This window comes from Pseudomonas sp. GCEP-101 (assembly GCF_025133575.1).
In the GTDB taxonomy this organism is placed as follows: domain Bacteria; phylum Pseudomonadota; class Gammaproteobacteria; order Pseudomonadales; family Pseudomonadaceae; genus Pseudomonas; species Pseudomonas nitroreducens_B.
In genome coordinates this window covers 5,208,987-5,265,881 of the sequence record NZ_CP104011.1, presented here as the reverse complement: position 1 = coordinate 5,265,881, position 56,895 = coordinate 5,208,987, and the positions used below count along the sequence as shown (strand labels likewise).

The following is a 56,895-nucleotide window of genomic DNA, read 5'->3' as shown; positions in this document are numbered from 1 at the left end:
TGCGGGAACGGGGCGGAACGGTAACGGACAGGGCGATTCGTGCGCGTTGGTGGTGCGCTTCGGTAACGTTGTGGTGCGTGGGGCCCTGGTCGATTTGCCGGGTAGGCTGGTGCTGGGGCAGGTTCGCGAGCAAGCTCGCTCCTACGAAAAGCGCTCCGATGCTTATTCTGTAGGAGCGAGCTTGCTCGCGAACGCTTTGGTGCGATGCGGATCTATCGCGGACGGAGTCCGCTCCTACGCATGTCGGGAAGCGCGGGTTGAAACAAGCAGAAACGGCCTGCACGTAATGCGGACCGTTGATAGTTGACTGCAAAGGTTGGTGATGCGCGGCGCTTTCGATAGAATGCGCAAACGTTTCAGCAGACCATGCATCCCTCCCACAACAAAAGCCAAAGCCGAAGGCTTTGCGTGTCTCTCTGCGCAGGACGTCCCTCATTCCATCAAGCAGGCCTCAGAGCCGGCGGAGGAGGGAACTGAGTCCCGACTCATCCTCGTCATCTGTCGCCTTGCCTTTCGCGCCCTGCGCGCCGGGCGCGGCCTTCACGCTGAATGACGCCGGTGGGGAAGGCCAAGCCCTAACGACGAGAAACCTTTCGATGATCAAGAAAGTTAGCGGGGCGCTGCTGGGCCTCGCTCTGGCAGTGAATTGCGCGCCCGCGTTCGCGGAACCCAAGAAAGTCGACGTGCTGCTGATCGGCGGCGGCATCATGAGCACCACCCTGGGCGTCTGGCTCAACGAGCTGGAGCCGGGCTGGAGCATGGAGATGGTCGAGCGCCTGGACGGCGTCGCCCTGGAAAGCTCCAACGGCTGGAACAACGCCGGCACCGGCCACTCCGCCCTGGCCGAACTGAACTACACCCCCGAGGACAAGGACGGCAACGTCACCATCGCCAAGGCGGTGGAGATCAACGAGTCGTTCCAGATCTCCCGTCAGTTCTGGGCCTGGCAGGTGCAGAACGGCGTGCTGAAGAACCCGCGCTCGTTCATCAACTCCACCCCGCACATGAGCTTCGTCTGGGGCGACGACAACATCGCCTTCCTCAAGAAGCGCTACGAGGCATTGCAGGCCAGCCCGCTGTTCCGCGGCATGCAGTACTCCGAGGACCCGGCGCAGATCGCCAAGTGGGTGCCGCTGATGATGCAGGGCCGCGACCCGTCGCAGAAGATCGCCGCCACCTGGACGCCAATCGGCACTGACGTGAACTTCGGCGAGATCACCCGCCAGTTCGCCGGCTACCTGCAGAGCAAGCCGAACTTCAGCCTGAAGCTCTCCAGTGAAGTCGAGGACATCACCCGCAACGCCGATGGCACCTGGCGCGTCGAGTACAAGAACCTGAAGGACGGCAGCGTCACCGAGACCGACGCCAAGTTCGTCTTTATCGGCGCGGGCGGCGGCGCCCTGCGCCTGCTGCAGAAATCCGGCATCGAGGAAGCCAAGGACTACGCCGGCTTCCCGGTAGGCGGCTCGTTCCTGGTCACCGAGAACCCGACCATCGCCCAGCAGCACCTGGCCAAGGCCTATGGCAAGGCGTCGGTCGGCGCGCCGCCGATGTCCGTGCCGCACCTGGACACCCGCGTGCTCGACGGCAAGCGCGTGATCCTCTTCGGGCCGTTCGCCACCTTCTCCACCAAGTTCCTCAAGGAAGGCTCGTACCTGGACCTGCTGGGCAGCACCAACGTCCACAACGTCTGGCCGATGACCCGCGTGGGCATCGACGAGTACCCTCTGGTGGAGTACCTCGCCGGCCAGCTGATGCTCTCCGACGAGGACCGCCTCGCCGCCCTGCGCGAATACTTCCCCGACGCCAAGGCCGAGGACTGGCGCCTGTGGCAGGCTGGCCAGCGCGTGCAGATCATCAAACGGGATGCGGAGAAGGGCGGCGTGCTGAAGCTCGGCACCGAGATCGTCGCTTCCGCCGACGGCAGCATCGCCGGCCTGCTGGGCGCATCCCCGGGTGCCTCCACCGCCGCGCCGATCATGCTCAACGTGCTGGAAAAGGTGTTCAAGGACAAGCTCGCCACCCCCGAGTGGCAGACCAAGGTCCACCAGATCGTCCCGAGCTACGGCACCAAGCTCAACGACAGCCCGGAGAAGACCTTCGCCGAGTGGAGCTACACCGCCAAGGTGCTGCAACTGGACCCGCCGCCGGCCATCGACCAGGCCCCGGCCACGCAGCCGACCGACGCCGCCCCGGCGCCGGCGAAAGCCGCCAGCGACCTGGCGCTCTGACCGGTCCGCCGTGCCCCGCGAAGGCCCGCCTATTGGCGGGCCTTCTGCTTTGTGTGCTCGGTACGACGGGGTTCTCCGAGGTGGTTCGGAACGGAACGGCGTTCGGGCGATCCAAGCAGAGACTGGGCGCGATCCCGTGAAGGGCGCGCCTGCCGGCGCGGATCGCGGGCATGGCCCGCTCCTACAGGAGGAGTCCGGAGCCAGACCGGAGGATGGCTGCAGGAGCGGGATCCGGCCGTGATCGCATCCGGTGCGCTTGGGATCTGCCGACTGAGGAACACCCGGCATACGCCTCCTTCTCCCGACAGGGAAGGGCCGGGGACCTGGGGAGGGCAAGGGCGTGGCACCTGTAGGGGCGAGCCTGCCGGCCATGGTGTTCCGGGCGGGGCTTGCGGGCGGGCTCGCTCCTACGGCGGCCGGCGTGACCGCGAATACGCAAGGGTGGAATGAACGTAGGAGCGGACTTCGTCCGCGATCGATTCAACGCCACTCCGATCGAGCAGGGAGAGGGCAAAACCATCGCGGACGCAGTCCGCTCCTATGTCGCACGGGATGCGGCGCATGACGCAAGCAGCCATGCGCCCCTGCGCTCTACCGCCGCCAGGCCTTCCAGCGGCGGATCAGCAGTTTCTCCAGTTCGACTGCGAAGAACACCGCGATGCCAATGCCCAGCGAGATCAGCCAGCCGCTGAAGGGTAGGGCGACGGTGTGGAAGGCGGTCTGCATGAACGGCACGTAGATCACGAAGCACTGCAACAGGATCAGCGCCAGGGTCACGGTGAGCAGTGCGCCGTTGCGCAGCAGCGCGAGGTTGAGCGAGAACTCCTCCTGCAGCCGGCAGTTGAACAGGTAGGCCCACTGCGCGGTGACCAGGGTGTGCAGGATCATGGTGCGGATGTGGTCGGTGTCCTGGCCGTTGCTGACCATCCAGGCTTCCAGCAGGAAGGCCGCGCCGGTGAGCAGGCCGCCCACGTACAGCACCCGCCAGACCGCGAAGCCATTGAGAATCGACTCCTTCGCGTTACGCGGCGGCCGGCGCATCATCCCCGGCTCCCCAGGCTCGAAGGCCAGGGCGAAGGACAGGGTGGTGGAGGTCGCCATGTTCATCCAGAGGATCTGCAGCGGCGCCAGGGGAATCACCGCGCCGGCGAGGATCGCCATGACGATCAGCAGGCCCTGGGCCATGTTGGTCGGCAGGATGAACAGCACGGTCTTCTTCAGGTTGTCGTAGACCCGGCGGCCTTCGCGCACGGCGCCGGCGATGGTGGAGAAGTTGTCGTCGGTGAGCACCATGTCGGCGGCTTCCTTGGTCACCTCGGTACCCTTGATGCCCATGGCGATGCCGACGTCGGCCTGCTTCAGCGCCGGGGCGTCGTTGACCCCGTCGCCGGTCATGCCGACCACTTCCTCGTTGGCCTGCAGCGCGCGCACCAGGCGCAGCTTGTGCTCGGGGCTGGTGCGGGCGAACACCGAGTACTGCATGGCGAGGGATTTCAGCTGCGCGTCATCGGCCTGCTCCAATTCCTGGCCGGTCATGGCGCGCAGGTCGTTGCCCATGCCGAGCATGCCGGCGATGGCCACGGCGGTGTCCGGGTGGTCGCCGGTGATCATCTTCACCTGGATGCCGGCGCGCTTGCACAGCGCGATGGCCTCGATGGCCTCCGGGCGCGGCGGGTCGAGCAGGCCGGCGACGCCGAGGAAGATCATGCCGTCCTGCACGTCCTCGTGGTCGATCACGCCGTCATCGGGCTGCACCGGCTTGTAGGCGGCGGCCAGCATGCGCAGGCCCTGCCCGGCGATGAAGCTCATCTCGCGCTCCCAGTACTCGCGGTCCAGCGGTTCCACGCCATGGGCGCCGAGCTGCTGCTGGCACATGCGCAGCAGCACGTCCGGCGCGCCCTTGAGATAGATCAGGCTCTGCCCGGCCACATCGCAGCGCCGCGCCATGTATTTGTAGGCGGAGTCGAAGGGAATCTTGCCGAACTTCTGGAACTCGACCTCCGGCAGGCTGGCCTTGCGCGCCAGGACCTTGAGCGCGCCCTCGGTGGGCCCGCCGACCACGCTCCAGCGGCCTTCGTCGTTCAGTTGCAGGCTGCTGTCGTTGCAGATGTCCACGGCGCGGATGAAGGCGTCCAGTGCCGCATGCTGCGACCAGTCCAGCTCATCGCTGGTGCTGCCGAAGGTGATGCGGCCCCTGGGCTCGTAGCTCTGGCCCTCGACCGCATAGAGACCGTTGGCGAGCAGCACGTTTTTGACGGTCATCTCGTTCATGGTCAGGGTGCCGGTCTTGTCCGAGCAGATCACGCTCATGGCGCCCAGGGTTTCCACGGTCGGCAGCTTGCGGATGATCGCCTTGTTCTGCGCCATGCGCTGCACGCCCAGCGACAGGATGATCGAGACGATGGCCGGCAGGCCCTCGGGCACGGCGGCCACGGCCAGGCTGATCAGCGACAGCAGCAGCTCGCCGAAGGGATAGTCGTGCCAGAAGAAGCCGATGATGAAGAGCACCAGCATCATGCCGATGATCAGTTGGAAGATGCGCTTGCCCAGCTCGGCGATCTGCCGCAGCAACGGGGTCTCGCTTTCGTCGACATTGGCGATCAGCTTGTTGATGCGCCCGAGCTCCGTGGCCGGGCCGGTCGCGATCACCACCCCGCGTGCATTGCCGGCGCTGACGTGGGTGCCGGAGAAGCCGAGGTTGGTGCGGTCGGCCAGCAGCGCATCCTTGTCCAGCGCGTCGGCGTGCTTGCCCACGGTGAGGGATTCACCGGTGAGCATGGATTCCTCGACCTGCAGGTGGTGCACGTCGAACAGGCGCACGTCGGCGGGAATCTTGTCGCCGGGGCGCAGGATGACGATGTCGCCGGGCACCAGCTGGGCGGCGTCGATCTCGAGCTTCTTGCCGTTGCGCACCACGTGGGCCGTGCTGCTGAGCATGCCGCGCAGGGCGGCGAGGGATTTCTCCGCCTTGTTCTCCTGGAAGAAGCCGATGCCCGCGTTGATCACGGCCACCAGCAGGATGACGAGGGTGTCGGTCCAGTGGCCCATCAGCGCCGTGGCGACGGCGGCTGCGAGGAGGATGTAGATCAGCACGTCGTTGAAGTGCTTGGCGAAGCGCAGCCACAGCGGGTCGACCGCCTTGGCCGGCAGCGCGTTGGGGCCGACGCGCAGCAGTCGTGCCTCGGCGTCGTCAGGGGAAAGGCCTTCGGCGCTGGTCTGCAGAGCGGCCAGGGTCTGGTCGACGCTCTTGCGGTACCAGTCGGGGCTGGTGGGATCGGTGCCTTGCGGTTTGCCGTCGGTGGGTTGCAGCACAGTCATGCGTGGACTCCCGGCTCCTGCCTGTTAGGAAAGTAGGACTGCGCCCAGACTAGACGGCAGGGATTACATCGGACCTGTCATATCTCAAAGTTCTTCGATTCTTGACTGAACACTTCCTGAACGGCGTAGGAATTGCTCGAAACCTGTAGAAGCGGGCCATGCCCGCGACCGCGGACAACGTCTGCGCTACCGAACGCAGCAGCCTGAGCGTAGGAGCGGACTCCGTCCGCGATGCTCCAGCACACGGGCTGTCGCAGGCATGGCCAGCTCCTACAGACGAAAACCGCCCTCCCTGTAGGAGCGGGCCACGCCCGCGACCGCGGACAACGTCCGCGATTGCCACCGAACGCCGCCGTCGGCCTAAGCGTAGGAGCGGACTCCATCCGCGATGCTCCCGCGTCCGGGCTGTCGCAGGCATGGCCAGCTCCTACAGACGAAAACCGACCTCCCTGTAGGAGCGGGCCATGCCCGCGACCGCGGACAACGTCCGCGATTGCCACCGAACGCCGCTTCCCGCCTGAACGCAGGAGCGGACTCCGTCCGCGATGCTCCTGCGCCCGGGCTGTCGCAGGCATGGCCAGCTCCTGCAGGTGGTGCCTGGGTGGGGCCAATCGCGGACGGAGTCCGCTCCTACGAAAGCCCCGCCGCGCTATTCCCCCGGCTGGCCTGGCGCCACCGATTCGGCGTGCAGCCCACCAGCTTGCGAAAGCTGCGGCAGAAGTGCGACTGGTCGGCGAAGCCGCACGCCTGGCTCACCTGGGCAATCGGCTTCGCGGTAGTGGCAAGCAGGTCGCGGGCATGGTCGATGCGCAGGTGCAGTGCCCATTCCCGAGGCGCAAGCCCGGTGGCCTGCTTGAACGCGCGGGAAAAATGGCTGCGCGACATGCCGCACTGCGCAGCCACGTCGGCGATGTACAGGCGGCTGAGCAGGCAGCCGGCGAGTATCGCCTTGGCCTTGCGCTCCTGCCAGGGCGCGAGGGCGAGGCGCCCGCCGGCATCCGGCTCGTCGTCGCCCGCCTCGGGCATCCGGTAATGCTCCAGCAGGTGCTGGCACAGGCGCTGGCTGGCCTGCTGGAGGTCTTCTCCCTGATTTTCCAGCTCCTCCATGAGCTGCAGTACCAGGCGATGGGTCTGGGGGGCGAGCATGGTCGCTACCTGGTGGGCAGGTGCGGGCATGGTGTCTCTCTTCTCGTCATCTCGGCGGCGAAAGACCACCGCGGAATTGTAAAAATCCAAGGTAAATCAAGGTGATCCGTTGCTCAATGGGAGCAGGCCAAACGGCAGGCAAATGAGCACACACGTCCAAGAAAAACGCCGCGCGTGATGATGGACTGGCGCGGCCCTCGTCTTGTGCAAAGATGCCCACCCCACAGCCCCGAGCGACCAGCCATGAATCGAAACGACCTGCGCCGCCTGGACATGAACCTGCTGGTGATCTTCGAATCCCTGATGCTGGAGCGGAACCTCACCCGCGTCGGCGAGAAGCTGTTCATCACCCAGTCCACCGTCAGCGCCGCCCTCGCGCGCCTGCGCGACCTGTTCGACGATCCGCTGCTGGTGCGCGCCGGCCGCGCCATGGAACCCACCAGCCGGGCGCTGCACATCTTCGAGGAGCTGCGCCCGGCGATGGACGTGATCTCCGCCGCCGTCAGCCGGGCCAAGACCTTCGAGCCCGAGACCAGCTGCAACATCTTCCGCCTGGGGCTTTCCGACGACGCCGAGTTCGGTCTGTTCCCCGCGCTGCTGGCGCGCCTGCAGCAGGAAGCGCCGAACATCACCGTGGTGGTGCGCCGCGCCAACTTCCTGTTGATGCCGGCGCTGCTGTCCTCCGGCGAGATCACCGCGGGCGTCAGCTACACCACGGATCTTCCGGCCAACGCCAAGCGCCGCAAGCTGCGCGATATCGGTGTGAAGGTACTGCGCGGCGATGATCGCCCCGGCCCGCTGACGCTCGATGAATACTGCTCGCGGCCGCATGTGATGGTGTCGTTCTCCGGCGACCTCAATGGCGCCATCGACCTGGACCTGGAGCGCATCGAACGGCGCCGCCGCGTGGTTCTCGCCGTGCCGCAGTTCGGCAGCCTGCGCGCGCTGCTGCGCAACACCGAGATGATCGCCACGGTGCCCGACTACGCCGCCTGTGCCCTGGTGGAAGACAGCTGCCTGCGCGCCGAGGACCCGCCGCTGGAGATCAAGCCGGCGGAGCTTTCCCTGGTCTGGAGCGCCGCCCACGACAACGACCCGGCCGAGCGCTGGCTGCGCGAGCGGATGGTCGAATACATGAGTGCGCCGGTGCCCTGAGAGGTTTAGTTGCGGCGGATAACGCTGGCGCGTTATGCGCCCTACGAACTGAACGGGGCATTGGGCGCGAGCGGATGTTTCCCTGGAAACCGTCAAGAGCCAAAGCGGCACGCGCGCTCTTGTAGGAGCGGAGCTTCTCCGCGATTCGCCGCCAGGCGATGACTGACGGAAAATCCCGAAACTCCGATATCCGCCGCGACGGACTTCGCAGACAAGGTCCGCTCCTACGCAAGCCCCGGCATTGGCGCCAACCTGTAGGAGCGGGCCATGCCCGCGAACCGCCGGCCGGGCCGGCGTTTTGGTGGGTTCGCGAGCACGCTCGCTCCTACGAAGAGCACCTCGGCTTGCCCGCGACCGCGGACAACGTCCGCGTCACCCGGAGGCATCGATGCGGGCGGTTCGCCGCCAGGCTCGCTCCTGCAGCCGCTTACGGCAGGACGACGCCGTACGCCCCGAGCACGTGCGGCACAGACGTCCAATAATCGCCCGGCCAACACAGGGCAGCATGGCGCCACCATTTCCCCAGGAGGCGCCGACCATGCCGGCATCCCGTAGCAACCACTACTTTCCGCTCCTGGCCAGTGCACTGCTGGTCTCCACCTTCGCCTGCGCCGAGCCGCCGGCACCGTTGAAAACCCAGGCGCCGGGCTATTTCCGCCTGGCGGTGGGCGAGTACGAAGTCACCGCGCTGTACGACGGCTACAACGACTTGTCGCCGGGGCTGCTGCAGGGCTTGAACCGCGAACGCATCCGCGCGCTGCTGGCACGCGACGCCATGAACGGCGAGCGCGTGCAGACCAACTTCAACGCCTTCCTGGTCAATACCGGCAAGCACCTGGTGCTGGTGGACAGCGGCGCCGGCCAGTGCATCGGCGGCACCGCCGGGCACCTGCTGGAGAACATGAAGGCGGCCGGCTACGCGCCCGAACAGGTGGACAGCATCCTGCTCACCCACATGCACCTGGACCACGTCTGCGGCCTGGTGGACGGGCAGGGCAAGGCGCTGTTCGCCAACGCCACCGTCTATGCGGCGCAGGCCGAGGCGGACTACTGGCTGGACCAGCAGCGCCGCGACCAGGCGCCGGAAAAGGCCCGCGAGTTCTTCGACGTGGCCCAGCATTCCCTGGCGCCGTACCGCGCTGCCCATCGCCTGCAGAGCTTCGTGCCGCCGGCTTCGCCGCTCCCGGAACTGAAGACCGAAGCCACCAGCGGCCACACGCCGGGCAGCACCAGCTATCGCTTCGAATCCGACGGTGCCGCCATCGTGTTCATCGGCGACCTGATCCACAACGTCGCCGTGCAGTTCGCCCATCCCGAAGTGGCGATCCGCTTCGACACCGACCCGAAGCAGGCGGTGAAGGCCCGCGACGCCGAGTTCAGTGCGCTGGCCAAAAACGGCGCCTGGGTCGCCGCCGCGCACTTGCCGTTCCCGGGCATCGGCCACGTCACTCGCGACGGCAAGGCGTTCAACTGGGCGCCCGCGGTGTACGGGCCCTACCAGCGTGCGGACAAGGTGCCGTTCATCCAGTGACGCCAGACGCGGGCACGACCCTGTAGGAGCGAGCTTGCTCGCGAACCGCCTAGCGCCGGAGCGGCCGGGAGACTCGTTCGCGAGCAAGCTCGCTCCTACGAAGAGCAGCCACGGCTCGCTCCTGCAACGCCCTCATGCACTCGCGGTTGCTACGTCGAACGCCTGCGCGATGGCGTCGATCACCGCGCGCACCCGCGCCGTGTGCCGTACGTCCTTGTGCGTTACCAGCCACACGTCGTAGGGCAGCGGCGGGCGTTCCGGCCATAGGCGCAGCAGCCCGTCCGCCTCGCCCAGCGGCAGCGGCAGTTCGCCCACGCCCAGGCCCGCGGCGAGCGCGCGGCGGACCATGAAACCGGAGGTACAGGTCATGGCGATGCGCCCGCGGATGATCGGTTCGCCGGCGAGAAACACGTCCTTGCCCGCGTCGAGATAGGGCTGGTAGACCACCAGGTCGTGCCCGGCAAAGGCGCTTCCGGCCTCGGGAATGCCCCGCGCCTCGACGTATCGCGCGGAGGCGAACAGCCCGGTACCCCAGCGCGCCAGCCGCCGGACGATCAGGTCGGGGTTTTCCGGTTGGTGGGTGCGCACGGCGATGTCGGCCTCGCGCTTGGCCAGGTTGAGCATCTGCGTGGACGTCTGCAGTTGCACCTCGATGCCCGGTTGCTCGCGGTGCAGCGTGGCGACGGCGGGGATGACGAAGTCGGCGGCGAAGGAGTCGGTGGTGGTGACCCGCACCACGCCGCTCATGCGATCGTCCATGCCGAGGATCTGCCGCTGCAGTTCGGCGGCGGAGGATTCCATGGCCTGCGCGGCGGCCATGGCGATCTCGCCGGCGGCGGTCAGGCTGTAGCCGGCCGAGGTGCGCAGGAACAGCGTCGCCTCCAGCGAGCGCTCCAGCGACGCCAGGCGCCGGCCCACCGTGGCCTGGTCCACCGCCAGCACGCGGGCGGCGCCGCGCAGCGTCTGTTCGCGGCACAGGGCGAGAAATACGCGGGCATCGTCCCAGTTCATCATGGCGAAATCCTCGTGATGCATAAACGCAATGGTGACATGAAAACTCGCTGCATTACTGCATCGATGCGCCACTTTATGATTTCCCCATCACCACGCAACGGCGCCGCCCTGACGGCGCGATAGGGGTTGTCATGAACACCGATGCTTCCCGCCTCGCCAGCCGAGGCTCCCTCTGGTTGCCGATCTGGGCGGGCCTGTGCGCCAGCCTGGTCGGCATCGGCCTGGCGCGCTTCGCCTACACGCCACTGATCCCGGCGCTGATCGAGGCGCACTGGTTCTCCGCCTCCGCGGTGGTCTACCTCGGCGCGGCCAACCTCGCCGGCTACCTGGTCGGCGCGCTGGCCGGGCGCCCGCTGGCGGCGCGCTGGTCGAGCGCCACGGTGCTGCGCGGCATGATGCTGCTGGTCACGCTGTCGTTCTTCGCCTGTGCCTGGCCGCTGAACCAGGCGTGGTTCTTCTTCTGGCGCCTGGTGTCGGGCGTGTCCGGCGGGGTGATCATGGTGCTGGCCGCCAGCACCATCCTGCCCCACGTGGCGGCCAATCGGCGCGGGCTGGCCAGTGGCGCGATCTTCCTCGGCATCGGCCTGGGCATCGCCGCTTCCGGCACGCTGGTACCGTTGCTGCTGGCCTTCGGGCTGGTGCAGACCTGGCTCGGTCTGGGTGCGCTGGCGCTGCTGCTGAGCCTGAGCAGCTGGTCCGGCTGGCCGCAGGAGCACGCCCATGCCCAGACGCACCCCATCGAAGCGCCGCGCGCCTCGGCTGGCGTCTACGTGCTGTTCGCCCAGTACGCGCTGATGGCCGCCGCGCTGGTGGCGCCGATGATGTTCCTGGTGGACTACGTCGCCCGGGGCCTCGGCGCCGGCACCCACGGCGGCGCGCTGGTGTGGACGCTGTACGGCGTCGGCGCCATCGTCGGCCCGGTAGTGTATGGCTTCCTCGCCGATCACCTGGGCGCGCGGGCGGCGATTCGGCTGGTACTGGTGGCGCAACTGTTCGCCCTCGGCCTGCTGCTGGAAACTACCGACCTGCGCCTGCTGGGCGTGGCGAGCGTGGTGATCGGCTCGTTCCCGCCGGGCATCGTGCCGCTGGCCCTGGCGCGGGTTCACCAACTGGTGCCCGGCCATGCCGCGCAGAACGCCACCTGGAGCCGCGCGACGGTGTCCTTCGCCAGCTTCCAGGCCATCGCCGGCTACGCCTATTCGGCGCTCTTCAGTGCCAGCCACGGGCATTACGCGCTGCTCTTCGCCGTGGCGGCCGGCGCCATCGTGCTGGCGGTGCTGATGGAGCTGGCGCTGCTGTCCAGCGCGGCGCCGCGGGCCGGTGAGCCGGCGCGCGGCTGACGCGTCGACCTTCCTGTAGGAGCGAGCTTGCTCGCGAACGCCTTGCACCAGGAATGGCCGGCGTGAAGCGGGTTCGCGAGCAAGCTCGCTCCTACAGGTCCGGATGTCTATTGGCTCCTTCAGAACACACCCTTGAGCGGGTATTCGATGATCACGTAGAGGCGATCGATGTCCGCTCCACCCTGGGCGTCGTTGGCGCGGTGCGAGACCTGGGCGACGCTCAGCGCCAGGTCCTTGGCCGGGCCGGACTGCACCACGTAGCGTACGTCCAGGTCGCGCTCCCAGTGATGCCCACTGTCGCCATAGACGGGTTGGCAGGTGCCGCCCTGCATCGGGTTGTAGGCGCCGCCGCAGGGGGCGTGGGTGCCATCGATGCCGCTGCCGCGCACGTAGCGCGTAGAGAGGGTCAGGCCGGCGAGGCCGGCGCTGGCGCCGTCCCACTGGTAGCGTGCCTGCCAGGAATGTTCGCCGGGGCCGTTGAAGTCGGCGTACTTGATCGAGTTGGCAAGGTAGATGGAGTCGCCGCCGACGAAGTCGAAGGGCGTGTCGCCGTCGATCTTCTGGTAGGCGAGGCTCAGTGCGTGGCTGCCCAGGGCGACCTTGCCCAGCAGGCTCCAGGCCAGGGTGTCGATGTGGCCGGCGCGGGCGCTGCCGGTGTCGCCGGTCTTGTACAGGTTGGCGTCCACCGACCAGCGACCGAAGTGGCCGTTGAGGTTGGCGTAGGCCTGGTGCCAGACGTCGTCCAGTTGACTGGCGTAGAGTGCGCCGCCCCAGTTGGCGTCGGGCGCGCTCCAGGTGGCGCCAGCCAGGCTCAGGCCGCCGAAGCGGGTGCTGGCGCCGTAGCCTTCGAACTCGCCGTGGCTGGAGCTGGCGTCCTGGTTCTTGAAGGCGGTGAAGCGCCCGGCCTGCAGGCGCAGGCCGGTCAGGCTGCGGTCGTCGAGGAACCAGCCGGTGGCGTACTCGGGTTGCAGGCGCTTGTCGCCGGTGTCGAACACCGGGGTTTCCACTTCCATCTCGCCCCAGGCGAGGGAGGTCTTCTCGTGCACCAGGCGCAGCGCGGCGCCGGCATCGGAGTACTCGCTCTCGCTGCGGCCGTCGCTGTCCAGTGGCAGCAGGCCGGTGCCGGCGTGGCCGCGCCCGCCGTCGAGCTTTAGGCCGAGAAAGGCGTGGGCATCGACGCCCAGGCCGATGGTGCCGGGCGTAACGTCGCTGCTGAAGCGGCCGATGAAGCCCTGCGCCCATTCGCGGCGCAGGCTCTGGCCGTTGGGGCCGGGGCTGCGGTAGTCGTTGTCGAGGAAGTAGTTGCGCGACAGCAGCGACCAATCGGCTGCCGGGGCCTGGCCGCAGGCGAGCGCCAGGGCGCAGGGGAGCAGGGCATTTCTCAGGGGGAGGGCCACGGTCAGGCCTCCGTGCGCATGGCGGCGAGGCGGGGCAGGGCGAGGCGATAGCGGCCGGGGCCGGCCATCGCCAGGCCGGTGAAGAGGATCAGCATCCACCAGGCGAACTGGCCTTCTTCCAGCGTCCACTGCGGGTGCACGAACAGCAGCGCCACCAGCAGCACGGCGATCACCGGCAGGCAGGCGAGACGGGCGAAGACGCCGAGGATCAGCAGGAGCGGACAGAGCACTTCGGCGAACACCGCCAGCGCCAGGGTCGGCACGGCGCCGAGGCCGAACGGGTCTTCGATGTGCTGCAACTCGGTGTGCCAGTGCAGCAGCTTGGGCAGCCCGTGCACCTGGAGCAGCAACAGGGCGGCGGTAACGCGCATGAACAGCAGCGCCAGGGCGCCGCAGCGGTCTTGGGTCGGCATGGTGTTTTTCCCGGAAATGAAAAAGGGGCGGCAATGCCGCCCCTTTCTACTGCTCTGGCTCAGTGGCCTTCGCTGGCGTTGAACATGGTCTTGGCGTAGATCAGGCCCAGGCCGTAGGCGCCGCCGTGCTCGATGGAGGTCTTCACGGTCGCATCGTAGGTTTCGCCGCGGGCCCAGTCGCGTTGCAGTTCCAGCAGGTACTGCAGGGAGGTCATCGGGCGGGCACCCAGCTGGATCATTCGTTGCAGGGCCATCTCGTGGGCTTCGGTGGACACGTCGCCACAGGCGTCGGCGATCACGTAGACCTCGAAGCCCTGGTCTATGGCCGACAGGGCCGGGCCGACGATGCACACGGAGGTCCACAGGCCGGCCAGGACGATCTTCTGCTTGCCGAACTTGTTTACCTCGACGGCGATGCGCGGGTCTTCCCAGGTGTTCATGCTGGTGCGGTCGATGACGTTGTGTTCGGGGAAGACCGACTTGATCTCGTCGAAGATCGGGCCGGAGAAGCTCTTCTCGGCGACGGTGGTGAGGAGGGTGGAAACGCCGAATTCCTTGGCCGCCTTGGACACCAGCGCGGCGTTGTTGCGCAGGGTCACCGCGTCGATGGACTTGGTCGCGAAGGACATCTGCGACTGGTGGTCGATCATGATCAGGGTGTGGTCGGTGGGGCTGAGCAGGGTCTTGCCGGGAACGGCTTTGGCGATGGCGGTCATGGTCGGGTTTCCTGATGTCTGAGTTGGGCGAAACGTGGTATCGGCTGGATCGTTCTGGGAGTCCGCGGCGCTTGGCGGCGAACCGTGGACACATCTTTGCCGAACGCGGCGAGGCGCGGAACAGACAGCCTTGCAGGGTGGTTTTGCAGTTCTGCAAGGACCATCCGGGCGCTTCGATGGGCAAACTATGGTTTCGCCGGCGCGGCATTTATTGGACCTGTGTGCTCGGCCCGCGCGGCTCAGAATGATGCAAACGTGCGATTCGCCGGCGCGGCGAGTCGGTACAGTGACGAATTCCCATACCGGGGCACGCGAGATCGCCAAGCCCCGTTTGCGTGCGAGTAGACGAATGAAAACAGTGGCCATGGTGCTGTACGACGATGTGCTGGCGCTGGACGTGACCGGGCCGATGGAGGTGTTCTCCATGGCCAACCGCTACCTGCCGCCGGAGCGGCATTACCGCTTGCTGACGGTGGCCGCGGCGCCCGAGGGCGTGCGCGCCTCCAGCGGCCTGAAGATGAGCGCCGACCTTGCGCTGGCGGACCTGCCCGCCGGTGTCGACCTGCTGCTGGTGCCTGGCGGCCCCGGCGCCTACAACGGCAACAACGCAACACTCAACGCCTGGCTGCCGGCAGCCGCGCGCGCGGCCAAGCGCTATGGCGCGGTGTGCACGGGCGCCTTCCTGCTCGGCGCCGCCGGGCTGCTCGACGGCTACCGCTGCACCACGCACTGGAATTACCTTGAACGCCTGGCGCAGCTGTACCCGCGCACCCAGGTGCAGGCCGAGCGCATCTACGTCATCGACCGCAACCTGATCACCTCCGGCGGCGTCACCGCCGGCATCGACATGGCGCTGGCGGTGGTCGCCGAGGACCACGGCAAGGACGTCGCCTTGGAAGTCGCCAAGGTGCTGCTGGTGGTGCTCAAGCGCCAGGGCGGGCAGACCCCGTTCGGCCCGCTGCTGGTGTCGGTGGTGCGCGACGGCTCGGTGATCGCCCGCGCCCAGGCCTACGTGGTGGACCACATCGACGAGCCGCTGACGGTCAACCGCCTGGCCGAAGTGGTCGCCATGAGCCCGCGCAACTTCGCCCGCGCTTTCCAGCGTGAAACCAGCATGACGCCCATGCAGTACGTTCAGAGCGCCCGCATCGACCATGCGCGCAAGCTGCTGGAGAGCAGCGACCTGCCGCTCAAGCAGGTGGCCAGCCGCAGCGGCTTCGGTAGCCCCCGGCACATGCGCACGGTGTTTGGCGAGCGGATCGGCATGACGCCGAGCCAGTACCGCGAGCAATTCGGCTATGCGTGATGGCCGTGGGCCGCAATTCGCGCCGTTTGACCGTCCGGCGCACCCAAGTTGGCCGAATCCTTCCCCCTGTAGGAATTGCGCTGTCACACGGGGACGGGAAAATACACGGACCAATCATCAGGGGCGCGTCACCTCGGTTCTGACCAGATCGCCTGGAGGCCCCGTTGTAGAGCGATCCGTCAGTTCCACGACGTGAGCAGGACATGAGCGCAAGCACGGAAAACCGCACCGAGACCATCCTGCAGTTCGGTCGCTTCCAGTTTCACCCCTACAAGCGCCAGTTGCTCCAGGGGGATCGCCCGGTGCGCATCGGCAGCCGGGCGCTGGACATTCTCCAGGTGCTGATCCGCCAACCCGGCGAGATCATCGGCAAGGACACGATCATCGGCGAAGTCTGGGGCGACACCGTGGTCGAGGAGATCAACCTGCGCGTGCACATCGCCGCGCTGCGCCGCGCCCTCGGCGAAGGCCGCACCGGCGAGCGCTACATCGCCAACGTGCCGTTGCGCGGGTACGGTTTCGTCGGCGTGGTGGAAACCGTGGTCGCGCCGGTGCAGGCCGTCGCGCTGCCCTGTGACGTGCGCAGCAGCAACCTGCCGGTGCTGCTGATGGGCCTGGTCGGCCGCCAGGCGCTGCTGGAACGGGTGGTGAAGCAGATGCCCGCCACGCGCCTGATGACCCTGGTCGGCCCTGGCGGCATGGGCAAGACCTCCCTGGCGATCCACGCCGCCGAACAACTGGGCCGGCAGTTCAGCCGGGTGCACTTCCTCGACCTGTCAGCCGACCCGGACGGCATTTCCCTCAGCCAGAGCCTGGCCATCCTGCTGCGCGAGCCGGCCTTCGACCCGACCCTGTTGCTGCTGGACAACTGCGAACACCTCGCCGAACGCTGCGCCGAGGCGGTGGAGCACCTGCTGCGCCTGCACCCGGGGTTGAGCATCCTGGCCACCAGCCGCGAGCCGCTGCGCGCCGAGGGCGAGCACGTGCTGCGCCTGCCGCCGCTGGAAGTCCCCGCGCAGGACGATGCGCCCTTGGCGCTGGCCATGTGTAGTTCGGCGGTGCAGCTCTTCGTCATGCGGGCGCGGGAAGTCTGCGACCGCTTCGAGCTCAAGCCCGGCCAGGTGCGCGCCATCATCGACATCTGCCGGCGCCTGGACGGCCTTCCCCTGGCCATCGAGATCGCCGCGCGGCAGGTGGGCATCCTCGGCCTCGCCGGCCTGCCGGCGCTGCTCGATACCCCCCTGCAACTGCTGATGCCCGGCCGCCGCACCGCCCCGGCGCGGCAGCAGAGCCTGCGCGCGACCTACGACTGGAGCTATCGCCTGCTCGACAGCGCTGAACAGCGCTGCCTCGGGCTGCTGGCGCAAATGGCCGACGGCTTCACCCTGGACGTGGCGGTCGCCTCGCTGGACGACCAGCGCTGGTGCCGCGACAGCGTGTTCGCCGCCGTGCGGCAACTGGCGGACAAATCGCTGTTGTGGGTGGAGCAGGGCGAGTGCGAGGTGCGCTACCGCGTGCCGCACACGGCACGCGCCTACATACGCCAGGTGTCCCCGCCGGACCTCGCCATCAGCGCCGCGTGAGTGTTCCGTTGCCTGGCGGGAGCGGGCTGCGTCCGCGACAGGTCCGCCTCGCGCCGGACACCATCGCGGACGGAGTCCGCTCCTACACCGCCGCACGTCCCTTGTAGGAGCGGGCCATGCCCGCGATCCACCGTGCAGTCACCGGCGGAAAGAGGCATTCGGCAAACGCGGATAGATGCGCGGCAGGTGGCGCTCTTCGTAGGAGCGAGCTTGCTCGCGAACCGCCCAGCGCCGGTATTCCTCCGGCAGCAGCGCGCGATGCGCGCCATCGCGGGCATAGCCCGCTCCTACAGAAAGCCGCGGCGCTATCCAGGCCACCGGCGGAACGAGGCATTCGGCAAACGCGGATAGACGCGCGGCAGGTGGCGCTCTTCGTAGGAGCGAGCTTGCTCGCGAACCACCCTGCGCCGGTATTCCCCCGGTAGGAGCGCGCGATGCGCGCGATCGCGGGCATGGCCCGCTCCTACACAAAGCCGCGGCGGTGCTATCCAGGCCGCCCGCGCATCCACCTATCCAGCACATGCGTCCAATAGACCGGCCGATCCCGTCGCCATAGTGAGCGGACTTCCATCACGCGTCCGGGACCCCCATGAGCGCCGAAACCATCGATCTGAACAGCGTGGTGACGCTGGTGGTCCACCACAAGGTGCGTTGCGAAGCGCTGCCCCGCTATGAAACCTGGCTGCGCCGCACCGTCGCTGCCGCGCGCCGGCAGCCGGGGCACCTGGGCGTGAACGTGATCCGCCCCGACGGCGAGGGCGCGATGTACACCACCGTGGTGCGCTTCGCCGCCGCGGCGCAATTGCAGGCCTGGATCGACTCCCCCGAGCGCGCCCAGCTGATCGACGAAGTCTCGCCGCTGCTGGAAGAGGGCGACCACCCGCTGATCCACAACGACGCCGAGTTCTGGTTCACCCCCGAGCACGGCAATGTGCGCCAGCCGCCGAAATGGAAGCAGGCGCTGCTCACCTATCTGGTGATCAGCCCGCTGACCATGGTCATTCCGCCGCTCTGGGGACCGGCGTTCGAACGCTTCCCGGTGCTGGCCGGGGTGGTGCCGAGCAACCTGCTGGTGACCCTGTGCATCGTCCTCCCGGTGGTCTACCTGATCATGCCCTGGGTGACCCGTCGCTGCGCCGGCTGGCTCAACGCCGATTGATTTTCCCCTCCCGCGGCGCCCCGGTTGGCGTCCGTTCCCACATCGTCCTGCATGGCAGGCAGAGGAGTTTCCATGAGCACTTTCGTAACCCGAGACGGCACCGAGATCTACTACAAGGACTGGGGCAGCGGCAAACCCGTGCTGTTCAGCCACGGCTGGCCGCTGGACGGCGACATGTGGGAATACCAGATGCAGTACCTGAGCAGCCGCGGCTACCGCACCATCGCCTTCGACCGTCGCGGTTTCGGCCGTTCCAGCCAGCCGTGGAACGGCTACGACTACGACACCTTCGCCGATGACATCGCCGGCCTGATCGAGCACCTGGACCTGCGTGACGTTACCCTGGTCGGCTTCTCCATGGGCGGCGGGGACGTCAGCCGTTACATCGGCCGCCACGGCACCTCCCGCGTCGCCGGCCTGGTGCTGCTGGGCGCCGTCACGCCGATCTTCGGCAAGGCCGCCGACTTCCCGCAGGGCGTCGCCGGCTCGGTGTTCGACGGCATCAAGGCCGGCCTGCTGCAGGACCGCGCGCAGTTCATCGCCGACTTCGCCGCGCCGTTCTATGGCATCAATCACGGCCAGAAAGTCTCCGACGGCGTGCTCACCCAGACCCTCAACATCGCCCTGCTGGCCTCGCTCAAGGGCACCGTGGATTGCGTCGGCGCCTTCTCGGAAACCGACTTCCGCGCGGACCTGGACAAGGTCGACGTGCCGACCCTGGTGATCCATGGCGACGACGACCAGATCGTGCCGTTCGAAACCACCGGCAAGCTGGCCGCCGAGCAGATCCCGGGCGCCGAGCTGAAGGTCTACGCCGGTGCGCCCCACGGCTTCGCCGTCACCCACGCGCAGCAACTCAACGAAGACCTGCTGGCCTTCCTGCAACGCTGAGGGTCGCGAACATGAGCAATGCAGAGCGCAACGCAGACCTGATCCTGTTCAACGGCAAGCTGCACACCGTCGACCCGGAGCGTCCGCACGCCACCGCGGTGGCCATCGCCGACGGCAAGTTCCTGGTCGTCGGCAGCGACGCCCAGGCCATGGCCTACCGCGACGCCTCCACCCAACTGGTCGACCTCAATCGCCGTACTGTCATTCCCGGCCTCAACGACTCCCACCTGCACCTGATCCGTGGCGGCCTGAACTACAACCTCGAACTGCGCTGGGAGGGCGTGCCGTCGCTCTCCGACGCGCTGGAGATGCTGCGCCTGCAGGCCCAGCGCACACCGTCGCCGCAGTGGGTGCGGGTGGTCGGCGGCTGGAACGAATTCCAGTTCGCCGAACGCCGCCTGCCGACCATCGAAGAGCTGAACAAGGCCGCGCCGGATACCCCGGTGTTCGTCCTCCACCTCTACGACCGCGCGCTGCTCAACCGCGCCGCGCTGCGCGTCGTCGGCTACACGAAGGACACGCCGAACCCGCCCGGCGGCGAGATCGTCCGCGACAGCAACGGCGAACCCACCGGCATGCTGATCGCCCGCCCCAACGCGATGATCCTCTACGCGACCCTGGCCAAGGGGCCGAAGCTGCCGCTGGAATACCAGGTCAACTCGACCCGTCAGTTCATGCGCGAGCTGAACCGCCTGGGCCTGACCAGCGTGATCGACGCCGGCGGCGGCTTCCAGAACTACCCGGACGACTACCAGGTGATCCAGCAACTGGCCGACGCCGACCAGCTCACCGTGCGCATCGCCTACAACCTGTTCACCCAGAAGCCCAAGGAAGAGCTGGCCGACTTCAGGAACTGGACCTCCAGCGTGACCTACGGCCAGGGCACCGACTTCCTGCGGCACAACGGCGCCGGCGAGATGCTGGTGTTCTCGGCGGCGGACTTCGAGGACTTCCTCGAACCGCGCCCGGACCTGCCCGGCACCATGGAGGCCGAGCTGGAGCCGGTGGTGCGCCACCTGGTGGAGCAGCGCTGGCCGTTCCGCCTGCATGCGACCTATGACGAGTCGATCTCGCGCATGCTGGATGTGTTCGAGAAGGTCAACCGGGATATCCCGTTCAACGGCCTGCCGTGGTTCTTCGACCACGCCGAGACCATCACACCGAAGAACATCGAGCGCGTTCGCGCCCTGGGCGGCGGCATCGCCATCCAGGACCGCATGGCCTTCCAGGGCGAATACTTCGTCGACCGTTACGGCAAGCAGGCCGCGGAGGCTACGCCGCCGATCAAGCGCATGCTGGCCGAAGGCGTGCCGGTGGGCGCCGGCACCGACGCCACCCGCGTGTCCAGCTACAACCCCTGGACGTCGCTGTACTGGATGGTCAGCGGCAAGACCGTCGGCGGCCTGAGCCTCTATCCCGAGGGCCTGTCCCGCGAGGTGGCGATCCAGCTGTTCACCCACGGCAGCGCGTGGTTCTCCAGCGAGCAGGGCAAGAAGGGCATGCTCAAGGCCGGCCAGCTGGCGGACCTGGCGGTGCTCTCGGAGGACTTCTTCAGCGTCGAGGAAGAGGCCATCAAGACCATCGAGTCGGTGCTCACCGTGGTGGGCGGCAAGATCGTCCACGGCGAGCGCGAGTTCGACAAGCTGGCTCCGCCGAGCATCCCGGTGGTGCCGGAGTGGTCGCCGGTGGCCAAGGTCCCCGGCCACTGGCGGCCGCAGGCGCCGCTGCAGCAGGCTGTGCACCAGTGCGTCGGCTCCTGCGGCGTGCATGGCCACAGCCACGAGCGGGCACGCCAGTCGAGCGTGCCGGTGAGCGACTTCCAGGGCTTCTGGGGCGCGTTCGGCTGTTCGTGCTTCGCGTTCTGATGGCGTAACGGTCCGGCCCGCGAGGGCCGGATGATGATCGCGGACGCAGTCCGCTCCTACGTTCAGGGTCGCGCTGGTGCACATCCCGCGCGTAGGAGCGGACTGCGCCCGCGATCGATTTCAAGCCGGCAGCGGACGACCCCGTTCGTGAGCCAGCTCGCATCTGGGCTATCCCCCCCAACCCCGCGACCCAGCCGTCTTCCCTTCGATAGTTTTTATCGTTACAGCCAATCAATAACTGCAATAGCAGCCCGTCCCGTTTGATCTATCTTCTGATGGGTTGTGCGAATTCGAGGCGCCGCACAGGCGCCCCCCAAGGAGCCTGCAATGAGCGAAGAAAAGAAAGGTAGCTGCCCCTTCCACCACACCGCCGGTGGCGGCACCTCGAACCGTGACTGGTGGCCGAACCAGCTGCGGCTGGACCTGCTGCACCAGCACTCCTCCAAGTCCAATCCGATGGGCGAGGACTTCAACTACGCCGAGGCCTTCAAGACCCTCGACCTGGATGCGGTCAAGGCCGATCTGCGCGCCGTGATGACCGATTCCCAGGACTGGTGGCCGGCGGACTTCGGCCACTACGGCCCGCTGTTCATCCGCATGGCCTGGCACTCCGCCGGCACCTACCGCGTCGGCGATGGCCGTGGCGGCGCCGGCCGTGGCCAGCAGCGTTTCGCACCGCTCAACAGCTGGCCGGACAACGTCAGCCTGGACAAGGCACGCCGGCTCATCTGGCCGATCAAGCAGAAGTACGGCGCCAAGCTGTCCTGGGCCGACCTGATCGTCCTCACCGGCAACGTCGCCCTGGAATCCATGGGCTTCAAGACCTTCGGCTTCGCCGGTGGCCGCGAGGACGTCTGGGAACCGGACCAGGACGTCTACTGGGGCGAAGAAACCACCTGGCTGGGGGGCGACAAGCGCTACTCCGGCGAGCGCGACCTGGAGAACCCCCTGGCCGCCGTGCAGATGGGCCTGATCTACGTGAACCCGGAAGGCCCCAACGGCAACCCCGACCCGCTGGCCGCCGCCCGTGACATCCGCGAGACCTTCGCGCGCATGGCCATGGACGACGAGGAAACCGTCGCCCTGATCGCCGGCGGCCACACCTTCGGCAAGACCCACGGCGCGGGCCCGGCCGACCACGTCGGCGCCGACCCGGAAGCCGCCGGGCTCGAAAACCAGGGCCTGGGCTGGGTCAGCAGCTTCGGCACGGGGGCCGGTGGCGACGCCATCACCAGCGGTCTGGAGGTCACCTGGACGTCCACGCCGACGCGCTGGAGCAACAACTTCTTCTGGAACCTGTTCGGCTACGAGTGGGAACTGACCAAGAGCCCGGCCGGCGCCCACCAGTGGCAGCCCAAGAACGGCGCGGGCGCCGGCAGCATTCCCGACGCCCATGACAAATCCAAGCGCCGCGCGCCGTCGATGCTCACCACCGACATCGCGCTGCGCGTCGACCCGGCCTACGAGAAGATTGCCCGGCGCTTCTACGAAGACCCGGATGCCTTCGCCGACGCCTTCGCCCGCGCCTGGTTCAAGCTGACCCACCGCGACATGGGCCCGCTGGCCCGCTACCTGGGCCCGGAAGTGCCGAAAGAGGAGCTGATCTGGCAGGACCCGATTCCCGCCCTTGACCACCCGCTGGTGGACGAGCAGGACGTCGCGGCGCTCAAGGCCAAGGTGCTGGCATCGGGCCTGTCGGTGGCCGAACTGGTGTCCACCGCCTGGGCCTCGGCCTCGACCTTCCGCGGCTCGGACAAGCGCGGCGGCGCCAACGGCGCGCGCATTCGCCTGGCGCCGCAGAAGGATTGGCCGGTGAACCAGCCCGAGCAGCTGGCCAAGGTGCTCGGCGTGCTGGGGGAAATCCAGGCTGAGTTCAATGCGTCCGCCGGTGGCGGCAAGAAGATCTCCCTGGCCGACCTGATCGTCCTGGCCGGTGCCGCCGGTGTGGAAGAAGCCGCGCGCAAGGGCGGTCACCCGGTCAGCGTGCCGTTCGCGCCGGGCCGCATGGACGCCAGCCAGGAGCAGACCGACGTGCACTCGGTGGGCATGCTGGAGCCGGTGGCCGACGGCTTCCGCAACTTCCTGAAGGCGAAGTTCACCGTCCCGGCCGAGGCGCTGCTGATCGACAAGGCGCAGCTGCTGACCCTCACCGCGCCGGAACTCACCGTGCTGATCGGCGGCCTGCGCGTGCTGGGCGCCAACACCGGCGGCTCGCAGAACGGCGTGTTCACCACGCGCCCCGGTACCCTGAGCAACGACTTCTTCGTCAACCTGCTGGACATGGGCACCGTGTGGAAGCCGACCTCGCCGGACAACGACCAGTTCGAAGGTCGCGACCGCAAGACCGGCGAAGCGAAGTGGACGGCGAGCCGCATCGACCTGCTGCTGGGCTCCAACTCGCAGCTGCGGGCGTTGTCGGAGGTCTATGGCTGCTCGGACGGCGAACGCAAGTTCGTCCATGACTTCGTCAAGGCCTGGACCAAGGTGATGAACCTCGACCGCTTCGACCTGGCGCACTGACCGGCAGCCCTGTGGGAGCGAGCTTGCTCGCGAACCGCAGGGCAGAAGAGCCGGGTTCGCCAGCAAGTCCCCTGCGACGAAAAGCCTGGGCCCGCTGAGAGTGATCTCAGCGGGCTTTTTCATGCCCGGTCACCCCGACGGAATTGCGCGGGACGGGGAGGGTCCTATGCTTGCAGGTTTTCTCGGGCCTGGTTGCACGAACGTCATGCTCCCGCGCCAGACTGGCCCGCTTGGCCGTCACCGATCGAAGGGGGTTCACCCATGCACCGTCGCATCATCGCTGTACTGGGCACCATCGCACTGGCCGCGGCCAGTTTCATCGCCAGCGCCGAGGAGCCGCCCGGCCGCGCCCTGAGCGAGGCGGCCGGCGTGCCCTGGCCAGCCGTGATCGCCCACCGCGGCGCGTCCCACGACGCACCGGAGGAGACTGCCCCGGCCTATCTCGCGGCCCGCGACCTGGGCGCCGATTACCTGGAAGCGGACCTGCAGCGCACCCAGGACGGCGTGCTGGTGGCGCTGCACGACGACACCCTGGAACGCACCACCAACGTCGCCAAGGTCTTCCCCGGCCGCGAGAAGAACCCGGTCAGCACGTTCACCCTGGCCGAACTCAAGCGCCTGGACGCCGGCAGCTGGTTCAATGCGACCTACCCCGAACGGGCCCGCTCCACCTACGTCGGGGTGCGCATCCTCACCCTCGACGAGCTGATCGACATCGCCGAAGGCGGTGGCGAAACCCCCGGCCTGTACCTGGAAACCAAGGCGCCCGGCCAGTTTCCCGGCATCGAGGAGGACCTGCGCAAGACCCTGGAAAACCGCGGCTGGCTGAATGCCGACGGCGAGCCCCAGGGCAAGATCGTCCTGCAGACGTTCGAGAAGAGCAGCCTCGAGCTCCTGCACAAGAGCATGCCGCAGGTGCCGAAAGTCCTGCTGCTGTGGGTGGGCGACGGCTACATGGCGGCGAAGCAGCCGACCACCTTTGCCCAGTCCGGCGAGAAGATCAAGGCGGATTTCTATGCCCGGCAGGAGGTGAAGTCCAGGGAAGAATTCTTCGCCTGGCTGGACTGGGCCAAGGCCCATGGCGCGCTGGGCACAGGCCCCTCGGCGACCCTGACCGCCCGCGGCGACCAGAGCTACATGGACCTGGTGCAGCCCTGGATGAACCAGGCCGCCCATGAGCGCGGGCTGTTCGTGCACGCCTACACGGTGGACGAGGCCGTGGACTTCGACACGCTGACCAAGGCCGGGGTGGATGGCTTCTTCACCAACCGCACGGACCAGTTGCTGATGTTCCTGGGCCGGCCGCCGAGCCAGTCCGTCGGCGATGTCCTGAAGGCGGTGGGGTACTGAGTGGACGTTCACCTGCGCCGTCTACACTCGCAGTGGCGCTTCGCGCCGCGTCGTAGGCAACCAGGAGAGCCCCATGAATGCCCGCACACTGATTCCCGCCGTGCTCGCCGCCACATTGCTGCCGTGGTCGCTGGCCCAGGCGGCGTCCCTCGGCGACGTCGCCGGCCAGCTCGGCGGCCTCGGCAACCTGTCGTCGGTGTCCTCCAGCAGCAGTAGTAACGTCGCCGGGTTGCTGGAGTACTGCGCGAAGAACAACTACCTCAATGCCAACGCCGCGACCCAGGTGAAGGACAAGCTGCTGGGCAAGCTGCCGGGCAACACCACCACCAGCGACAGCGGCTACAAGGATGGCGCCAAGGGCATCCTCACCGGCACCGACGGCAAGAGCGTCGACCTGACCGGCAGCGGCATCAAGGAGAAGGTCACCAAGCAGGTATGCGACAAGGTCCTCAGCCAGGGCAAGTCGTTGCTCTGAGGGATTTTGCCGTCCGGCACCTGGCTTCCTGGTTGCGGGCCCTTTCCGCATGCGCGAATGCCGCACGGTGTAGGAGCGGGCCGTGCCCGCGATCCGCCGGCAGGGCCGGCCACTTGTCATCAGGTGGCGGAAAAGCCGCTGTGGTAAGCGACCTCGCCGGCGGCCTGCGAGCCGTCCAGCGACAGCGCCATGAGGTACTCCGGCGGCACGCCCGCGTAGCGGATCGCCGGGTCCTGGCGGAAACCGAAGCGTCGGTAGTACGCCGGGTCACCCAGTACCACGCAGCCTTTCGCCCCAAGGCCCTGAAGGTGCGCCAGCCCCGCGCGGATCAGCGCCGCGCCAATGCCCTGGCCATGCAGGTCGGGCCGCACGGAAACCGGGCCCAGGCCGTACCAGCCGATATCCACTCCATCCAGGGTGACGGGCGAGAACGCCACATGACCGACCACCTCGCCCTCCACCGTGGCGACCAGGGAAACGCTCAGCGCCCCGGCCGCGCGCAAGGCGTCGACGATGGCGCCCTCGGTGCCACTGCTGTGCTCGGCCTGGACGAAGGCGGCTTCGGTTACACGGCGGATGGCGCCGGAGTCTTCGTCGCGCTCGGGGCGGATGGCGTAGGGCATGGGGTGCGTCTCGGTGATGGGGCGGCGAATACTCTAGCGCGTTGCGGGCGGGGAGGGATTGTCCACGGGCAAGCCATCGCGGACGGAGTTCGCTTCTGCAGATTGGCGTCGGTGCTCGTGGTGTGTAGGAGTATCGGTCGTTCCCCAGGTTAATTCGCGCCTAGGGTTTCCCTCACCCCAACCCTCTCCCAGAGGGAGAGGGGGCCAATCGTGCCGGCTGACGCCCTGGTTATCCTGCACCCAACGCCTCCCTCTCCCTGTGTGAGAGAACTCCCTTGTAGGAGCGGGCCATGCCCGCGACCCGCCGGCAGGGCCGGCGGTCAGCCTTGGCGTCATGCCTGGGAGCGTTTGCCAGCCTGATGGATGTCGCGGATGAGTCCGCGCCTGCGAGAGCCTGCGCGGTGCCCGTGCTCCGCTGGAAGGTCGGCACAAGGGCCGGTTCACGAGCAAGCTCGCTCCTACAGGCCGGCGTCGGCGCTTTCGTGGGGCGCAATGCGGTAAGCTGCGCCGATTTCCCAGCGTCCCAGGCGGAGAACGATCCATGGAAGACCTCAACACCCTCTATTACTTCACCCAGGTGGTGGAGCAGGGTGGTTTTGCCGCGGCCGGTCGTGCGCTGGACATTCCCAAGTCCAAGCTCAGCCGGCGCATCGCGCAGCTGGAGGAGCGCCTGGGCGTGCGCCTGTTGCACCGCACCAGCCGGCACTGCTCACTGACCGAGATCGGCCAGGAGTACTACCAGCGTTGCGTCGCCATGCGCATCGAGGCCGAAGGGGCGTCCGAGGTGATCGAGCGCAACCGCAGCGAGCCGCGCGGGCTGGTGCGGCTGGCATGCCCGACGACGCTGCTCAACTCCTGGGTCGGGCCGATGCTCACCCGCTACATGCTCAAGTACCCGTTGGTGGAGTTGTTCATCGAGAGCACCAACCGCCGCGTCGACCTGCTCCACGAGGGCTTCGACATCGCTCTGCGGGTGCGCTTCCCGCCGCTGGAGAACACCGACATGGTGATGAAGGTGCTGGGCAACAGCACCCAGTGCCTGGTGGGCCGCCCGGACTTCCTCGAGCGCATGGCCGGCGACAGTTCGCCCATGAGCTTCGGCCAGTTGCCCAGCCTGCACTGGGGCGGCATGCAGCGCGACTACCAGTGGGAGCTGTTCAACGAGGAGGGCGAGCGCCTGCTGATCTCGCACAAGCCGCGCATGGTGACCGATGACCTGCTGGCCCTGCGCAACGCCGTGATCGCCGGCGTCGGCATTGCCCACGTGCCGCGCGTGGCGGTGCGCGACGACCTTGCCGCCGGCACGCTGGTGGAGCTGCTGCCGGGCTGGTGGCCCAAATGCGGCATCGTCCACGCGATCTTCCCGTCGCGCCGTGGCCTGCTGCCTTCGGTGCGCACGCTGATCGATTTCCTCGCCGAGGAGTTCAGCAACAGCGACATGGCCTGAAACACCGCGCCGGCGGGCAGCGTTGCGTGGTGCGCACCGCTGTTTTGCCGGCCCGGCGGATTCTGCGCGGCAGGCGGCCGGCATAGGCTTGCCTCACTGTTTTTTTCGCAAGGAATGGTCATGAACTCCGCTTCGACGTCCCTCCCGGCTGACCACGCGCAGCCCACCCTGTCCTCGGCGATGGTGGCGCTGCTCGCCTTCTGCTGTGGCGCCGTGGTCGCCAACCTTTACTACGCCCAACCCATCGTGGAGCTGATCGCGCCGGCGATCGGCCTGTCCACCCGGCACGCCAGCCTGATCGTCTCGCTGACCCAGTTCGGCTACGCCATCGGCCTGCTGTTCCTGGTGCCGCTGGCGGACCTGCTGGAGAACCGCAAGCTGGTGATCGGCTTCACCCTGGCCGTGGCGCTGTGCCTGGCCGGTGCGGGCCTGGCGGATTCGCCGTCGGTGCTGCTGGCCTGTGCGCTGCTGATCGGCCTGACCTCGGTGGCGGTGCAGATCCTCGTGCCGTTGGCCGCGCACCTGGCGCCCGAAGAAGCCCGCGGCCGGGTGGTGGGCAACATCATGGGCGGCCTGCTGCTGGGCATCCTGCTGTCGCGGCCGGTGTCGAGCCTGGTGGCTGAAGTCTTCGGATGGCGCGGGGTGTTCTTCGCCGCGTCGGTGCTGATGCTGGTCATCACCCTGGTGATGGCGGTGGCGCTGCCGCGCCGCGTGCCGGCGCACAGCGCCACTTATCCGCAACTGATCGGCTCGGTGTTCGCCCTGGCGCGGCGCTACGCCGTGCTGCGGGAGCGCGCGCTCTACCAGGGCCTGCTGTTCGCCGCGTTCAGCGCCTTCTGGACCATCGCGCCCATCGAGTTGATTCGCCACCACGGCTTCAGCCAGACCCAGGTCGCGCTGTTCGCCCTGGTCGGTGCCGTGGGCGCCGTGGCCGCGCCCATCGCCGGACGCCTGGCGGACGCCGGGCACACCGGCAGGGGCACCCTGGTGGCGCTGCTGCTGGCGCCGTTCGCCCTGTTGCTCGGGGCGCTGCCCGGCGCGGGGTTCTTCTGGCTGGTGGTGTGTGCGGTGCTGCTGGATTTCGCCGTGCAGATGAACATGGTGCTGGGCCAGCGCGAGGTGTACGCCCTCGACCCGCACAGCCGCGCACGCCTGAACGCGGTGTACATGACCAGCATCTTCGTCGGCGGCGCGCTCGGCTCGCTGCTCGCCAGCCCGCTCTACGAAGCCATCAGCTGGACGCCGTTCGCCATCGGCGCCGCGGTGATCCCGGCCATCGCCACGCTGCTGTTCCTGCTGCGCGGCGACAGCCACGCCTGAGAGCACAGGCGTGCAAGGCGGGCGCGTGGGTGATTGGGTACACTCCGGGGTTTTCCGCTCCCGGAGTTGCGCCATGGACAAACTGCAGGCCCTGACGATGTTCGTCGAGACCGTCCGCTGCGGCGGCTACTCGGCGGCGGCGCGCAAGCTAGGCGTGGCGACGTCCTCGGTGACCCGCCAGGTGGCGGCCCTGGAAGCGGAGCTGGGCGCCACGCTGCTCAACCGCACCACCCGCCACAGCAGCCCGACCCTGGCCGGGCAGGCGTACTACGACAAGGCCGTGGCGATCCTCGAGGCGCTGGTGGAGGCCGATGGCCTGGTCAGCGACCGTGGCCTCGAGGCGAAAGGCCGATTGCGGGTCAGCGTGCCGGTGGAGTTCGGCCGCCGGGTCATCGCCCCGCACCTGGGGCGCCTGCTGGCGCAATACCCGGAGCTGGAAATCAGCCTGTCGCTGAGCGACCAGATCACCGACCTGCCGAAACAGCAGATCGACCTCTCCGTGCGGCTGGGTTCGAGCCTCACCAGCGACGACATCATCAGCCGCCCCATCGGCCACTTCCAGCGCTGGCTGGTGGCGAGCCCCGACTACCTGCACCGCGCCGGCACGCCGGAACATCCGCTGCAACTGATGGAGCACCAGTGCCTGCGCTTCGACTACGGCGGCACGCACCTGACCTGGACCTGCACCGACGGCCAGGACACCTGGCCGCTCAACGTGCAGGGACGCCTGCAGAGCAACAACGCCGACGTGCTGCGCGAGACCGCCCTGGCCGGCGGTGGCATCGCGCTGCTGTCCGACTGGCTGGTGGCCGAGGACGTCCGCGCCGGCCGCCTGGTGCGCCTGCTCGCCGCGTACGATGCCTATCCCGGCACCACATCCGGCATCATCAACGTGCTGTACCCGCCGAGCCTGCGCGAGTCCAGCCGCATCCGCGTGTTCGTGGCCTTCCTCGAGGCGCTGATGGCGGCTCAGTGACTGTCTGCGCTGGGCTGGGTGGGCGGGGCGATCCTGCGCATCAGCGGCACCAGCAGCAGGGTCACCGCGAAACAGGCGCCCACCAGCAGGAAGGCATCGGCGAAGGTCAGCGTCTGCGCCTCGCGCCAGGTCAGGTCCCACACGTGTTTCAGCGCTTGTTGCGAGGGTTCGCCGTTGAGCCCCAGGGACGGCGCCAGCCACTGGTTGAGGGCTTCGTTGCCGCTGTTCAGGTGCTCGGCCAGGCGCAGGAAGTGCAGGTTGGCACGGTCGTTGAGCACCGTGGCGCAGGCCGCGATGCCGATGGCGCCGCCCAGGTTGCGCATCAGGTTGAACAGCCCGGACGCCAGCTTCAGGCGCTCCGGCGGCAGCGAGCCCAACGCCAGCGTCACCGTGGGCGCCACGCAGAACTGTTGCGCCATGCCGCGCAGGGCCTGCGGGAACATCAGCTGGGCCGCGCCCCAGTCGTGGGTCAGCGGCGCGAATTCATACATCGACAGGGTGAACATCACCATCCCCAGCAGCAGGATCCAGCGCAGGTCGACGCGCCGGGCGAGGGCGGCGTACAGCGGGATGCTCATGATCTGGAAGATGCCCGTGGAGAAGATCGCCAAACCGATATCCAGCGCGCCGTAGCCGCGCACGCGGCCGAGGAACAGCGGCGTCAGGTAGATGGTGGCGAAGATGCCGATGCCGGTGACGAAGCTGAACAGGCAGCCGAGGGCGAAGTTGCGTTCCTTCAGGGCGCGCAGGTCGACGATGGGGTGCGCGGCGGTCAGGCTGCGGTAGATGAAGGCGACGCCGCACAGGCCGGAAATCCAGGCGGTGGCGACGATGGTGTCGTCGCTGAACCAGTTCCAGCGCGGGCCTTCCTCCAGGGTGTATTCCAGGCAACCGAGGAACAGCGCCATCAGCACGATGGCGGGGTAATCGGCACCCTTGAGCAGGGACAGGTCGGGCTTGTCGATGCGCACCATGATCGGCACCACGATGGCGACGAACAGGCCGGGCACCAGGTTGATGTAGAACAGCCAGGGCCAGGAGGAGATATCGGTGATCCAGCCGCCCACCACCGGCCCCAGGGTCGGCGCGAGGGAGGCGATGGCGCCGATGGTGGCGGCGACGATCACCCGCTGCTTGCCGTCGAAGTACATGAAGCCGGTGGTGAATACCATGGGGATCATCGAGCCGCCCAGAAAGCCCTGCAGCGCGCGGAAGGCGATCATGCTCTGGATGTTCCAGGCCATGGCGCAGAGCAGGCTGGTGAGGGTGAAGCCCAGCGCCGAGGCGGCGAACAGCCAGCGCGTGGAAAGCACCTTGGACAGCCAGCCGGAGAGCGGAATGACGATGATCTCGGCGATCAGGTAGCTGGTCTGCACCCAGGCGAGTTCGTCGGCGCCGGCCGATAGCCCGCCGCCGATGTCGCGCAGCGACGCGGAGACGATCTGGATGTCCAGCAGGGCGATGAACATGCCCAGGCACATGCAGGCGAAGGACACCACCTTGCGGCCGGTGGACAGGCTCGCCACCGGCACCACCTCGCTGCTCCAGAAGGTGCTGCGGGCGAGGCTCACGGCCGCGTGCTCTGGGCGACGCGCTGATCGGCGTCGCCGTGCTCATGGGCGCGGGTGTCCACTTCCACCAGCACGGAGAGGCCCGGGCGCAGGTCGCCCAGGCGCCCGTCGGCATCGTCCAGGTGCACGCGCACCGGCACGCGCTGGACGATCTTGGTGAAGTTGCCGGTGGCGTTTTCCGGCGGGAGGATGCTGAACTGCGCGCCGGTGGCGGGCGCGAGGCTGTCCAGGTGGCCGTGGAAGACCTTGCCGGGGAGGATGTCGGCCTCGATGGTGACCGCCTGCCCGGGCACCATGCGCGCCAGTTGGTCTTCCTTGAAGTTGGCGTCGACCCACAGGCCCTGGGCGGGGACCACGGCGAGCAACTGGGTGCCGGCGGCGACGTAGCTGCCGACCCGCGCGCGGCGGTTGCCGATGTAGCCGTCCACCGGCGCGCGCAGCTCGGTGTAGCTGAGGTCCAGGCGTGCCAGGTCGCGGGCGGCGACGGCCTGCTCCAGGGCGGCCTGAACCTGCTGGCGCTGGCTGTGGATCACGTCCAGCTGGCGGCGCGCGGCGAGGAGGCTGGCGTGGGCCTTGTCGCTGTTGGCGTGGGCGGACTTGAAGCTGGCGTCCGCGCGCTGCGCGGCTTCCACCGACACCGCGTTGGTGCGCACCAGGGTGGCGTAGCGGCGCTGGTCGTCACGGGTGCGCACTTCCTCGGCGGCGGCGGCGTCGATTTCCGCCTGGCTCTGGCGGATCAGTGCGTCCTGCAGCGAGGCCTGGGCATCGACGTTGCCCAGCGCCGCTTCCTCGGCATGCACCGCGCCTTCGGCCTTGGCCAGGGCGGCACGGTAGTCGCGGTCGTCGATGCGGGCGAGCAGGTCGCCGGCGCGCACCCGCTGGTTGTCGCTCACCTTCAACTCGGCGATGTAGCCGGCCACGCGCGGGCTGATGACGGTGACATCGCCGCCGACGTAGGCATCGTCGGTCTTTTCCAGGAAGCGTCCGTCGAGCCACCAGTGCCCGGCATAGGCGCCCGCGCCCAGGATGGCGGCGGTGGCGACGGCGAGCTTGAGGGCCTTGCGGGACCGGGGTTTGGCCGTGTCGACGGCTGGCGTGGCGGGGAGGGTGACGGGCTGGTTCATGGCGGCCTCGCTCAGGCGTGATCGGCGTGGGGAATGGTCTGGGGATTGGCGTGCGGGAACACCGGGACGAGTCGCTCGCCCTCGCGGCGGTGGATCTGGTGCTGCGGGCCGATGGGCTCGCCGCTGTCGGCGTCCACCAGGGCGATGCGCACCGGGCGGCCGCTGCGGGTGTCCACCAGTTCGGCGGCGCTGGCCATGCCGGCGTGGCGCTTGCCCCACTGCAGCAGGGTCAGCAGCACCGGGCGCAGGTCGCGGCCGCGGTCGGTCAACAGGTACTCGAAGCGCGGTGGGTGGTCGCTGTAGGGGTGGCGCTGCAGCAAGCCGCTGTCCACCAGGGCACGCAGGCGGCGGGTGAGTACGTTGCTGGCAATGCCCAATCGTGCGAGGAACTGGTCGAAGCGGGTGGAGCCGTAGAAGGCCTCGCGCAGGATCAGCACGTTCCAGCTGTCGCCGATCAGGTCCAGCGCCTGGGCCACGGGGCAGGGCAGGTGTTCGAAGCTCGATCTGCGCATGGCTGCACCTCTTGGTATTAAGGTCGTCATCTAACCAGGCCGCCCTGTCATGGGCCTGGCAGGGCGACAGGCAAGGGGCGTGGTTAAAGATTATGGTTGTAATCTAATCGGGTCGCTTGCTTTGCGCAAGTGACTCATCGAGAGGGGGAAAGCGCAGCGGATGAACGGTGCACGAGCAGCACGTTCCGGCGTACGCGCAAGTTGCCCGATCCTGCAGAAGTTGCCCGGCGAAGTTGCCTGAAAGTCGTGAGGAAAGAGTAATTCCAGGCACGTTGAAATTGCCGGGAATATCGCCTGGAACGGTTGTTCCAGAACTTTCTCGCAGCCAAAAAAAAGGCCGCCTGGGGAGGCGGCCAAACCAAAGGATGATGAAGTGGAGCAATCCTCCGGACGCTCTGGAGCGGGCATCCGGGACTCATGTTCTTCATCGGGGCGCCAGCTTAATGGTGCGGGCGATAAATGCTGAATCATTCGTTTCGATATCGACTATCGACGAGGCTGGTTTGAGGCAAATGCATTGGATTGTTATCTCTTCGCACGCTCTGCCAATGGTGGGGAACCATAAGAAAGTTATTCAGCATTCACTCGATAGACCTGCCAAGACAAGACCAACAAAGGGGTAGCAGATGTCCGCGTTCCGTCTTTCCGTGCTCGGTGCCTGTGTCAGTGCATCGCTCGCCGGCATTCCGTATCAACTGGCCCACGCGGCCGCCGTTTCCGACCAGTCCGAAGCCACCGGCTTCATCGAAGGCAGCACCGCGTCGCTGTTGCTGCGCAATTACTACTACAACAGTGACCGCAAGTCCGGTGACCGCGACCGCAAGGACTGGACCCAGGGCTTCACGCTGAACTACAGCTCCGGCTTCACCCAGGGCACGGTCGGCTTCGGCGTCGAGGCTTTCGGCAACTGGGGCGTGCGCCTGGATGGCGGCGCCGGCACCTCCGGTACCGGCAACCTGCCGGTGCGCGAGAATGACTCACCGGAAAGCGAATACGGCCGCGCTGGCGGCGCCGTGAAGCTGCGCGTGTCGAAAACCGAGCTGCGCTGGGGCGACCTGCAGCCCACCGCGCCGGTATTCGCCGCCGGCGGCACGCGCCTGTTCCCGCAGACGGCCACCGGCTTCAACGTGCTCAGCAGCGAGATCGCCGGGCTGGACCTGGACGGCGGCCACTTCACCGGCGGCAATGGCCCGGTGACCACCAACGGCGACCATGGCATCTGGGCGTCCTACGCCAACGTCGAGGCCAGCAGCATCGACTACGTGGGCGGCAAGTACGCGATCAACGATGCGCTGAACGTCTCGCTGTACGCGTCCAAGCTGGAGGACGTGTGGCGCCAGTACTACGGCAACGCCAACTACACCCTGCCGCTGGCCGACGACCAGTCGCTGAACATCGACTTCAACATCTACCGCACCAACGACGACGGCAGCGCCAAGGCCGGCGACATCAACAACACCACCTGGTCCGCCGCCGCCGCGTACAGCTTCCTCACGGCGCACACCGTGACGCTGGCCTACCAGAAGGTGCATGGCGACACGCCATTCGACTACGTGGCCTTCGGCGTCAACGGCCCCGGCGATACTGCCGATTCGATCTTCCTCGCCAACTCCATCCAGTACTCGGACTTCAACGGCCCGGAAGAGAAGTCCTGGCAACTGCGCTACGACCTGGCGATGGCCAGCTACGGCATCCCCGGCCTGAGCTTCATGGCCCGCTACGTCAACGGCCACGGCATCGACGGCAGCAAGATGGCCGCCGACAGCCAGTACCGCGGCTATGGCTACGGCGAGGACGGCAAGCACCACGAGACCAACCTGGAGGCGAAGTACGTGGTGCAATCCGGCCCGGCGAAGGACCTGTCGCTGCGCCTGCGCGAGGCGATCCACCGCGGCAATGCCGACCAGGTGGAAGGCGACGTCAACGAGTTGCGCCTGATCGTCGACTACCCGCTGTCGATTCTCTGAGGGACGCGGCGCCCCGGAAACGGGGCGCTGTTGCTAGTAGACGAAGTGGGAAATCGCCCGCGCCAGGCCGTCGGGGTTGTCGTAGGCCATCATGTGCCCGCTCTGCGCGACGATCTCGACCCGGCAGCCGGCCTGGTGGTATTGGCGGATGTCGTTGAGCGGGGCGTTGTCGGACAGGATCACGGCCTTCTTCACGATGGGCACCTCGCGCAGCCCATCGATCCAGTTGCCGTTGTCCTGATCGGCCAGCGCCGCGGCCGCCCACTGGTAGATGGCCTGGGGCGAGCACAGTTGCAGCGGGCCCAGCCAGGCTTCATGGCCGCCGTCGAGCTTGAGCATTTCCAGCAGCAGGGCGAAGCCGGAGTTGACGAACTCGCGCTCGCTCATCGCCGTGATGGATTCGAGCAGTCCGACGCCATAGGCGTCGAGGCCGGGTTGGCAGAGGATCAGGTTGTTCACCCGCTCGTGCAGGGCGGCGGCCAGCTTGAGCGCGATGAAGGCGCCGGCGCTGTGGCCGAACAGGCTGAAGCGATTGATCGGCGTGCTGCGGATCCAGCGTTCCAGGGTCTGCGCCTGGGCGGTGGTGCCGTAGAGGTTGGCGTCGGGTTTGTCGCTGAAGCCGGCGCCGGGGAGGTCCACCAGCCAGGAGCGGCGCCTGCTGTAGGCATCGGAGGCGACGACGCGGGGGTAGTCACTGCTCGATGCGCAGCCCAGGCCGTGGATGAAGATCAGTGGTGACGCTCCGTAACAGACATCTTGCCAACGCAACAGGTCCTTCTGTTCGTCAAACGGGTAGGTATTCATTGCGCACTCCAGTCGGGGTTGCGAGACCCAGAGGCTTGCGGAAGACGCACTGCACGGCTGTCAGCCGTTTCGCACGCATCACCACGGAAGTGGCGGTGCGATCAGGTTAATGGTCTGACAGAGCTGCGGAAGGCAAGATCCGGCGAGGTTGAAGCCGGTCAAATTTTTCGCTTCTTTTGTTGTGGGAAATATCTGTTTCTTTGTTGCTCGTTTCGCGCTTCCGACAGAAGGGCGAACGACGGCCGCGCGCTGCTGTCTGTGCGGGCGCCTGAACGCCCGACGCTGTCTGGCCGCACGCCGTGCCCCTACAATGCCGGCTCCACCCCGCCAACCAGGACGCCCCATGCCCGAAGAAGAACTGCGCAGTACGCAACTGATCGATGGCCCGGCCGGCCAACTGCAATTGCTGATCGACCGGCCTGGCGTGCCGGTGCAGGGCATCGCGCTGATCAGCCACCCGCAGCCGCTGCTCGGCGGTAGCCCCCGGCACCGCGTGCCGCTGACGCTGTCGCGCGCGCTCTGTGGCGCCGGCTGGCTGACCGTGCGGCCGAGCTTCCGTGGCGTGGACGGCAGCGAAGGCGAGTACGCCGACGGTATCGGCGAGGCGCAGGACATGCTCGCGGTGGTGGCGCACCTGCGCGGCGAATATCCGCACCTGCCATTGGCGCTGGTGGGCTTCTCCTTCGGTGCCTATGTGTTCGCCCGCATGGCCGGCGCGGTGTCGCCGCCGGCGGACGCCCTGGTGCTGATGGGTTTGCCGGTCGGCACCGTCCCTGGCGGCCGCGACTACGCGGCGCAGGACGTCCCGGGCGACTGCCTGCTGCTGCATGGCGAGGCGGACGAGATGGCGCCGCTGACCAACCTGCTGGACTGGGCGCGGCCGACGCAGCGCGAGGTGGTGCTCTACGCCGGCGCCGACCACTTCTTCAAGGGCTGCCTGGAGCGCGCCGTCGAACGCGTGCTCGAACACCTGTCCCGCGCGATCAGGTGAGCGCGGGTTGCCCCAGTTCGCGAAGGTATGCCCAGGGGTAGATGCCGCGGTCGTGGCCGTCGTCGAACACCAGTTGCACGCCGTAGCCCTGCAGATTGAGTTGCTGCAGGACGACGCCGGCCGAGACCAGCTCGATGCGTCCGTGCAGGCGCGCCGCCCGGCACTGCGAGCAGGGGCAGGCGCCGCGCAGGCGGGCGAAGCCGATGCACTGTTCGACGCCGTCGTCCCAGCGGATGCGCAGTTCGCCGTCGGCGCTGGAGCGGTGCAGGGCGACCGGCGTGTTCATGCCGATTGCCCCAGTTGGGCCAGGGCGATGCGCACGGCCTTGCGCACCTCCGGGTCGCCGTCGTGCTCGGCGTGGCGCAGGGCGTCGATGGCGTCGCCGCTGCCCAGCTCGCCCAGGGCCAGCGCGGCTTCCTTGCGCAGGTTGCTGATGCCGTGGCCGAGCACGCCCTTCAGGCCTTCCAGCGCCGGCAGGTAGCGCAGCTTGCCCAGCGAGCGGGCGGCGCGCAGGCGCACTTGCCAGAAGTCGTCCTCCAGCGCCTTGACCAGCGCGTCGCCGGCCTCCGGCAGGGCCAGTTTGCCGAGGGTGCCGGCGGCTTCCTCGCGCACTTGCCAGGCCGGGTCGGCCAGCGCCGCCTGCAGGGCCGGCAGCACGCTGGCATCGATGGCCAGGCCGAGTGCGCCGGCCGCCGCGCGGCGCACTTCCGCGTCCGGGTCGTCGCGGGTGAGGCGCGCCAGGTGCGGCAGCGCGTCGGTGCGCTTGAGCCAGCCGAGAATGCCCACGGCCTCGCGGCGCACGCCGGCGTCGCTGTCGGCCAACGCGTTCAGGGCCGGTTCGGCGGCGTCTTCCAGGCGCAGTTCGCGCAGGGCACGCAGGGCGCTGCGGCGGACGAAGATGTCGGCATGGGTCGCCCACGGCAGCAGGCGCACGCCAGCGTCGGCGGTCTTCAGTTCGCTCAGGCTCTGCGCGGCGGCTTCGCGCACGTCTTCGTCATTGTCGGCCAGGGCCTGGCAGAGGGCGTCCACCACCTCGGGTTCTTCCCAGGCTTCCAGCAGCCGCGCGGCCTCGGCGCGGACGCTGGCGGCGGCATCATGGTTCAGCGCATGGGCGAGCCAGGGCAGGCCGTCGGGCTCTTCCAGGTCGGCCAGCTCGATCAGGGCGATGCGGCGCACGCCGGCGTCGGCGTTCTGCAGGCGCGGTTGCAGGTCGAGGATATCGGGGTTGTCGGTGCTGAGGTCGAAGGCTGTCATATGGCGAATCGCGGTATCCGTTGTTGGGTGGGCAGGCCCAGGGGCGTCAGGCGTGGCAGCTGGCGGCCGTCTTCGTGGCGCAGCAGTTCCAGGCAGTGGCGCTTGAGCCGGGAGAATTCAGGCGTGGTGAGCAGGTCGGCGTGGCGCGGGCGCGGGAAGTCGAGGCGGATGTCTTCGAGGATGCGTCCGGGGCGCGGGCTCATCACCAGGATGCGGTCGGCGAGGAACAGCGCTTCGTCGATGTCGTGGGTGATGAACAGCACACTGGTGCGCAGGCGTGTCCAGATGTCCAGCAGCAGCTCCTGCATCATCATCCGCGTCTGCGCATCGAGGGCGCCGAAGGGTTCGTCCATCAGCAGCAGGCGCGGCTGGTTGATCAGCACGCGGGCGATCTCCACGCGCTGCTGCATGCCGCCGGAGAGCTGCGATGGCCAGCGCTGGGCGAAGCCGTTCAGGCCCACCAGCTGGAGCATGTCGTCCGCCTGGCGATGGCGCTCGGCGCGGGGCACGCCGCGCATCTTCAGGCCGAAGGCGACGTTGTCGCGCACCCGCCGCCAGGGCAGCAGGGTGTGGTGCTGGAACACCATGCCGCGCTCCGGCGAGGGGCCGGCGACGCTGGCGCCGTCGACCTCCAGCGTGCCGCCGCTGGGCGCCAGGTGCCCGGCCAGGGCGCCGAGCAGGGTGGACTTGCCGCAGCCGGAGGGGCCGAGCACGCAGACGAACTCGCCGGGCTCGATGGAAAAACTCAGGGATTGCACGGCCTCGAAGGCGTCGCGGCCGCTGCCCAGGTGGATCGACAGGCCGTCGACGCGCACGCGCCCCGGTGCGCTGGCGGGCAGTGTCATGGCTTGCCTCCGGCCTGGCGCTGCCAGGGTGTGACCAGGGCGCCGAGCTGGCGCACCAGCAGGCTGCTGGCCATGCCGAGCACGCCGATCAACAGCATGCCGACGACGATGTCGGGGTAGTTCTGCAAGGTGTAGGACTCCCAGGTGTAGTAGCCGATGCCCCATTGCCCGGAGATCATCTCGGCGGTCACCAGGCAGAACCACGAGGTGCCCATGCCGATGGCAAGCCCGGTGACGATGCTCGGCGCCGCGCCCGGCAGCACCACTTCGCGCAGCAGCGCCAGGCGGCTTGCGCCGAGGCTGCGGGCGGAGGCGAGCAGGCGCGGGTCCACCGCTTCGACGCCGTGGATGGTGTTGAGCAGGATGGGGAACAGCGCGCCGGTGAAGGTGATGAAGATCATCGACAGTTCGGAGCTGGGGAACATCAGGATCGCCAGCGGAATCCACGCCACCGCCGGGATCGGCCGCAGCACTTCCAACGGCGGCAGCAGGCTGTCGCGCGCCCAGCGCCCACGGCCGATGATCAGCCCGAGGAGGATGCCGGCGAGCGCCGCCAGCAGGTAGCCGGCGAGCACCCGCAGCAGGCTGCTGCCCAGGTGGCGGCCGAGCTTGCTCGATTGCGCGAGGTTCCAGGCGGCGTCCAGCACGTCGCGCGGGCCGGGCACGTTGGCGAAGGTGACCACGCCGAGGTTCACGTGGCGCGCACTGAGCACCTGCCAGAGCGCGAGGCAGGCCAGCAGCGAGGCCAGGCGCAGGCTCCAGCGGGTGAGGGTGGTGCTGTTCATCGGCTTGTCTCCGCAGCCCCGGCGCGTGGCCGCCGGGGCTGTTGTTCAGGGTTGGCTGCCGGTTCAGCGGCTGGCTACGGCCTGCTGGCTGGCGGCGGCGAAGTCGGCGACCTCGCCACCGTGCTGGCGGGCGAAGGCGTCGGCCTGTTCGCGCAGCAGGAAGGCATCCAGCGCGCCGTCCTTGCCGCGGACGAACCAGGCCTGCCCGGCGAGCAGCTTGATGCCGCTGTCGCTGGCCTGGGCGTACACCGCGCGGATGTCCTTGCCCTGTTGCTTGAGTTCGGCCAACTGGCCCAGCGCTTCCTTGGCGGACGCATAGCTGCGCACCTTCGCCTCGCCACGCACCCAGATCTGCGCGACCTTGCGGGTGTCGGTGATCGGCTGGTGGGTCAGTGCGTCGTTGCCCAGCAGCGGTTGCTGCGCGTAGTTCTTCAGCGCCTGCTCATAGTCGGCACCGGAGGCCTTGAAGGCGGCGCGGATGTAGCGGTCGTCGACGAACTGCTCGACGTTCAACCCGCGGTCGGCCTTCTTCAGCAGCTTCAGGGTGTCGATGGCGGTGGCCACGGCCTGGCGGTATTCCGGCTTCCAGGTCAGGTCGCGGGTCTGCAGGCCGAGCGGGCCGTGGAACAGGTAGTTCACCTCGGCGGGAATGCCGGCGACCTTCTCGATCAGCTCGCTGTATTTCTCCGGCTCCTTCGCCAGCAGCTGGTTGGCTTCAAAGGTGGCGCGCAGGTAGGCCTCGACGATTTCCGGGTACTTCTGCGCGTAGTCCGCTTCCACCAGCGCGCCGTGGAAGGTCGGCGCCTTGGCCTGGGAGCCGTCGTAGATCTTGCGGGCGATGCCGCGGCTTTCGAACAGCTCGGCGAAGGGCACGAAGTCGGCGTGGGCGGCGATCTTGTTGGCCTGCAGGGCGGAGCCGGCGACCTCCGGCGGCTGCGCGATGATGGTGACGTCCTTCTCCGGGTCCCAGCCTTGCGCGGCGATGGCGCGCAGCAGCAGGCCGTGGGCGGTGGAGGCGAAGGGGACGGAAATGGTCTGGCCCTTGAGCTCGGCCAGCGACTGCACCGTGGACGCGGCAGGGACGACGATGCCGTTGCCGCTGCCTTCGATGCTGCCCGAGAGCACGCTGATGAACAGGCTGCGCTTGCCGGCGGCCTCGTGGGCGACGCCGTTGAGCGAGCCGGGGAAGTCGGCCATGGCGCCGAAGTCGAGCTTGCCGGCGAGCATCTCGTTGGTCAGCGGCGCGCCACTGGTGAAGTTCTTCCACTGCACGTCGTACTGCGCGTCCTTGTACTGGCCGTCGTGGGGCAGGTACTTGTCGAGCAGGCCGAGTTCGCGGATCAACAGGCCGCCGGCGGCGCAGTTGATGGTGGTGTCCTGGGTGCCGATGGCGACGCGAATCGTCTCTGCCTGGGCGGTGATGCTGGCGACGGCCAGCGCGAGGCCGGCCAGGGTGGTGCGCAAGGTCATGGGTGTTCCCCTCGAATCATCAGTGTTGGAATCGTCTCCGCCGCGGGTCTGCGGTGGGAAACGAGGGGCGGTGCATCAGGCGTCCGGCGGTGCGGCCGGATGGCTTTTCTTATTGGGTTTTTCGTAGGAGCGAGCTTGCTCGCGAACGCTCCTCTGCCGGCTGTTGTTCGCGAGCAAGCTCGCTCCTACAAGAGCAGCGGCGCTGCGGGTTCAACGCAGCAGGTACGGAATCTCGACCTTCACCGCGCCGGTCGGGCAGTCCTTTTCGCAGGGCATGCAGTACCAGCATTCGTCGAAGGCCATGTAGGCCTTCTGGGTGGTGGGGTTGATCGCCAGCAGGTCCATCGGGCAGACCTCGACGCAGACGGTGCAGCCCTTGTCGGCGATGCACTTGTCCTCGTCCACCGTCACCGGGGCGCTGGAGCGGAAGAAGATTTCCTGGGGTTGGTAGGCCATTGCACGCGGTCCTCATGGTGTTGCTTGCCGGCCGTCGTGGCGGCGGGCTGATTCTGTTCGGTGTTCCTGGGCGGTTCTGGTGCTCGGACCTTCCCTCACCCCAGCCCTCTCCCAGAGGGAGAGGGGGCCGTTCGGTGGGGGTGGAAAGCACCGAGTCAGCCGGCGAGCGCCGATCCATTCGCCGCTCAGGAGAGTCCCCTCTCCCTCCGGGAGAGGGTTAGGGTGAGGGGCCTTTGCGGCCGTCTCTACGCCGCCTCGCTCTTCACCCGCAGCTTCTCGTAAGCCTGCTGCTCATCCTCATCCAGCGCGATCACGTAGGGCTCGATGGGTTTCTTGAAGCTGGTCATCGCGCCGTCCTCGCCCTTCTTCAGGTGCGCATGGCAGAACCACTCGGCGTCGTTGCGCAGCGGGTAGTCCACGCGGTGGTGGTACAGCCCCCAGCGGCTCTCGGTACGGAACAGCGAGGCGCGGGCGGCCATCTCGGCGCAGTCGCGGATCACGCTGACTTCCATGGCGCGCATCAGCTCGTGGGGGTTGTTGGCCTTCATCTGGTCCAGGTCGTGGGCGATCTCGGCGAAGCGCTGCAGGCCGATCTCCATCTTCTTGGTCACCTTGGGCGGCTGCAGGTAGTCGTTGACCATCCGCCGCAGCTTGTATTCCACCTGCGCCGGCGGCAGGCCGTGCTCGCGACGGAGCGGGGCGAAGACGCGTTCGCGCTCGCGCTCGACCTGCCCGCTATCGACCTCGCTGAACTCGCGCCCGGCCACGTACTGCGCGGCGTTGGCGCCGGCGAACCAGCCGTAGGTGAAGGCGCCGAGCATGTAGTTGTGCGGCACCGCGGCCATGTCGCCGGCCGAATACAGGCCCCTCACGCTGGTCTCGGCCTTCTCGTTGACCCACACGCCCGAGGCCGAATGGCCGGAGCAGAAGCCGATCTCGGAGATGTGCATTTCCACCATCTGCTGGCGGTAGTCGGTGCCGCGCCCGGCGTGGAACTGGCCGCGGCTGGGGCGTTCGTTGCTGTGGAGGATTTCCTCGATGGTCTGGATGGTTTCCTCGGCCAGGTGGTCCAGCTTGAGGAACACCGGGCCGTTGCCGCCTTCGAGTTCCTGGTGGAACTCCCACATCATCTGGCCGCTCCAGTAGTCGCACTCGATGAAGCGCTCGCCCTTGCTGTTGGCGGTGTAGCCGCCCAGCGGGCCGGTGACGTAGGCGCAGGCTGGGCCGTTGTAGTCCTTGATCAGCGGGTTGATCTGGAAACATTCCAGGTTCGACAGCTCCGCACCGGCGTGGTACGCCATGGCGTAGCCGTCGCCGGCGTTGGTGGGGTTCTCGTAGGTGCCCATCAGGTAGCCCGACGACGGCAGGCCCAGGCGCCCGGCGGCGCCGCAGGCGAGCACCACGGCCTTGGCGCGGATCACCTGGAATTGCGCGGTGCGGCAGTCGAAGCCGAGCAGGCCGTTGACCGCGCCCTCGGCGTCGGTGAGCAGGCGGGTGACCACCAGGCGGTTGGTGATCTCGATGCGCGCACGCTTGAGCTGGCGGTACAGCACCTTCTTGATGTCGTGGCCCTCGGGCATGGGCAGCACGTAGGCGCCCATGTGGTGGACCTTCTTCACCGCGTAGTCGCCGACCTCGTCCTTCTCGAACTTCACGCCCCAGCGGTCCAGCTGCTGCAGGGTCTCGAAGCTGTGGGTGGCGTAGGCGTAGACCGCCGCCTGGTTGACGATGCCGTCATTGGCGACGGTGATTTCCTTGGTGTACTGCTCGGGCGTGGCGTGGCCGGGGATGATGGCGTTGTTCAGGCCGTCCATGCCCATGCTGATGGCGCCGCTGCGCTTCACGTTGGCCTTGTCCACCAGCAGCACGCGTAGCTCGCGGTTGGCTTCCTTGGCCTTGATCGCCGCCATCGGGCCGGCGGTGCCGCCGCCGATCACCACGATGTCGTAGGCGAGGTGCTTGTCCTCGGGAACCTGGGAAAGGTCGAACTGGCTCATGGCTGTTGTTCCTTGTGGCGGTCGATGCGCAGGCGGTACTGGAAGGCATCGCCGCGGTAGTAGAGGTGTTCGTAGTCCAGCGGGGTGCCGTCGGCGGTGTGGGTCAGGCGCTCGATGCGCATCACCGGCGAGCCTTCCTCTACCTCCAGCGCGCGGGCCAGTTCGGCGTCGGCGAGGATGGCGTCGATGGCGAGATCGGCGTGGCCCAGGGGCAGGGCGCAGTCGTTCTCCAGGATCAGGAAGATGTCGCGGCTGACCAGGTCGGCCTTCTCCAGGCGCTTGCCGACGGCCTCGGGCAGCCAGGTGATCTCCAGCGAGACCAGCTCGCGGTTGACCAGGCGGGCGCGCTTGATCTGCACCACGTTGTCGCCCTCGGCGACCTGCAGCCGGGCGGCGACCTGGGCGTCGGCCGGCACGGTCTTGAAGCTGCGCAGGCGGTTGATCACCTCATAGCCGCGCTGGCTCATGGATTCACCCAGGCCCTGCAGGGTGCTGACGTTCTGGAATGCCTTGGGCTTGGCGACGAAGGTGCCCTTGCCGTGGATCTTGAAGATCAGCCCTTCCTTCTGCAGATCGCCCAGCGCCTGGCGCACGGTGATGCGGCTGACCTCGAAGGCCTTGCCCAGCTCGGCCTCGGAGGGCATGCGGCTGAGCGGCGGGTAGGTGCCGTCGAGGATGCGCGTGCGCAGCAGTTCCTTGAGCTGGCTGTACAGGGGAACGGGGGAGAGCGGGAGGAGTTCGGCCATAGTTCATAACTTGTTATGACGAGTTGGCGGAACTATAAAAGGAATAATTGATTCAGGACAAGAATCGATTTTGCATAAGCATAGAGAGCGTTTTCTCCAGAGCTTTTCGGGGATTGCGGCAGATATCGCTGGCGCGTATTCACCACGGGGCTGGAGGTTCCTACAAAAATCAAAAGCCCCTCACCCTAACCCTCTCCCGCGAGCGGGAGAGGGGACTGTCCTGAGCGGTTCTGAAATCGGCGCTCGCCGGGTGACTTCATTTTTGCCAATCGCACCGAACGGCCCCCTCTCCCTTTGGGAGAGGGCTGGGGTGAGGGCAAGTCTCGCCGCGGATACTCCGGTTCGTAGGGCGCATAACCCGCCAGCGTTATCCGCCGCGCGGGGGACGGTGCCTCAGAACGGCCGGCTGCCGGACAGGCTGATGCGCTTCAGGCGGCGCTTCTCGCTCGCCGGGAAGGCATTGCGGCCATGCAGCACCGCCTGGTTGTCCCACCAGACGATGTCGCCCACCGACCACTTGTGGCTGTAGGTCAGCTCCGGCTTCTGCAGGTGTTCGCGCAGCTTTTCCACCAGCGCGGCGCCCTGTTGCGGGTCGGCGCCGGGGATTTCCACCTCGGTGTGCACGGAGAGGAACAGCACGCGCTTGCCGCTCTCGGGGTGGGTGCGCACCAGCGGGTGCTCGGTGCCCTGGATGGGCTCGATGTCCGGGGTGCGGTAGCGCACGAAGGTGCCGTTGTAGCCGCCGCTCTTCAGGCGAATGAACGGGTTGTAGTTGATCAGCCTGAGCGGATCGATCTCGGCGCGGGTCGCCTCGTCCAGGGTTTCGTAAGCGCGGGCGAGGTTGGTGAACTGGGTTTCGCCACCGGTTTTCGGCACCTCCAGCGCATAGAGGAAGGAGCCGGAGGAGGGCACCGGCGTCCACTGGTGGTCGACGTGGGCCGGCAGGGCGAAGTTGCCCAGTTCGCCGTCCTCGGTGTTGGCTACCTTGACGATGTCCGGCGCCTTACCATCGGCGCCGGAGGACAGCACCGGCACGTCCGCTGGCGGCTGGAACACCGCGCCGAACAGGGTGGCGAAGCGCAGGTATTGCTGATCGTCCAGTTGCTGGTCCTTGAAGATCAGGATGTGGTGCTCGCGGTGGGCCTGCTTGATCGCCAGGATCTGTTCCGGCGTCAGCGGCTCGCGGGCGTCCAGACCGCGGACTTCGGCGCCCAGCGGGGCGTCGAGGGGGACGATGGCGAAGGGTTCGGGGGTGGATTGCTGGAGGGCGGATTGGGTCATCTTGCAGTGCTCCGTTCAGGCATGGGCGGCCCTCTCCCTAACCCTCTCCCTGAAGGGAGAGGGGACTGGATCGGTGCCAGGCGAAACCACGTGCCAGTCCTGCGCCGACGTAGCAGGACCGCACGGGAGATACGCTTCAATCGGATACTCCCTCTCCCTTCAGGGAGAGGGCTGGGGAGAGGGTTCGGCGGCAGAGGACCTTCAAACCTTCTTGATCGTCCGGCTGCGCTGCCCGTCGATACCCACCGGCACATCGCCTTCGAGGGTCACGCGGCGCACGATGCGCGGCTGGATGCCGTAGTCGTCCACGGCGTAGTGCTGGGTCGCGCGGTTGTCCCAGATGGCCACGTCGCCCGGCTGCCAGCGCCAGCGCACGGTGTTCTCCAGGCGGGTGACGTGGCCCTGCAGCACCGCGAACAGGTGCGCCGAGTCATGCTGCGAGAGGCCCTTCAGGCGCTTGACGAAATGCCCCAGCAGCAGGGTCCGCTCGCCACTGACCGGGTGCACGCGCACCACCGGGTGTTCGGTTTCGTAGACGGTAGAGGTGAAAATCTTGCGGTACTCCTCCAGGCGCGCCGGGTCGACGTTCGGGCGCACGCTGGCGTAGTCGTACTCGTTGCTGTGCACCGCCCACAGCGAGTCGGCCAGCGCCTTGAGTTCCGGCGACAGGTCGTCGTAAGCCGTGGCGGTGTTGGCCCATACGGTGTCGCCGCCGGCCTCGGGAGCGACCACGTTGCGCAGGATCGAAGCCTTGGGGTAAGCCTCGACGAAGGTCACGTCGGTGTGCCAGGAATTGGCGCGGCGGCCCTGGGCACCGTCCAGCTCCAGCAGGTAGTGGGTGCCGTCCTGCACCGGCACGGTGGGGTGCGCCACCGGCTTGCCGAGCAGGTGGGCGAAGGCCTCCTGGCCCTGGTCGTCCAGCTGCGTCTGGCCGCGGAAGAAGATCACCTTGTGCTTGACCAGCGCCGCCTGGATGGCGTCGACGGTGGCAGCGTCCAGCTCGCCGGAGAGCGTCACGCCACGGATCTCCGCGCCGATGCGCCCGGCGACCGGGTGGATGTCCAGATTGACGAGGTCTTGCTTGATAGCCTGTGCTGCGTTGCTCATCTCATCGTCCTCTTGCTGTGCAATGGCGCCGCGCACTCTGTCGCGGCGGATGGGGATCAGAAGTCGTAGCGAACCGAGGCGCCCAGCGTGCGCGGCTGCCCCACCGAGGCGGTGTAGGAGCCGTTGATGCTGGCGAAGGCGGCCAGGTAGTAGTCCTTGTCGAAGGCGTTCTTCAGCCAGACGGAGGCGTCCAGCTGGCCGTCGCCGATGTCCTTGCGCAGGCCGACGGAGAAGTTCGCCAGGCCGTAGCCGTCGATCTTCGAGAGGTCGGAGTTGTCCAGCGTGCCTTCGGCCTCGGAGCGGTAGGAGTAGCTGCCGGTCACGTAGGGGCGGATGCCGTCGTCGAGGTTCCAGGCATACTCGCCGTTGAGGTTGGCGATCCACTTCGAGGCGCCGACCACGCGCTGGCCGGTGAGGTCGCAGGTGGCCGGGGCATTGGGTTGAGTGGAGACTTCCGCCGGGCACGGGGCGTCCTTGAAGGACAGGTAGGTAACGTCGTTGTAGGAGCCGTTGAAGTTCAGCGTCAGGCCGCGGATCGGCAGGGCGGTCGCCTCGAACTCCAGGCCGCGCGAGCGCACACTGCCGGCGTTGGAGAGCACCGAGACCAGCTGGGTCGAGCCCGGCGGCTGGTACAGGGTGGTCGCCTGGTAGCCGTGGATGCCGGTCCAGAAAATGTTGGTGTTGAGCTGCAGGCGGTTGTCGAACAGGGTGGTCTTGATCCCCAGTTCGGCGTCGTTGGCGCGCTCCGGGCCGACCAGCAGCGAGTCCGCGCCCGCGGTCGGGGCGCTGGCCACGGCCAGGTTCACGCCGCCGGATTTCTCGCCGTGGGACAGCGAGGCATAGCCCAGCAGGTCGTCGGTGAACTGGTAGCTCAGGCTCAGCAGCGCCGAGGGGGCGAAGCTGTACAGGCTCAGGTCACCCGAGTCGTAGGCGCCCAGCTGGTTGCGCCGCACCACCGCGCCGACGCCGGTCACCGGCGCGCCGCCCACCGGCGAGAAGCGCTCGACCTTGGCGTCCTTCTCCTCGTAGGTGCCGCGCAGGCCGGCGGTGAAGTCCAGCTTGTCGGTGAGGTGCCAGGTGCCCTGGGCGAACAGCGCGAAGCTGTCGGTGTTGATCTTGCCGTTGGCTTTCGAATAGGTGTTGTTCAGCGCATTCAGGTTGGTGCCCAGCAGGTAGCGGTCGGCGAGCGGGCCGTAGTCGGTGAAGGTTTTGTTGCCCAGGTTCTGGTTGAACGCGTAGGCGCCCAGCACATAGTCGAAGAAGCCGCCGGTGGGCGAGGCCAGGCGGATTTCCTGGGAGAACTGGCGGTCGTGGACTTCCACGCCGGTGTTGTTGATCGCCGAGACGTTGAGCTGCTCGTCGTTGGCCGGGGTGAAGTGCCAGTAGCGATAGGCGCTGATGGAGGTCAGCTTGTAGCCGCCGTTGAGGTTCCAGTTGGCCTCCACCGAGCTGCCGCCCTGGTGCACGCTGACATGCTGGCGGCTGTTGATGTTGACCTTGTGCCGGTCCGGATCGCGGATCGGCGAGGCGCCCACCGCGGCGGCGCGCTGCCAGAAGCGGTCGGCGGCGCCGTACACCACCATGCTGCCGTTGCTGGAATCCTCCTCGTTGTAGTCGTTGATCCAGCGCAGGTCGAAGTCCTCGTTGGGCTTGAACAGCAGTTGCCCGCGGATGCCCTGGCGCTCGCCGCCGTTGAGGTAGTTGTCGTCGTGGATGTTCTTGATGTAGCCATCGTCGCGGGTGCGGTAGGCCGACACGCGCCCGGCCAGGGTGTCGGTCAGCGCGCCGGAAACGGTGCCCTTGCCCTGGAAGTAGCCGTCCTGCCCGCCGGAGACTTCCACGCTGCGCTCGGGGGTGAAGGTGGGCGCGCGGGTGGTGATGTTCAGCACGCCGGCGGTGGTGTTCTTGCCGAACAGCGTGCCCTGCGGGCCGCGCAGCAGTTCCAGCTGCTCGATGTCCAGCAGGTCGAACACCGCCATGCCGGGACGGCCGAGGTAGACGTTGTCCAGGTAGACCCCGGCGCTGCCTTCCAGGCCGTCGCTGGCCGGGTTGTTGCCGATGCCGCGCACCGCGATGCTCGACTGCCGCGCATGGATGAAGGCGACGTTCACGCTGGGCAGGATCTGCTGCAGGTCCTGCACCTTGTAGACGCGCTGGGTTTCCAGGGTTTCGCCGCCGACCACGGTGATCGGCGTGGGTACTTTCTGCGAGTCTTCCTCGCGGCGGCGGGCGGTCACGGTGACCTTGCCCAGGGTAGCGTCGGCCTTGGCCGGCGCAGCGCTGACCGGCGTGCTGGTGTCACTGCTGTTACCGCCGTCCTCGGCTTCCTCGGCGAATACCGGCAGCGCGCCGCCCAGGGCCAGCAGGACGATGGCGTAGCGCAGCCGGTGAAGTTTGAAGGGGAAGGGCGAATGTCTAAAAGTCATGCTGTGTCCTTATCTGCCGGCGCCAATCGCGGGCAAAACGGGGCCGCGCCACGCAGCAGTGGCGAACGACGTTTTCAGTGGGGTTGAAGCGGCTTTTTGCTGTCAGCGACAGCGCGACAGGCACATTCGCGAGGAAAGGAGGTGCAAGGCTGGCATCGGGCGACTCCTGGTCTGAGCTATATTCTTAGTTCATAAAAGAATAGATGTTTGTTTTATTCTTCGTTGACGGAATAAGAGCTTGCATTTAAAACCAGCGCATACGAAAGCGGCAAATGCCTTTGCCCACTATTTTCAATGCCGGAAATGCATCATGGATTTGCGCCAACTCCGCTACTTCATTGCCCTCAACGAACACCGCAGCTTCGTTCGCGCCGCCGATGCCATGGGCATCACCCAGCCGGCGTTCAGCCGCAGCATCCAGGGCCTGGAGCAGGAACTGGGCTGCCGCCTGGTGGACCGCGGCAGCAAGGACCTGCGCCCCACCCCCGAGGGGCAGGTGGTGCTGCAGCACGCGCTGAGCCTGGTGCAGGGCGCCAACAACCTGAGCCATGCGGTGGCCCGGCTGAACAAGCTGGATTCGGGCGAGCTGCGCTTTGGCAGCGGCCCGGCGCCGGCGCAGAAGCTGGTGTCCGATGCGGTGGCGCGCTTCGTCCAGCGCTACCCGCGCATCCACATCCAGTTCGGCGTGGACAACTGGGAGCGCCTGGCGCGCAGCCTGAGCCGCGAGGAGATCGAGTTCTTCGTCGCCGACATCCGTCATTTCGAGGCCGACCCGAACTTCCAGACCCGCGCGCTGAAACCGCGCAGCGGCCTGTTCTTCTGCCGCGAGGGGCACCCGTTGCTGGCCAAGGAAAGCCTCTCCACCAACGACATGTTCGCCTACCCGCTGGCGGCCACGCTGATCCCGCCCAGCGCGCGGAAGATGCTCGCCAACCTCAGCGGCAAGATCGACATCACCACCAACGTGCAGTGCGAGGACATGGCCTCGCTGGTGCGCATCGTCGGCCAGACCGATGCCATCGGCATCGCCGTGGAAGAGGCGCTGAGCGAGCCGATGGCCCGCGGTGAACTGGTGCGCCTGCATTTTCGCAACCTGCCGCAGAACGTCGACATCCTCCAGGCTCGCTGCGGCATCGTCACCCGCAGCGGCGACCGCCTCTCGGCGGCGGCACGGGCGATGATCGAGCTGCTGGTGGACCTGGATGCGGGAGTGAAGAGCGAAGTGGCGTAGGCCCCCATTGTAGGAGCGGGCCATGCCCGCGAACCGCCGGCAGGGCCGGCGCTCGGCTCTGACGTCATGGCTGTGAGCGCCGGCAACCAGATGGATTTCGCGGATAAATCCGCTCCTACAAGAGCCTGTGCACCCCTGTAGGGCGGGCCATGCCCGCGATCCGCCGGCAGGGCCGGCGCCCTGTTCGTGCTCGAATGGCGATCCTGTTTGGCTGCGTCGACTTGAGCATTTCCGCGCCGCTTCGGCGTATGCGCAGGCTTCCTGTTTCGCCCCCTCGGGCGAGTTACTTTCTCAAACGACAGAAAGTAACCAAAGGTCTTGCCCCGGACATCCGGTTTTTCGCTCAGGCGAAAAATACCCTCGCTCCATCGCAGTTCCAGGGGCACGCCGCGACGGGCCATCCCTGGCCCATCGCGGCTCTCGCGGCATCCATGCCGCTCAACCCCTGGAACTCCGATTCCTCTCGGCCTCCTGAACGGGGCGGTCGGAGTGTTCGGGTGTTTTCCTGGAAGTCTTCAAAGCCAATGCCAAAGCCAGGCCGTCGCGCAGTCGCTCTTCGTAGGAGCGAGCTTGCTCGCGAACCCATGGCACCCCTGTAGGAGCGGGCCATACCCGCGATTCGTCGGCAGAGCCGATGATTAGCCCTGGCGCCATGCCTGCGAGCGTCTGCCGGCGGGAAGATTTCGCGGATGAATCCGCTCCTACAAGAGCCAGCGCCATGCCCACCTGTAGGAGCGGGCCATGCCCGCGATCCGTCGGCAGGGCCGGCGGCAGCCCTGGTGACAGGCCTTTGAGCGTCCGGCGGTCTGATGGACTTCGCGGACAAGGTCCGCTCCTACGAGAGCCAGCGCCAGCCGGCAAGGTCGGTGCCGGAGCGGGTCGCGAGCATGGCTCGCTCCTACAGGGAGGCGTGGCGGGGGAGTTCGCGGACAAGGGCCGCTCCTACGGGGCGGGCGTGCGGGCGGTGTCCGCAATCGGCAGTGCCAGGCGCTGCTAGAACCCGCTCTCCCGCAATGCCACTGCCAGCAGTCGCGTGAATCCTTCGCCCAGCCAGCTGCGCCGTGCGCCTTCGATCTGCAGGTGGCCGCGGGTTTCGTGCAGGCCCGGTGGGGCGCCGTCGAGTCGGACCAGGACATGAAACAGCGCCGGGTTGGGGACCAGGGCCTCGCCCTGCGGGTTGACGTTCAGCGGGCCGCCGTAGCGCGAGGCGAGCATCGGGTGCTCCAGCTGGCTGATGCGGGTGGTGCCGATCAGTACCACCTGGCCATCGATGGGGCGCGGCACGCCCTCGGGGTAGAAACGCACCTGGCCGCCGTCGGTGAGGCGCTGCACTTCGTCCTGCTTGACGTACGCGTCCACCAGCCAGTGTCGAGGGTCCACCAGCACGCCGATGGGCTCGCGGGTGTTGATCCACTGGCCGGGCTTCCAGTCCGGGTTCACGTCCAGCCAGCGGCCGGCGAAGGGTGCCTGCAGGTTGAGACGCGCCATTTCCTTGCGGGCGGCGCGGGCCTGCTGGTACTCCACGCCCAGGCGCTGGCGGGTGACAGCGTCTTCGGAAAGGCCCGACGGGTCGGCCAGCATGCCGGCCAGGCGGCCCTGGTAACCGCGGATGCTCGCCTCGCTGCCGACCACCTTGGCGGCGATGTCCGGCTCTTCCATCACCGCCAGCGTCTCGCCCTGGCTGACTTCGCCGCCGGGCCGCAGGTCGCGCAGCAGCGCGGGGAAGGGCGCGTAGACGTGCAGTTGCTGCGCCGCGCGGGCCACGCCGATGGCGTGTACCTGGGTGCGCCAGGGGATGGCGAGCAGCAGGACGAGGGCGCCGAGCAGCGCGAGGAACACCCACTTGCGTCGCGGCTTCACGTGCGCGCGGCGCTGCCACCAGACCTTGAGTTCGCGCCACACGGGCTGAACGATGAACCAGCTGATTTCCACGGCGAACAGGAAGATCCCCAGTAGTTTGAAGAAGAAGTAATAGACCGCCACGGCGATGCCGAGGAACAGCAGCAGCCGGTACACCCAGGTGCCGAAGGCGAAGGCCACCAGCAGCCGGCGCTTGCCGGTGGGGAAGTGCTCCGGCCAGGGCTCGTCGAGGCCCAGCAGGGTGCGCCGCAGGGTGATGCGGGCGAGGGCGCCGGCGCGCTCGTGCAGGTTGGGGAAGTCCAGCAGGTCGGAGACGATGAAGTAGCCGTCGAAGCGCATGAAGGGGCTGGCGTTCAGTGCCAGCGACAGCGCCCAGCTGGTGGTGGCCAGGTACAGCAGGGCGTTGCGCAGCGGGCCGGGGTCGGCCAGTGCCCAGCCGAGGGTCGACAGCCCGGCCAGGCCCAGTTCGGTAATGATTCCTGCGCTGGCGATCGCCAGGCGCTGGCGGTTGCTGCGCAGCTTCCAGCTTTCGCCGGTGTCGGTGTAGAGCATCGGCCACATCACCACGAAGGCGATGCCCATGTGCGCGACCTTCAAGCCCAGCCGCGTCGCTACCAGCGCATGCCCCAGCTCGTGCAGTGTCTTGGCCACCAGCAGCGCGGCGGCGAAGCTGAGCAGGCCCTCGAGAGAGAAGGATTCCACCACGTCATGGGTGAAGGTGTCCCACTGGTGCGCCACCAGGACGATGCCGGCGAGGCTGAGCAGCAGCACCAGCATCGCCACGTAGCGGTTGAACAGCCAGTCGAGGCTGCCGGCAATGGCGCGCAGGAAGCGCTGCGGGCGGACCAGCGGAATACGGAAGAACAGGTAGTGGTGCAGCCACCAGTTCCAGGTCGTCCATTGCCTGCCCTGGCTGCGCGCGGCCAGGCGCGCCAGGGCTTCCGGGCCGGGGCGCAGCAGCTGGTGGTTCTCCAGGAACTGGCGAAAGCCCAGGACCTGTTCGGCGTCGGGCTTGAGCGCGGTCTGTTCGGCGATCTGCTCGCTGATCTGCCGTGGCGTCTGCTCCCAGCGCAGCAGGCATTCGAACTCCAGCCAGCCAATGCGGTAGAAGCGGTTGAGCACGCTGTCCTGGATCACCCACACCGGCTCGCCGTCCGGGCCGGGCGCGGCTTCGTCCAGGCGCAGGTCGTCGCGCAGCGGCGGGGTGGGCAGGTCTTCGGCGGCGATGTCCATGGCGTCACCAGCCGGTCCAGGCACGCAGCGACGCCAGCGGCCGGCGCAGCAGGTAGTAGCCGAGCACCACGCGCTCGCCGTACAGCTTGGCGGTGCCGTGCAGGCCCAGGCGCGCATGGGGCGGGGCGTCCTCCACGCTGGCCAGCAGGCGGTAGGAGGCCACGCCTTCGTCGCTGGGCTTGGCCTGGTAGCTGGTGTCGAGGATCTCCCCGTGCAGCGGGTCGAGCGGGTAGGCGGTGAGGAACAGCGCCACCGGCGCCCCAGGGTCCAGGGCGATGGCGTCGGCCACCGGCAGCTGGATGCGCATGCCCGGTGCCGTCGGGTCGGCGATCTGCAGGATGCGCTCGCCGGTCACCACCGGCTTGCCCAGCCAGTCGTTGGGGTCGCTGTACACGGCGACGCCAGCGCGCGGCGCGAGCACGCGGGTGCGCGCCAGTTGCGCCTGCACGGCGGCCAGCTCGGCGCGGCGCTGGCGGGCGCGGCCGTCTAGCACGGTGAGTTCGCTCTTGCTCTGCGGATTGTCGAAGGCACGCTGGCTGGCGGCCATGAGTTCGGCGTCGGCCACGGCGACTTCCTTGGCCAGCACGTCGGCGCGGCTGCGCAGGGTGGTTTCGTCCAGCTCGAAGAGCGGTGTGCCGACCTCGACGCTCTGGTTCGGGCGCACCAGCATTTTCACTATGACCCCGTCGATGGGCGAGCTGATCACCTGGGCATTGCGCGAGACGACTTCCGCTGGCGCCAGGGCGGTCTGCCGTACCGGGATCAGCAGCAGCGCCGCCAGCGCGATCACCCCGACCAGCACCTGGCGCCTGCTCGGCCGCCAGAAGCGCAGGCGCGGGCGCGGGCCGAACGCCGCCCAGGCGTGGGCCCAGGTCTGCCAGATACCTAGCAGCAGCGGTTGCAGGTTGCGCGCCGGCGGCTCGTCGAGGAGGAACAGCACCAGCCCCAGGCGCTTGCCGGCGCGGTCGTGCAGCGGCACGCACCAGAGGCCGGCCGGCCACCACTCGCTCCAGCCCTCGGCGATGTCCGTCGGCGGCTCGATGGCGTCGCGGGCCAGCCAGGTGGGCGTGGCGTCGGGCAGTTGCGCGGCGACCCAGCGGCTGGCGCGCTCCAGCCAGACCAGATAGGGCGAGTCCTCCGTCGGCTTTGCCAGCCCGGACACCGCCAGCAGCTCGTTGCGCGAGTCGTGGCAGGCGAACACCAGCGCCTGGTGGAAGCGCAGCAGCGGGAACAGGTCGTTGGCGATGCTGAAGGCCAGGGCGCCGAGGGTGTCGGCGCCCAGCGCCTTGTCGCGCACATTGGCCAGGCTCAGCAGCAGCTGGGGGGGCGGCAGCAGCTCACTCATGGCTTTCGGGGAAGCGCGCGACCCCGCTCATGCCGGCGATCAGTTCGGGGTAGCTGGCGTCCAGCTTCGCCTCCAGTTCCACGGTCTGCGCCACGGCATCGACCCGCGCGTTGATCACGCTGACCTTGGCCGGGTAGTGCTTGCCGGTTTCGTGGATGTCCACCTCCAGCGGCATGTCCGGGCGCAGGCTGGGCAGCATGGAGGAGGGCACGTTGAGGCGGACCTTCAAGGCGCCGTCGCTGACCAGGTCGAACAGCGGCGTGCCGGCAGTCACCGTCTGGTACGGCTTGACGTAGACCTTGGCGATGCGCCCGGAAAACGGCGCATCGACCAGGCAGTAGCCGGCCTGGGCGCGGGCCAGGGTGAGGGCGCCGTCGGCCTTCTGCACCTCGGTGTTGGCCATGGCGACTTCCAGGTCGCCCACGGCGTCGAGCTTGCGCAGGTTCTGCTTGGCGGCCAGGTTGGTGCGGGCCATGTTCAGCTCGGCGGCGGCGACCTTGGCGCGGGCGTTCACTTCCACGCAGTTGAGCTGGGCCAGTTCGGCGTCCTTGGCGACCTTGTCGCCCAGGCTCGCCTTGAGCGCACCCAGGGTGCCGTTCATCTGCGCGGAGAGGGTGGTTTCCAGGTTGGACACCAGCAGCACGCGGATGGCGCCCGGGTCCTGGTTGTCGGGCAAGGGCGGCAGGCCGCCGGGGGCGTCATCGGCGAGTGCCGGCTGGAGCAACATCAGGCACAACGGGAGGAGCAGGTACGGCTTACGGCGCGGCATTGGCGGTTCCTTCTTTGCCACTGGAGGTACTGGCGAGCAGGTTGGTGCTGGTCTGCTGTTCCAGGGTGCGCTGGATTTCCCGCGCGAGGGTCTTCACGTCGTGGTTCTCGATCTCCTTGGGCATCACCTCGAAGCCCACCGAGTTGTACAGCCGGCCCCAGGCGGCCTGGGCGTCGGAGTAGGCGGCTTCGCGCTGGTAGCGCGAGAGCAGGTAGCGGCCCTCGGCGCGGATCAGCTCCAGCTCGCTGCCCAGGGCGGCGCCACGGGCGGACTGGGCGTAGCTGAGCAGGCTCTGATCGACGCGCAGGCTTTCGTCGGCGAACTCCACTTCCTGCTTCGCCAGCTGGTAGCGCAGCAGGCCGACCCGGACCTGGGTGAGGATGGCCATGGACAGCGCCGTGCGGCGCATGTCGTCGGTCTTCTCCTGGCTGGCCTCGGCGGCCTTAATGTCCGGGTACTGGGCCAGGCGCAGCAGGTTCATCGAGACGTTGATGCCGGTCTGGTTCCAGTCGTTGTTGTACAGGTACTTGTTGGAGTCGTACTCGTAGCCGTAGTTGAAGCTGATGTTGGGCCACAGCTGGGCCTTGGCGATCTTCAGGTCGTTCATGTCGACGCGCTTCCTGTACCACTCCTCCATGATTTCCGGGCGGCGTTCCAGCGACAGGCGTTCGAGCTGTTCGACGTTGTTGGTCACCAGCGGCAGCGGCTGCTCGCCGACGTCGGCCAGGACCATCTTGGTGTTGGGCGGCAGCGACATCAGTGCCGCCAGTTCGGCGCGGGCGAACTCCAGGTCCTGGCGGCGCACGGTGAGCATGTACACCGAGTCGAGCAGGGCGCGCTGGTAGGCGAGGATGTCCTGGCGCGGCAGCAGGCCCTTGCCCTCGGCCTCGCGGGCGGAGGTCAGGGCGCGGTGGGTGCGTAGCAGCAGGCCGTCGACTTCCGGTAGCAGGCGCTGGGCCCCCAGGGCGCGCCAGTAGGCGTTGCGCACGTCCTGCAGGACGTTCTGCGCGACCTTCTCGCGGCGCTCCTCGGCCATCAGCATCTGGTCGTTCTTCTGCTGGGTGCGGTAGTAGGCCACGCCGAAGTCCAGCAGGCTCCAGGACAGGCCGAGGCTGTAGAGCTGGCGGTAGCGCTCTTCGGAGGTGGACGGGCGCAGGCTGACCTGGCGGTCCTCGATGCCGATGGAGGTGCCGCCCGAATCGTTGTTGCGCCCGGCGTAGCCGGCGGAGGCGACCACCCGCGGCAGCATCTCGTGGCTGGTGACGTCGCGCAGGTCGGAGGCCAGCGCGCTTTCCAGCAGCTTCAGGCGGTAGTCCAGGTTGTACTTCAGGGCCCGCGCCGAGGC

The 56,895-nt window shown here is 67.7% G+C and carries 44 protein-coding genes (1 of these 44 cut by a window edge); 18 read left to right on the top strand and 26 right to left on the bottom strand.

From position 1 onward, the window contains the following. The first annotated feature begins 596 nt into the window (after positions 1-596). Positions 597-2,231: a malate dehydrogenase (quinone) gene (gene mqo, locus N0B71_RS23730; RefSeq protein ID WP_259755301.1), complete on the top strand. Its 1,635-nt coding sequence runs from the start codon at positions 597-599 to the stop codon at positions 2,229-2,231. A gap of 591 nt (positions 2,232-2,822) precedes the next feature. Here mqo and N0B71_RS23725 read toward each other — a convergent pair. Both N0B71_RS23725 and N0B71_RS23720 read right to left on the bottom strand, forming a co-directional pair. Further along, positions 2,823-5,549, bottom strand: a complete 2,727-nt coding sequence (locus N0B71_RS23725; RefSeq protein ID WP_259755299.1) for a cation-transporting P-type ATPase — start codon at positions 5,547-5,549, stop codon at positions 2,823-2,825. Between the two features lie 630 nt (positions 5,550-6,179). Continuing rightward, positions 6,180-6,725, bottom strand: coding sequence for an AraC family transcriptional regulator (locus N0B71_RS23720; RefSeq protein ID WP_259755298.1), 546 nt, complete (start codon positions 6,723-6,725; stop codon positions 6,180-6,182). 213 nt (positions 6,726-6,938) lie between these two features. Here N0B71_RS23720 and N0B71_RS23715 point away from each other — a divergent pair, with 213 nt between their 5' ends. Continuing rightward, positions 6,939-7,850, top strand: coding sequence for a LysR substrate-binding domain-containing protein (locus tag N0B71_RS23715; RefSeq protein ID WP_259755297.1), 912 nt, complete (start codon positions 6,939-6,941; stop codon positions 7,848-7,850). Between the two features lie 538 nt (positions 7,851-8,388). Next, positions 8,389-9,381 (top strand): MBL fold metallo-hydrolase, encoded by a 993-nt coding sequence (locus tag N0B71_RS23710; RefSeq protein ID WP_259755296.1) that lies wholly within the window; start codon positions 8,389-8,391, stop codon positions 9,379-9,381. 132 nt (positions 9,382-9,513) lie between these two features. Here the strand turns inward: N0B71_RS23710 and N0B71_RS23705 are convergent, their stop codons facing one another. Then, the gene (locus N0B71_RS23705) at positions 9,514-10,392 is read right to left on the bottom strand and encodes a LysR family transcriptional regulator (protein WP_259759668.1); all 879 of its coding nucleotides are present in this window, start codon (positions 10,390-10,392) and stop codon (positions 9,514-9,516) included. A 134-nt stretch (positions 10,393-10,526) separates the two neighbouring features. Between N0B71_RS23705 and N0B71_RS23700 the strand changes: the two genes are divergently transcribed. Beyond that, positions 10,527-11,735, top strand: a complete 1,209-nt coding sequence (locus N0B71_RS23700; protein WP_259755294.1) for an MFS transporter — start codon at positions 10,527-10,529, stop codon at positions 11,733-11,735. A gap of 119 nt (positions 11,736-11,854) precedes the next feature. Here the strand turns inward: N0B71_RS23700 and N0B71_RS23695 are convergent, their stop codons facing one another. From N0B71_RS23695 to N0B71_RS23685, 3 genes are read right to left on the bottom strand one after another with little or no spacing between them, the layout of a single operon-like run. After that, complete coding sequence (locus tag N0B71_RS23695) at positions 11,855-13,138, bottom strand: OprD family porin (RefSeq protein WP_442964694.1); 1,284 nt, start codon at positions 13,136-13,138, stop codon at positions 11,855-11,857. Continuing rightward, a complete protein-coding gene (locus N0B71_RS23690; protein WP_259755292.1) occupies positions 13,135-13,545 on the bottom strand; it encodes a DoxX family protein in 411 nt (136 codons plus the stop codon). The genes N0B71_RS23695 and N0B71_RS23690 overlap by 4 nt, the downstream gene beginning before the upstream one ends. Before the next feature lie 59 nt (positions 13,546-13,604). Next, positions 13,605-14,261, bottom strand: coding sequence for a hydrolase (locus N0B71_RS23685; protein WP_259755291.1), 657 nt, complete (start codon positions 14,259-14,261; stop codon positions 13,605-13,607). 349 nt (positions 14,262-14,610) lie between these two features. Here N0B71_RS23685 and N0B71_RS23680 point away from each other — a divergent pair, with 349 nt between their 5' ends. From N0B71_RS23680 to N0B71_RS23645, 8 genes are all read left to right on the top strand, one after another. Then, a complete protein-coding gene (locus N0B71_RS23680) occupies positions 14,611-15,567 on the top strand; it encodes a GlxA family transcriptional regulator (protein WP_259755289.1) in 957 nt (318 codons plus the stop codon). Between the two features lie 203 nt (positions 15,568-15,770). Beyond that, the gene (locus N0B71_RS23675) at positions 15,771-17,150 is read left to right on the top strand and encodes an ATP-binding protein (protein ID WP_259755287.1); all 1,380 of its coding nucleotides are present in this window, start codon (positions 15,771-15,773) and stop codon (positions 17,148-17,150) included. A gap of 589 nt (positions 17,151-17,739) precedes the next feature. Then, positions 17,740-18,309 carry an antibiotic biosynthesis monooxygenase gene (locus N0B71_RS23670; protein WP_259755286.1) on the top strand — a complete coding sequence of 190 codons (570 nt, stop codon included), beginning with the start codon at positions 17,740-17,742 and terminating at the stop codon, positions 18,307-18,309. Between the two features lie 72 nt (positions 18,310-18,381). Beyond that, positions 18,382-19,200, top strand: coding sequence for an alpha/beta fold hydrolase (locus N0B71_RS23665; protein ID WP_259755285.1), 819 nt, complete (start codon positions 18,382-18,384; stop codon positions 19,198-19,200). A gap of 11 nt (positions 19,201-19,211) precedes the next feature. Continuing rightward, a complete protein-coding gene (locus N0B71_RS23660) occupies positions 19,212-21,065 on the top strand; it encodes an amidohydrolase (protein ID WP_259755284.1) in 1,854 nt (617 codons plus the stop codon). A gap of 327 nt (positions 21,066-21,392) precedes the next feature. Next, on the top strand, positions 21,393-23,585 hold the full coding sequence (gene katG / locus N0B71_RS23655; protein WP_259755283.1) for a catalase/peroxidase HPI: 2,193 nt from the start codon (positions 21,393-21,395) through the stop codon (positions 23,583-23,585). Between the two features lie 261 nt (positions 23,586-23,846). Next, positions 23,847-24,935, top strand: coding sequence for a glycerophosphodiester phosphodiesterase (locus N0B71_RS23650; RefSeq protein WP_259755281.1), 1,089 nt, complete (start codon positions 23,847-23,849; stop codon positions 24,933-24,935). Between the two features lie 73 nt (positions 24,936-25,008). After that, the gene (locus N0B71_RS23645) at positions 25,009-25,410 is read left to right on the top strand and encodes a DUF2501 domain-containing protein (RefSeq protein ID WP_259755279.1); all 402 of its coding nucleotides are present in this window, start codon (positions 25,009-25,011) and stop codon (positions 25,408-25,410) included. A 119-nt stretch (positions 25,411-25,529) separates the two neighbouring features. Here N0B71_RS23645 and N0B71_RS23640 read toward each other — a convergent pair whose 3' ends face one another. Continuing rightward, on the bottom strand, positions 25,530-26,033 hold the full coding sequence (locus N0B71_RS23640) for a GNAT family N-acetyltransferase (RefSeq protein ID WP_259755276.1): 504 nt from the start codon (positions 26,031-26,033) through the stop codon (positions 25,530-25,532). A 541-nt stretch (positions 26,034-26,574) separates the two neighbouring features. Between N0B71_RS23640 and N0B71_RS23635 the strand changes: the two genes are divergently transcribed. From N0B71_RS23635 to N0B71_RS23625, 3 genes are all read left to right on the top strand, one after another. Continuing rightward, positions 26,575-27,480 carry a LysR substrate-binding domain-containing protein gene (locus tag N0B71_RS23635; RefSeq protein ID WP_259755274.1) on the top strand — a complete coding sequence of 302 codons (906 nt, stop codon included), beginning with the start codon at positions 26,575-26,577 and terminating at the stop codon, positions 27,478-27,480. Positions 27,481-27,600: 120 nt separating this feature from the next. Then, a complete protein-coding gene (locus N0B71_RS23630) occupies positions 27,601-28,800 on the top strand; it encodes an MFS transporter (protein WP_259755272.1) in 1,200 nt (399 codons plus the stop codon). A gap of 73 nt (positions 28,801-28,873) precedes the next feature. Then, positions 28,874-29,776 carry a LysR family transcriptional regulator gene (locus N0B71_RS23625; RefSeq protein ID WP_259755270.1) on the top strand — a complete coding sequence of 301 codons (903 nt, stop codon included), beginning with the start codon at positions 28,874-28,876 and terminating at the stop codon, positions 29,774-29,776. Here N0B71_RS23625 and N0B71_RS23620 read toward each other — a convergent pair. The 3 genes from N0B71_RS23620 to N0B71_RS23610 form a co-directional block, all read right to left on the bottom strand. After that, the gene (locus tag N0B71_RS23620) at positions 29,770-31,257 is read right to left on the bottom strand and encodes a DHA2 family efflux MFS transporter permease subunit (RefSeq protein WP_259759665.1); all 1,488 of its coding nucleotides are present in this window, start codon (positions 31,255-31,257) and stop codon (positions 29,770-29,772) included. The genes N0B71_RS23625 and N0B71_RS23620 overlap by 7 nt on opposite strands. A gap of 86 nt (positions 31,258-31,343) precedes the next feature. Beyond that, positions 31,344-32,471, bottom strand: a complete 1,128-nt coding sequence (locus N0B71_RS23615; protein ID WP_259755268.1) for an HlyD family secretion protein — start codon at positions 32,469-32,471, stop codon at positions 31,344-31,346. Positions 32,472-32,482: 11 nt separating this feature from the next. Next, positions 32,483-32,983: a winged helix-turn-helix transcriptional regulator gene (locus N0B71_RS23610; RefSeq protein WP_259755266.1), complete on the bottom strand. Its 501-nt coding sequence runs from the start codon at positions 32,981-32,983 to the stop codon at positions 32,483-32,485. Positions 32,984-33,609: 626 nt separating this feature from the next. Between N0B71_RS23610 and N0B71_RS23605 the strand changes: the two genes are divergently transcribed. Next, positions 33,610-34,950 carry an OprD family porin gene (locus tag N0B71_RS23605; RefSeq protein WP_259755264.1) on the top strand — a complete coding sequence of 447 codons (1,341 nt, stop codon included), beginning with the start codon at positions 33,610-33,612 and terminating at the stop codon, positions 34,948-34,950. Between the two features lie 33 nt (positions 34,951-34,983). Here N0B71_RS23605 and N0B71_RS23600 read toward each other — a convergent pair whose 3' ends face one another. Continuing rightward, complete coding sequence (locus N0B71_RS23600) at positions 34,984-35,754, bottom strand: alpha/beta fold hydrolase (RefSeq protein ID WP_259755262.1); 771 nt, start codon at positions 35,752-35,754, stop codon at positions 34,984-34,986. A gap of 343 nt (positions 35,755-36,097) precedes the next feature. Here N0B71_RS23600 and N0B71_RS23595 point away from each other — a divergent pair, with 343 nt between their 5' ends. Next, positions 36,098-36,745: an alpha/beta hydrolase gene (locus N0B71_RS23595; protein ID WP_259755260.1), complete on the top strand. Its 648-nt coding sequence runs from the start codon at positions 36,098-36,100 to the stop codon at positions 36,743-36,745. On the opposite strand, the gene N0B71_RS23590 is transcribed toward N0B71_RS23595, so the two are convergent. The 11 genes from N0B71_RS23590 to N0B71_RS23540 form a co-directional block, all read right to left on the bottom strand. Next, positions 36,738-37,031: a gamma-butyrobetaine hydroxylase-like domain-containing protein gene (locus tag N0B71_RS23590; protein WP_259755259.1), complete on the bottom strand. Its 294-nt coding sequence runs from the start codon at positions 37,029-37,031 to the stop codon at positions 36,738-36,740. The genes N0B71_RS23595 and N0B71_RS23590 overlap by 8 nt on opposite strands. After that, positions 37,028-37,999 (bottom strand): HEAT repeat domain-containing protein, encoded by a 972-nt coding sequence (locus tag N0B71_RS23585; protein ID WP_259755258.1) that lies wholly within the window; start codon positions 37,997-37,999, stop codon positions 37,028-37,030. Before N0B71_RS23585 ends, N0B71_RS23590 begins: the two co-directional genes overlap by 4 nt. After that, positions 37,996-38,844 carry an ABC transporter ATP-binding protein gene (locus N0B71_RS23580; protein WP_259755256.1) on the bottom strand — a complete coding sequence of 283 codons (849 nt, stop codon included), beginning with the start codon at positions 38,842-38,844 and terminating at the stop codon, positions 37,996-37,998. The genes N0B71_RS23585 and N0B71_RS23580 overlap by 4 nt, the downstream gene beginning before the upstream one ends. Continuing rightward, entirely contained in the window at positions 38,841-39,629 is a 789-nt protein-coding gene (locus tag N0B71_RS23575; protein ID WP_259755255.1) for an ABC transporter permease, read from the bottom strand. The genes N0B71_RS23580 and N0B71_RS23575 overlap by 4 nt, the downstream gene beginning before the upstream one ends. Positions 39,630-39,692: 63 nt before the next feature. Further along, positions 39,693-41,099: an ABC transporter substrate-binding protein gene (locus N0B71_RS23570; RefSeq protein ID WP_259755254.1), complete on the bottom strand. Its 1,407-nt coding sequence runs from the start codon at positions 41,097-41,099 to the stop codon at positions 39,693-39,695. 210 nt (positions 41,100-41,309) lie between these two features. Beyond that, the gene (locus tag N0B71_RS23565; RefSeq protein ID WP_259755253.1) at positions 41,310-41,555 is read right to left on the bottom strand and encodes a 4Fe-4S dicluster domain-containing protein; all 246 of its coding nucleotides are present in this window, start codon (positions 41,553-41,555) and stop codon (positions 41,310-41,312) included. A gap of 245 nt (positions 41,556-41,800) precedes the next feature. Next, complete coding sequence (locus tag N0B71_RS23560; RefSeq protein WP_259755252.1) at positions 41,801-43,552, bottom strand: fumarate reductase/succinate dehydrogenase flavoprotein subunit; 1,752 nt, start codon at positions 43,550-43,552, stop codon at positions 41,801-41,803. After that, positions 43,549-44,298, bottom strand: coding sequence for a GntR family transcriptional regulator (locus N0B71_RS23555; RefSeq protein ID WP_259755251.1), 750 nt, complete (start codon positions 44,296-44,298; stop codon positions 43,549-43,551). The genes N0B71_RS23560 and N0B71_RS23555 overlap by 4 nt, the downstream gene beginning before the upstream one ends. A gap of 393 nt (positions 44,299-44,691) precedes the next feature. Beyond that, entirely contained in the window at positions 44,692-45,579 is an 888-nt protein-coding gene (locus N0B71_RS23550; RefSeq protein ID WP_259755249.1) for a TauD/TfdA dioxygenase family protein, read from the bottom strand. A gap of 201 nt (positions 45,580-45,780) precedes the next feature. Continuing rightward, entirely contained in the window at positions 45,781-46,686 is a 906-nt protein-coding gene (locus tag N0B71_RS23545; RefSeq protein ID WP_259755248.1) for a TauD/TfdA dioxygenase family protein, read from the bottom strand. A gap of 56 nt (positions 46,687-46,742) precedes the next feature. Then, positions 46,743-49,112 (bottom strand): TonB-dependent receptor, encoded by a 2,370-nt coding sequence (locus N0B71_RS23540; RefSeq protein WP_259755247.1) that lies wholly within the window; start codon positions 49,110-49,112, stop codon positions 46,743-46,745. Positions 49,113-49,422: 310 nt separating this feature from the next. Between N0B71_RS23540 and N0B71_RS23535 the strand changes: the two genes are divergently transcribed. Further along, entirely contained in the window at positions 49,423-50,343 is a 921-nt protein-coding gene (locus N0B71_RS23535; RefSeq protein ID WP_259755246.1) for a LysR family transcriptional regulator, read from the top strand. A gap of 993 nt (positions 50,344-51,336) precedes the next feature. Here N0B71_RS23535 and N0B71_RS23530 read toward each other — a convergent pair. The 4 genes in view from N0B71_RS23530 to N0B71_RS23515 are tightly spaced (at most 4 nt apart) and all read right to left on the bottom strand, a layout consistent with a single transcriptional unit that may run on beyond the window. Then, complete coding sequence (locus N0B71_RS23530; RefSeq protein WP_259755244.1) at positions 51,337-53,436, bottom strand: HlyD family efflux transporter periplasmic adaptor subunit; 2,100 nt, start codon at positions 53,434-53,436, stop codon at positions 51,337-51,339. A 4-nt stretch (positions 53,437-53,440) separates the two neighbouring features. After that, the gene (locus N0B71_RS23525; RefSeq protein WP_259755242.1) at positions 53,441-54,781 is read right to left on the bottom strand and encodes an efflux RND transporter periplasmic adaptor subunit; all 1,341 of its coding nucleotides are present in this window, start codon (positions 54,779-54,781) and stop codon (positions 53,441-53,443) included. Then, positions 54,774-55,550: an efflux RND transporter periplasmic adaptor subunit gene (locus tag N0B71_RS23520; protein WP_259755240.1), complete on the bottom strand. Its 777-nt coding sequence runs from the start codon at positions 55,548-55,550 to the stop codon at positions 54,774-54,776. Before N0B71_RS23520 ends, N0B71_RS23525 begins: the two co-directional genes overlap by 8 nt. Further along, positions 55,537-56,895, bottom strand: the 3' portion of a protein-coding gene (locus tag N0B71_RS23515) for a TolC family protein (RefSeq protein ID WP_259755238.1). It continues 183 nt past the right edge of the window; only the last 1,359 of its 1,542 coding nucleotides appear in the window; its start codon lies beyond the right edge, outside the window — the gene reads right to left on this strand; the stop codon is at positions 55,537-55,539. The genes N0B71_RS23520 and N0B71_RS23515 overlap by 14 nt, the downstream gene beginning before the upstream one ends.

Excerpts from the sequence above, each read along its gene's own strand:
- mqo (WP_259755301.1), top strand. The coding sequence starts at position 597 with ATGATCAAGAAAGTTAGCGGGGCGCTGCTGGGCCTCGCTCTGGCAGTG.
- N0B71_RS23725 (WP_259755299.1), bottom strand. The coding sequence starts at position 5,549 with ATGACTGTGCTGCAACCCACCGACGGCAAACCGCAAGGCACCGATCCC.
- N0B71_RS23720 (WP_259755298.1), bottom strand. The coding sequence starts at position 6,725 with ATGCCCGCACCTGCCCACCAGGTAGCGACCATGCTCGCCCCCCAGACC.
- N0B71_RS23715 (WP_259755297.1), top strand. The coding sequence starts at position 6,939 with ATGAATCGAAACGACCTGCGCCGCCTGGACATGAACCTGCTGGTGATC.
- N0B71_RS23710 (WP_259755296.1), top strand. The coding sequence starts at position 8,389 with ATGCCGGCATCCCGTAGCAACCACTACTTTCCGCTCCTGGCCAGTGCA.
- N0B71_RS23705 (WP_259759668.1), bottom strand. The coding sequence starts at position 10,392 with ATGAACTGGGACGATGCCCGCGTATTTCTCGCCCTGTGCCGCGAACAG.
- N0B71_RS23700 (WP_259755294.1), top strand. The coding sequence starts at position 10,527 with ATGAACACCGATGCTTCCCGCCTCGCCAGCCGAGGCTCCCTCTGGTTG.
- N0B71_RS23690 (WP_259755292.1), bottom strand. The coding sequence starts at position 13,545 with ATGCCGACCCAAGACCGCTGCGGCGCCCTGGCGCTGCTGTTCATGCGC.
- N0B71_RS23685 (WP_259755291.1), bottom strand. The coding sequence starts at position 14,261 with ATGACCGCCATCGCCAAAGCCGTTCCCGGCAAGACCCTGCTCAGCCCC.
- N0B71_RS23680 (WP_259755289.1), top strand. The coding sequence starts at position 14,611 with ATGAAAACAGTGGCCATGGTGCTGTACGACGATGTGCTGGCGCTGGAC.
- N0B71_RS23675 (WP_259755287.1), top strand. The coding sequence starts at position 15,771 with ATGAGCGCAAGCACGGAAAACCGCACCGAGACCATCCTGCAGTTCGGT.
- N0B71_RS23670 (WP_259755286.1), top strand. The coding sequence starts at position 17,740 with ATGAGCGCCGAAACCATCGATCTGAACAGCGTGGTGACGCTGGTGGTC.
- N0B71_RS23665 (WP_259755285.1), top strand. The coding sequence starts at position 18,382 with ATGAGCACTTTCGTAACCCGAGACGGCACCGAGATCTACTACAAGGAC.
- N0B71_RS23660 (WP_259755284.1), top strand. The coding sequence starts at position 19,212 with ATGAGCAATGCAGAGCGCAACGCAGACCTGATCCTGTTCAACGGCAAG.
- katG (WP_259755283.1), top strand. The coding sequence starts at position 21,393 with ATGAGCGAAGAAAAGAAAGGTAGCTGCCCCTTCCACCACACCGCCGGT.
- N0B71_RS23650 (WP_259755281.1), top strand. The coding sequence starts at position 23,847 with ATGCACCGTCGCATCATCGCTGTACTGGGCACCATCGCACTGGCCGCG.
- N0B71_RS23645 (WP_259755279.1), top strand. The coding sequence starts at position 25,009 with ATGAATGCCCGCACACTGATTCCCGCCGTGCTCGCCGCCACATTGCTG.
- N0B71_RS23640 (WP_259755276.1), bottom strand. The coding sequence starts at position 26,033 with ATGCCCTACGCCATCCGCCCCGAGCGCGACGAAGACTCCGGCGCCATC.
- N0B71_RS23635 (WP_259755274.1), top strand. The coding sequence starts at position 26,575 with ATGGAAGACCTCAACACCCTCTATTACTTCACCCAGGTGGTGGAGCAG.
- N0B71_RS23630 (WP_259755272.1), top strand. The coding sequence starts at position 27,601 with ATGAACTCCGCTTCGACGTCCCTCCCGGCTGACCACGCGCAGCCCACC.
- N0B71_RS23625 (WP_259755270.1), top strand. The coding sequence starts at position 28,874 with ATGGACAAACTGCAGGCCCTGACGATGTTCGTCGAGACCGTCCGCTGC.
- N0B71_RS23620 (WP_259759665.1), bottom strand. The coding sequence starts at position 31,257 with ATGTGCCTGGGCATGTTCATCGCCCTGCTGGACATCCAGATCGTCTCC.
- N0B71_RS23615 (WP_259755268.1), bottom strand. The coding sequence starts at position 32,471 with ATGAACCAGCCCGTCACCCTCCCCGCCACGCCAGCCGTCGACACGGCC.
- N0B71_RS23610 (WP_259755266.1), bottom strand. The coding sequence starts at position 32,983 with ATGCGCAGATCGAGCTTCGAACACCTGCCCTGCCCCGTGGCCCAGGCG.
- N0B71_RS23605 (WP_259755264.1), top strand. The coding sequence starts at position 33,610 with ATGTCCGCGTTCCGTCTTTCCGTGCTCGGTGCCTGTGTCAGTGCATCG.
- N0B71_RS23600 (WP_259755262.1), bottom strand. The coding sequence starts at position 35,754 with ATGAATACCTACCCGTTTGACGAACAGAAGGACCTGTTGCGTTGGCAA.
- N0B71_RS23595 (WP_259755260.1), top strand. The coding sequence starts at position 36,098 with ATGCCCGAAGAAGAACTGCGCAGTACGCAACTGATCGATGGCCCGGCC.
- N0B71_RS23590 (WP_259755259.1), bottom strand. The coding sequence starts at position 37,031 with ATGAACACGCCGGTCGCCCTGCACCGCTCCAGCGCCGACGGCGAACTG.
- N0B71_RS23585 (WP_259755258.1), bottom strand. The coding sequence starts at position 37,999 with ATGACAGCCTTCGACCTCAGCACCGACAACCCCGATATCCTCGACCTG.
- N0B71_RS23580 (WP_259755256.1), bottom strand. The coding sequence starts at position 38,844 with ATGACACTGCCCGCCAGCGCACCGGGGCGCGTGCGCGTCGACGGCCTG.
- N0B71_RS23575 (WP_259755255.1), bottom strand. The coding sequence starts at position 39,629 with ATGAACAGCACCACCCTCACCCGCTGGAGCCTGCGCCTGGCCTCGCTG.
- N0B71_RS23570 (WP_259755254.1), bottom strand. The coding sequence starts at position 41,099 with ATGACCTTGCGCACCACCCTGGCCGGCCTCGCGCTGGCCGTCGCCAGC.
- N0B71_RS23565 (WP_259755253.1), bottom strand. The coding sequence starts at position 41,555 with ATGGCCTACCAACCCCAGGAAATCTTCTTCCGCTCCAGCGCCCCGGTG.
- N0B71_RS23560 (WP_259755252.1), bottom strand. The coding sequence starts at position 43,552 with ATGAGCCAGTTCGACCTTTCCCAGGTTCCCGAGGACAAGCACCTCGCC.
- N0B71_RS23555 (WP_259755251.1), bottom strand. The coding sequence starts at position 44,298 with ATGGCCGAACTCCTCCCGCTCTCCCCCGTTCCCCTGTACAGCCAGCTC.
- N0B71_RS23550 (WP_259755249.1), bottom strand. The coding sequence starts at position 45,579 with ATGACCCAATCCGCCCTCCAGCAATCCACCCCCGAACCCTTCGCCATC.
- N0B71_RS23545 (WP_259755248.1), bottom strand. The coding sequence starts at position 46,686 with ATGAGCAACGCAGCACAGGCTATCAAGCAAGACCTCGTCAATCTGGAC.
- N0B71_RS23540 (WP_259755247.1), bottom strand. The coding sequence starts at position 49,112 with ATGACTTTTAGACATTCGCCCTTCCCCTTCAAACTTCACCGGCTGCGC.
- N0B71_RS23535 (WP_259755246.1), top strand. The coding sequence starts at position 49,423 with ATGGATTTGCGCCAACTCCGCTACTTCATTGCCCTCAACGAACACCGC.
- N0B71_RS23530 (WP_259755244.1), bottom strand. The coding sequence starts at position 53,436 with ATGGACATCGCCGCCGAAGACCTGCCCACCCCGCCGCTGCGCGACGAC.
- N0B71_RS23525 (WP_259755242.1), bottom strand. The coding sequence starts at position 54,781 with ATGAGTGAGCTGCTGCCGCCCCCCCAGCTGCTGCTGAGCCTGGCCAAT.
- N0B71_RS23520 (WP_259755240.1), bottom strand. The coding sequence starts at position 55,550 with ATGCCGCGCCGTAAGCCGTACCTGCTCCTCCCGTTGTGCCTGATGTTG.